At 59.2% G+C, this 47660-nt stretch carries 41 protein-coding genes (1 of these 41 only partly in view); 30 read left to right on the top strand and 11 right to left on the bottom strand.

Translation table 11 applies throughout. The features are described 5' to 3' along the window. The 7 genes from L9059_RS19675 to L9059_RS19645 form a co-directional block, all read left to right on the top strand. Positions 1 to 311: hypothetical protein (locus tag L9059_RS19675; protein WP_247292596.1), on the top strand; the 311-nt coding region annotated here is incomplete at its 5' end. Positions 312 to 944: 633 nt separating this feature from the next. Further along, positions 945 to 3092, top strand: a complete 2148-nt coding sequence (gene fadB, locus L9059_RS19670) for a fatty acid oxidation complex subunit alpha FadB (protein WP_247292595.1) — start codon at positions 945 to 947, stop codon at positions 3090 to 3092. Between the two features lie 32 nt (positions 3093 to 3124). Further along, positions 3125 to 4300 (top strand): acetyl-CoA C-acyltransferase FadA, encoded by a 1176-nt coding sequence (fadA, locus tag L9059_RS19665; RefSeq protein ID WP_045062413.1) that lies wholly within the window; start codon positions 3125 to 3127, stop codon positions 4298 to 4300. Positions 4301 to 4397: 97 nt separating this feature from the next. After that, on the top strand, positions 4398 to 4634 hold the full coding sequence (locus L9059_RS19660; RefSeq protein ID WP_247292594.1) for a DUF1653 domain-containing protein: 237 nt from the start codon (positions 4398 to 4400) through the stop codon (positions 4632 to 4634). 114 nt (positions 4635 to 4748) lie between these two features. Beyond that, positions 4749 to 7376: a type I DNA topoisomerase gene (topA, locus tag L9059_RS19655; protein WP_247292593.1), complete on the top strand. Its 2628-nt coding sequence runs from the start codon at positions 4749 to 4751 to the stop codon at positions 7374 to 7376. A gap of 156 nt (positions 7377 to 7532) precedes the next feature. Continuing rightward, positions 7533 to 8057, top strand: a complete 525-nt coding sequence (locus tag L9059_RS19650; RefSeq protein ID WP_247292592.1) for a DUF6586 family protein — start codon at positions 7533 to 7535, stop codon at positions 8055 to 8057. Between the two features lie 106 nt (positions 8058 to 8163). Further along, the gene (locus L9059_RS19645) at positions 8164 to 8397 is read left to right on the top strand and encodes a hypothetical protein (RefSeq protein ID WP_034148009.1); all 234 of its coding nucleotides are present in this window, start codon (positions 8164 to 8166) and stop codon (positions 8395 to 8397) included. An 81-nt stretch (positions 8398 to 8478) separates the two neighbouring features. Here the strand turns inward: L9059_RS19645 and sulA are convergent, their stop codons facing one another. Then, positions 8479 to 8952, bottom strand: coding sequence for an SOS-induced cell division inhibitor SulA (sulA, locus tag L9059_RS19640; RefSeq protein WP_247292591.1), 474 nt, complete (start codon positions 8950 to 8952; stop codon positions 8479 to 8481). Between the two features lie 10 nt (positions 8953 to 8962). Continuing rightward, positions 8963 to 9574, bottom strand: a complete 612-nt coding sequence (lexA, locus tag L9059_RS19635; RefSeq protein ID WP_247292590.1) for a transcriptional repressor LexA — start codon at positions 9572 to 9574, stop codon at positions 8963 to 8965. A 229-nt stretch (positions 9575 to 9803) separates the two neighbouring features. On the opposite strand from lexA, the gene L9059_RS19630 reads away from it, so the two are divergent. The 3 genes from L9059_RS19630 to L9059_RS19620 all read left to right on the top strand — a co-directional run bounded on the left by L9059_RS19630 (position 9804) and on the right by L9059_RS19620 (position 12430). Beyond that, positions 9804 to 10511 (top strand): TetR/AcrR family transcriptional regulator, encoded by a 708-nt coding sequence (locus tag L9059_RS19630; RefSeq protein WP_008037709.1) that lies wholly within the window; start codon positions 9804 to 9806, stop codon positions 10509 to 10511. 158 nt (positions 10512 to 10669) lie between these two features. Continuing rightward, positions 10670 to 11680: a beta-N-acetylhexosaminidase gene (gene nagZ, locus L9059_RS19625; protein WP_247292589.1), complete on the top strand. Its 1011-nt coding sequence runs from the start codon at positions 10670 to 10672 to the stop codon at positions 11678 to 11680. Between the two features lie 12 nt (positions 11681 to 11692). After that, entirely contained in the window at positions 11693 to 12430 is a 738-nt protein-coding gene (locus tag L9059_RS19620; protein WP_247292588.1) for an S-methyl-5'-thioinosine phosphorylase, read from the top strand. 70 nt (positions 12431 to 12500) lie between these two features. Here the strand turns inward: L9059_RS19620 and L9059_RS19615 are convergent, their stop codons facing one another. Genes L9059_RS19615 through mfd form a run of 3 tightly spaced genes read right to left on the bottom strand, consistent with a single transcriptional unit; the run spans position 12501 to position 19232 of the window. Then, on the bottom strand, positions 12501 to 15194 hold the full coding sequence (locus L9059_RS19615) for a DEAD/DEAH box helicase (protein ID WP_247292587.1): 2694 nt from the start codon (positions 15192 to 15194) through the stop codon (positions 12501 to 12503). A gap of 11 nt (positions 15195 to 15205) precedes the next feature. Beyond that, complete coding sequence (locus tag L9059_RS19610; protein ID WP_247292586.1) at positions 15206 to 15772, bottom strand: CsiV family protein; 567 nt, start codon at positions 15770 to 15772, stop codon at positions 15206 to 15208. A 10-nt stretch (positions 15773 to 15782) separates the two neighbouring features. Then, a complete protein-coding gene (mfd, locus tag L9059_RS19605; RefSeq protein ID WP_247292585.1) occupies positions 15783 to 19232 on the bottom strand; it encodes a transcription-repair coupling factor in 3450 nt (1149 codons plus the stop codon). A gap of 363 nt (positions 19233 to 19595) precedes the next feature. Between mfd and L9059_RS19600 the strand changes: the two genes are divergently transcribed. The 7 genes from L9059_RS19600 (at position 19596) to sthA (ending at position 30304) form a co-directional block, all read left to right on the top strand. Next, complete coding sequence (locus tag L9059_RS19600; RefSeq protein WP_247292584.1) at positions 19596 to 21059, top strand: glyceraldehyde-3-phosphate dehydrogenase; 1464 nt, start codon at positions 19596 to 19598, stop codon at positions 21057 to 21059. A 526-nt stretch (positions 21060 to 21585) separates the two neighbouring features. Then, entirely contained in the window at positions 21586 to 22791 is a 1206-nt protein-coding gene (locus L9059_RS19595; protein WP_247292583.1) for an HlyD family secretion protein, read from the top strand. Then, positions 22788 to 24032 (top strand): hypothetical protein, encoded by a 1245-nt coding sequence (locus L9059_RS19590; protein ID WP_247292582.1) that lies wholly within the window; start codon positions 22788 to 22790, stop codon positions 24030 to 24032. Before L9059_RS19595 ends, L9059_RS19590 begins: the two co-directional genes overlap by 4 nt. A 1-nt stretch (position 24033) precedes the next feature. Continuing rightward, positions 24034 to 26184 (top strand): glycosyltransferase family 2 protein, encoded by a 2151-nt coding sequence (locus L9059_RS19585; protein ID WP_247292581.1) that lies wholly within the window; start codon positions 24034 to 24036, stop codon positions 26182 to 26184. Positions 26185 to 26193: 9 nt separating this feature from the next. Continuing rightward, positions 26194 to 27633: an efflux transporter outer membrane subunit gene (locus L9059_RS19580; protein ID WP_247292580.1), complete on the top strand. Its 1440-nt coding sequence runs from the start codon at positions 26194 to 26196 to the stop codon at positions 27631 to 27633. 41 nt (positions 27634 to 27674) lie between these two features. Continuing rightward, positions 27675 to 28724: an FAD:protein FMN transferase gene (locus L9059_RS19575; RefSeq protein ID WP_247292598.1), complete on the top strand. Its 1050-nt coding sequence runs from the start codon at positions 27675 to 27677 to the stop codon at positions 28722 to 28724. Between the two features lie 185 nt (positions 28725 to 28909). Further along, the gene (gene sthA, locus L9059_RS19570) at positions 28910 to 30304 is read left to right on the top strand and encodes a Si-specific NAD(P)(+) transhydrogenase (RefSeq protein WP_247292579.1); all 1395 of its coding nucleotides are present in this window, start codon (positions 28910 to 28912) and stop codon (positions 30302 to 30304) included. Between the two features lie 42 nt (positions 30305 to 30346). Here sthA and L9059_RS19565 read toward each other — a convergent pair whose 3' ends face one another. Next, complete coding sequence (locus tag L9059_RS19565) at positions 30347 to 31069, bottom strand: glycerophosphodiester phosphodiesterase (RefSeq protein WP_247292578.1); 723 nt, start codon at positions 31067 to 31069, stop codon at positions 30347 to 30349. Positions 31070 to 31083: 14 nt separating this feature from the next. Continuing rightward, positions 31084 to 31665: a PilZ domain-containing protein gene (locus L9059_RS19560; RefSeq protein ID WP_247292577.1), complete on the bottom strand. Its 582-nt coding sequence runs from the start codon at positions 31663 to 31665 to the stop codon at positions 31084 to 31086. A 94-nt stretch (positions 31666 to 31759) separates the two neighbouring features. Between L9059_RS19560 and L9059_RS19555 the strand changes: the two genes are divergently transcribed. From L9059_RS19555 to L9059_RS19515, 9 genes are all read left to right on the top strand, one after another. Further along, positions 31760 to 33010 (top strand): lipoprotein-releasing ABC transporter permease subunit, encoded by a 1251-nt coding sequence (locus L9059_RS19555; RefSeq protein ID WP_247292576.1) that lies wholly within the window; start codon positions 31760 to 31762, stop codon positions 33008 to 33010. A 7-nt stretch (positions 33011 to 33017) separates the two neighbouring features. Beyond that, a complete protein-coding gene (gene lolD / locus L9059_RS19550; RefSeq protein ID WP_247292575.1) occupies positions 33018 to 33701 on the top strand; it encodes a lipoprotein-releasing ABC transporter ATP-binding protein LolD in 684 nt (227 codons plus the stop codon). A gap of 63 nt (positions 33702 to 33764) precedes the next feature. Beyond that, positions 33765 to 35009 (top strand): lipoprotein-releasing ABC transporter permease subunit, encoded by a 1245-nt coding sequence (locus tag L9059_RS19545; protein WP_247292574.1) that lies wholly within the window; start codon positions 33765 to 33767, stop codon positions 35007 to 35009. A 158-nt stretch (positions 35010 to 35167) separates the two neighbouring features. After that, positions 35168 to 37738, top strand: a complete 2571-nt coding sequence (locus L9059_RS19540; protein ID WP_247292573.1) for an S-type pyocin domain-containing protein — start codon at positions 35168 to 35170, stop codon at positions 37736 to 37738. Beyond that, positions 37735 to 38010: a bacteriocin immunity protein gene (locus L9059_RS19535; RefSeq protein ID WP_247292572.1), complete on the top strand. Its 276-nt coding sequence runs from the start codon at positions 37735 to 37737 to the stop codon at positions 38008 to 38010. The genes L9059_RS19540 and L9059_RS19535 overlap by 4 nt, the downstream gene beginning before the upstream one ends. 305 nt (positions 38011 to 38315) lie before the next feature. Then, positions 38316 to 38651, top strand: a complete 336-nt coding sequence (locus L9059_RS19530; RefSeq protein ID WP_247292571.1) for a hypothetical protein — start codon at positions 38316 to 38318, stop codon at positions 38649 to 38651. Then, positions 38648 to 39124 (top strand): DUF6392 family protein, encoded by a 477-nt coding sequence (locus tag L9059_RS19525; RefSeq protein ID WP_247292570.1) that lies wholly within the window; start codon positions 38648 to 38650, stop codon positions 39122 to 39124. Before L9059_RS19530 ends, L9059_RS19525 begins: the two co-directional genes overlap by 4 nt. An 86-nt stretch (positions 39125 to 39210) precedes the next feature. Beyond that, positions 39211 to 39486, top strand: coding sequence for a bacteriocin immunity protein (locus L9059_RS19520; RefSeq protein WP_247292569.1), 276 nt, complete (start codon positions 39211 to 39213; stop codon positions 39484 to 39486). Positions 39487 to 39580: 94 nt separating this feature from the next. Then, positions 39581 to 41080 carry an S-type pyocin domain-containing protein gene (locus L9059_RS19515; protein WP_247292568.1) on the top strand — a complete coding sequence of 500 codons (1500 nt, stop codon included), beginning with the start codon at positions 39581 to 39583 and terminating at the stop codon, positions 41078 to 41080. A gap of 83 nt (positions 41081 to 41163) precedes the next feature. Here L9059_RS19515 and L9059_RS19510 read toward each other — a convergent pair whose 3' ends face one another. Beyond that, complete coding sequence (locus L9059_RS19510; RefSeq protein ID WP_247292567.1) at positions 41164 to 42513, bottom strand: heavy metal sensor histidine kinase; 1350 nt, start codon at positions 42511 to 42513, stop codon at positions 41164 to 41166. After that, positions 42513 to 43193 (bottom strand): heavy metal response regulator transcription factor, encoded by a 681-nt coding sequence (locus tag L9059_RS19505; RefSeq protein WP_247292566.1) that lies wholly within the window; start codon positions 43191 to 43193, stop codon positions 42513 to 42515. The genes L9059_RS19510 and L9059_RS19505 overlap by 1 nt, the downstream gene beginning before the upstream one ends. Positions 43194 to 43348: 155 nt before the next feature. Here L9059_RS19505 and copI point away from each other — a divergent pair, with 155 nt between their 5' ends. Then, entirely contained in the window at positions 43349 to 43864 is a 516-nt protein-coding gene (gene copI, locus L9059_RS19500) for a copper-resistant cuproprotein CopI (protein WP_247292565.1), read from the top strand. 125 nt (positions 43865 to 43989) lie between these two features. Further along, the gene (gene queF / locus L9059_RS19495) at positions 43990 to 44820 is read left to right on the top strand and encodes an NADPH-dependent 7-cyano-7-deazaguanine reductase QueF (protein ID WP_247292564.1); all 831 of its coding nucleotides are present in this window, start codon (positions 43990 to 43992) and stop codon (positions 44818 to 44820) included. Between the two features lie 89 nt (positions 44821 to 44909). Here the strand turns inward: queF and L9059_RS19490 are convergent, their stop codons facing one another. Continuing rightward, positions 44910 to 45173, bottom strand: coding sequence for a DUF4404 family protein (locus L9059_RS19490; RefSeq protein WP_247292563.1), 264 nt, complete (start codon positions 45171 to 45173; stop codon positions 44910 to 44912). 125 nt (positions 45174 to 45298) lie between these two features. Then, the gene (gene pcrP, locus L9059_RS19485; RefSeq protein ID WP_247292562.1) at positions 45299 to 45919 is read right to left on the bottom strand and encodes an HAD superfamily inactivated hydrolase PcrP; all 621 of its coding nucleotides are present in this window, start codon (positions 45917 to 45919) and stop codon (positions 45299 to 45301) included. 247 nt (positions 45920 to 46166) lie between these two features. Here pcrP and L9059_RS19480 point away from each other — a divergent pair, with 247 nt between their 5' ends. Both L9059_RS19480 and rssB read left to right on the top strand, forming a co-directional pair. Continuing rightward, a complete protein-coding gene (locus tag L9059_RS19480; protein ID WP_428480287.1) occupies positions 46167 to 46808 on the top strand; it encodes an MlaA family lipoprotein in 642 nt (213 codons plus the stop codon). Positions 46809 to 47186: 378 nt separating this feature from the next. Continuing rightward, on the top strand, positions 47187 to 47660 hold the beginning of the coding sequence (rssB, locus tag L9059_RS19475; protein WP_247292560.1) for a two-component system response regulator RssB. It continues 708 nt past the right edge of the window; the window shows 474 of its 1182 coding nt (coding positions 1-474); the start codon lies at positions 47187 to 47189; its stop codon lies beyond the right edge, outside the window.

The following is a 47660-nucleotide window of genomic DNA, read 5'->3' as shown; positions in this document are numbered from 1 at the left end:
TGCAGTTGGCGCCCGTGGAGTGGCCGCACTGGCTGAGCCAGGAGCCTCCGAGCCCGTGCGCGCAGTACCATCGGCCACGACGCGGCAAGCAGCCGGCGTGCTGGAGTTACTGGCAGAAAGCACCGGGGGTCTGGGTTAATCAGTGGCAGGAAGTCTGTGAGGATCAGGCGTTGCTGAATCATTTCGAAAAATTGCCGGCCAATGTGTACAAGGTTGAAGCGGATCAGCAAATGATCACCTTGTATTGGGGCGAGAAGGGCGAGGCGACGGTTTTGCAGCAAATCGATGCGACCCTCAAAGCCCTGGCCTGAACCCGATCGCCTGTAGGATCTGCCGAAGGCTGCGATCTTTTGACCTTGTTTGTTAAAGCAAAATCAAGAGATCGCAGCCTTCGGCAGCTCCTGCGGTGGCATCCATGGTGTTGCATCCACCGGTGGCATCCAGATTTTCCCCAGGCAATAAAAAGCCCGACATCAACATCGGGCCGGGTTGGCCAGGCAGGCCGGAAAACGGTGTGGGCTAATCTTGCGTCGGGCATTCGCCAAAAGCGTTGATAATTTTTCCTCCAAGTCCCGCCAGCTTAGCCTCTTAAACAGAAGCTGCCGCGAATTAGGGCGACTTTTCTAACTATTGATTCTATGAATGGCTGAACATGCAGCCGCGTGTTGAAGATCTTCGCGTTACGGAAATGACCGCAAAGTCGCGTTTGCACCCGTATTTTGGGCGATTGACAATTGTCGGAAATTCCGTGAAGGTGACGTACCCAAATCAAACGGGCGTATGAATTGAGCGTTTGCATAGCGCATCGTTCCTACAGAATCCCGACTATCGCGTTGGCGGGTGTGTCGGGTGGATTGGCGTAGCATCGACGAATAACGTCTTGCCAAGCCATTCGCCTGCGTCCGACGTGTACTGTTCAGCTTCCATATCGTGGAGATCAGTTGATGATTTACGAAGGTAAAGCCATCACGGTTAAGGCTCTTGAAAGTGACATCGTCGAATTGAAATTCGACCTCAAGGGTGAGTCCGTCAACAAGTTCAACCGTCTAACCCTGAACGAACTGCGTCAGGCCGTAGACACCATCAAGGCAGATGCTTCGATCAAGGGTGTGATCGTCAGCAGCGGCAAGGACGTCTTTATCGTCGGCGCCGATATCACCGAATTCGTCGAGAACTTCAAGCTGCCCGATGCAGAGCTTGTTGCAGGTAACCTCGAAGCCAACAAGATATTCAGCGATTTCGAAGACCTCAACGTCCCGACTGTCGCCGCGATCAACGGCATCGCCTTGGGTGGCGGTCTGGAAATGTGCCTGGCGGCGGACTACCGCGTCATGTCCACCAAGGCCAAGATCGGTCTGCCGGAAGTCAAGCTGGGCATCTACCCGGGTTTCGGCGGCACCGTGCGCCTGCCGCGCCTGATCGGTGCCGACAACGCCATCGAGTGGATTGCCTCTGGCAAGGAAAACCGTCCTGAAGACGCGCTGAAAGTCGGCGCCGTGGACGCCGTAGTGGCTCCTGAGAAACTGCAGGAAGCGGCCCTGGAACTGATCAAGCGCGCCATTTCCGGTGAGTTTGACTACAAGGCCAAGCGCCAGCCGAAGCTGGAAAAGCTGAAGCTGAATGCGATCGAACAAATGATGGCTTTCGAAACCGCCAAAGGTTTTGTTGCCGGTCAGGCGGGTCCCAATTACCCGGCGCCGGTTGAAGCGATCAAGACCATCCAGAAAGCCGCGAACTTCGGTCGCGACAAGGCTCTGGAAGTCGAAGCGGCAGGTTTTGTGAAACTGGCCAAGACCTCTGCTGCGCAGAGCTTGATCGGTCTGTTCCTGAACGATCAGGAACTGAAGAAAAAGGCCAAGGCCTACGACGAAATCGCTCGCGACGTGAAGCAGGCTGCCGTATTGGGCGCTGGCATCATGGGCGGCGGCATCGCCTATCAGTCGGCTTCCAAAGGTACGCCGATCCTGATGAAGGATATCAACGAACACGGTATCGAGCAGGGCCTGGCTGAAGCCGCCAAGCTGCTGGTTGGCCGCGTTGATAAAGGCCGCATGACGGCTGCGAAAATGGCCGAAGTGCTCAACGGCATTCGTCCAACCCTGTCCTACGGCGACTTCGGTCACGTGGACCTGGTGGTCGAAGCCGTGGTCGAGAACCCGAAAGTCAAGCAGGCTGTACTGGCCGAAGTGGAAGACAAGGTCAAAGAGGACACCATCCTCGCGTCCAACACCTCGACCATTTCCATCACCTTGCTGGCCAAGGCCCTCAAGCGTCCGGAAAACTTCGTCGGCATGCACTTCTTCAACCCGGTGCACATGATGCCGCTGGTGGAAGTGATCCGTGGTGAGAAGTCCAGCGAGCTGGCGGTTGCCACCACCGTTGCCTACGCCAAGAAAATGGGCAAGAACCCGATTGTGGTCAACGACTGCCCGGGCTTCCTGGTCAACCGCGTGCTGTTCCCGTACTTCGGCGGTTTCGCCAAGTTGGTCAGCGCTGGTGTGGACTTCGTGCGCATCGACAAGGTCATGGAAAAATTCGGCTGGCCGATGGGCCCGGCTTACCTGATGGACGTGGTCGGCATCGACACCGGTCACCACGGTCGTGACGTGATGGCTGAAGGCTTCCCGGATCGCATGAAAGACGACCGCCGTTCGGCGATCGACGAGCTCTACGAAGCCAAACGTCTGGGCCAGAAGAACGGCAAGGGCTTCTACGCCTACGAGACCGACAAGAAGGGCAAGCAGAAGAAAGTCGCCGACCCGTCGGTGCTGGAAGTGCTCAAGCCGATCGTTTACGAGCAGCGCGAAGTCACTGACGAAGACATCATCAATTGGATGATGATCCCGCTGTGCCTGGAAACCGTGCGTTGCCTGGAAGACGGCATTGTCGAAACCGCTGCCGAAGCCGACATGGGTCTGGTCTACGGTATTGGTTTCCCTCCATTCCGTGGCGGCGCGTTGCGCTACATCGACTCGATCGGTGTTGCCGAGTTCGTTGCCCTGGCTGACCAGTACGCTGATTTGGGCGCGCTGTACCACCCGACCGCGAAACTGCGTGAAATGGCCAAGACTGGCCAGCGGTTCTTCGGTTAAGCGTCCCAACACTTGAGCGAGAGTGAAATTTTATGAGCTTGAATCCAAGAGACGTCGTGATTGTCGACTTCGGTCGTACTCCGATGGGCCGCTCCAAGGGCGGCATGCACCGCAACACCCGCGCCGAAGACATGTCGGCGCACCTGATCAGCAAGCTGCTGGAACGCAACGTCAAGGTTGACCCGAACGAAGTCGAAGACGTGATCTGGGGCTGCGTTAACCAGACCCTGGAGCAGGGCTGGAACATCGCCCGCATGGCGTCCCTGATGACGCAGATCCCGCACACCGCTGCCGGCCAGACCGTCAGCCGTCTGTGTGGCTCGTCGATGAGCGCGCTGCACACCGCTGCGCAAGCGATCATGACCGGCAACGGTGACGTATTCGTGGTTGGCGGCGTCGAGCATATGGGTCACGTGAGCATGATGCACGGTGTCGATCCGAACCCGCACATGTCGCTGTACGCGGCGAAAGCCTCGGGCATGATGGGCCTGACCGCAGAAATGCTTGGCAAGATGCACGGCATTACTCGCGAACAGCAGGACGCCTTTGGCGTGCGCTCCCACCAACTCGCCCACAAGGCGACCGTGGAAGGCAAGTTCAAGGACGAAATCATCCCGATGCAGGGCTACGACGAGAACGGTTTCCTGAAACTGTTCGACTACGACGAAACCATTCGTCCGGAAACCACCCTGGAAAGCCTGGCGGCGTTGAAGCCAGCGTTTAACCCGAAAGGCGGCACCGTGACAGCCGGTACTTCGTCGCAGATCACCGATGGTGCCTCGTGCATGATCGTGATGTCGGCGCAGCGTGCACAGGACCTGGGCATCCAGCCGCTGGCGGTGATCCGTTCGATGGCAGTGGCAGGTGTGGATCCGGCGATCATGGGCTATGGTCCAGTACCGGCCACCCAGAAAGCACTTAAACGTGCGGGCCTTGGCATCAACGATATCGACTTCTTTGAGCTCAACGAAGCTTTCGCCGCACAGGCCCTGCCAGTGCTGAAAGATCTGAAAGTGCTCGACAAGATGAACGAGAAGGTTAACCTGCACGGCGGCGCGATCGCCTTGGGTCACCCGTTCGGTTGCTCCGGAGCGCGTATCTCCGGCACTCTGCTGAACGTGATGAAGCAAAATGGCGGCAGCCTCGGGGTTGCAACCATGTGCATTGGTCTCGGCCAAGGCATCTCCACCGTCTTCGAACGAGTTTAAGCGTTCTGTTGATGGAAGCCGGGGCCAAGTGCCCCGGTTTTTGTTTTTCTGAATTTTTTTTATTTTTTTTTGAAAAGATTTGTGCGAGGGCCAAACCATGCCGATACACCCCGGGCTCTACCAGCATTACAAAGGTCCGCAGTACCGCGTATTCAGCATTGCGCGACATTCTGAAACAGAAGAAGAAGTCGTCTTCTACCAAGCCCTGTATGGTGATTACGGCTTTTGGGTGCGTCCCCTGAGCATGTTCCTGGAGTCGGTCGAGGTTGACGGCGAACAGGTGCCACGCTTTGCTTTGGTGCAAGCCGAACCGAGTGTTTTTTCCAGGCCATAAGCCGAGTGCGCGCTGAACCCTGCGCTTGACCTCACCTTGTAGCCACTATATATAGCGGTGCCGCGTCAGGCGCCAACCGCCTTTCACTTCTAGAATTCAGGAATTTTCTGATCCATGGGCAAATCGCTGGTCATTGTGGAATCCCCGGCTAAGGCCAAGACCATCAACAAGTATCTGGGTAACCAATACGTGGTGAAGTCGAGTATCGGCCATATCCGAGACCTGCCCACCAGCGGTTCGGCTAGCGCCAGCAAAGAGCCTGCCGCCAAGCGCGGCAAGGCTGCCGCGGGTGAAGGTCCGGTGCTCACGCCGAAAGAGAAATCGCGTAAGCAACTGGTCTCGCGCATGGGCGTGGACCCCGATCATGGCTGGAAAGCCAAGTACGAGATCCTCCCAGGCAAGGAAAAGGTCATCGAGGAGCTGCGCCGGCTCGCCAAGGATGCCGACACCATCTATCTCGCAACCGACTTGGATCGCGAGGGGGAAGCCATTGCCTGGCACCTGCGCGAAGCCATCGGTGGTGACGACAGCCGCTACAAGCGCGTGGTGTTCAACGAAATCACCAAGAAGGCGATTCAGGAAGCCTTCTCCAAGCCCGGCGAGCTGGACATCGATCGTGTTAACGCCCAGCAGGCGCGTCGATTCCTCGACCGCGTGGTGGGCTACATGGTTTCGCCGCTGCTGTGGGCGAAGATCGCCCGTGGCCTGTCTGCCGGCCGCGTGCAATCGGTTGCGGTGAAGCTGGTGGTCGATCGCGAGCGCGAAATTCGCGCGTTCAACCCTGAAGAGTACTGGGAAATCCACGCTGACCTCGGCACCGCAAAGGGCGCCACCGTGCGCTTTGACGTGGCTCGCGAGAAAGGCGAGGCCTTCAAGCCGCTCAACGAAGCCCAGGCCATGGCCGCGCTGGAGAAGCTCAAGGCTTCCAGCTACAGCATCGTCAAGCGCGAAGACAAGCCGACCAGCAGCAAGCCGTCCGCGCCGTTCATCACCTCTACCCTGCAGCAGGCCGCGAGTAACCGCCTGGGCTTCGGCGTGAAGAAAACCATGATGATGGCCCAGCGTCTGTACGAAGCCGGCTACATCACTTATATGCGTACCGACTCCACCAACCTCTCGGCGGATGCCGTGACCATGGCGCGCAGCTACATCGAGACCGAGTTTGGCAAGAAGTACCTGCCGGAAAACCCGAACGTCTATAGCAGCAAGGAAGGCGCACAGGAGGCTCACGAAGCGATTCGTCCTTCTGACGCCAATACCGAGCCAAGCAAGCTGTCGGGCATGGAGCGTGATGCAGAGCGGCTCTACGAGTTGATCTGGCGCCAGTTCCTGGCTTGCCAGATGCTGCCGGCGCAATACCTGTCGACCACGGTCACCGTGGGCGCTGGCGATTTCGAGTTGCGCGCCAAGGGCCGTATCCTCAAGTTCGACGGTTACACCCGCGTCATGCCGCAAATCGCCAAGCCTGGCGATGACGATGTACTGCCGGACATGGCTCAGGGCGACTCGATGAAGCTGATCGAGCTTGATCCGACCCAGCACTTCACCAAGCCGCCTGCGCGTTACTCCGAAGCGAGCCTGGTCAAGGAAATGGAAAAACGCGGCATTGGTCGTCCTTCGACTTACGCAGCGATCATTTCGACCATCCAGGACCGCGGCTACGTTGCGCTGCACAACCGCCGGTTTTACTCGGAAAAAATGGGCGACATCGTTACCGAGCGCCTGTCCGAAAGCTTCTCCAACCTGATGGACTACGGCTTCACGGCCGGCATGGAAGAGAACCTCGATGACGTGGCCCAGGGCGAGCGCGACTGGAAAAGCGTGCTCGACGAATTCTACGGCGACTTCAAGAAGAAACTCGAAGTCGCCGAAAGTGCCGAAGGCGGCATGCGCGCCAACCAGCCGGTGATGACGGATATTCCGTGCGTGGTCTGCGGTCGTCCGATGCAGATTCGTACCGCATCGACTGGGGTGTTCCTGGGTTGCTCAGGCTACAGCCTGCCGCCGAAAGAACGTTGCAAGGCCACCGTCAACCTGGTGCCGGGCGACGAAATCGCTGCGGACGACGAGGGTGAGTCGGAATCCCTGGTGCTGCGTGGCAAGCATCGCTGCCCGATTTGCAGCACGGCGATGGACGCGTACCTGCTGGACGAGAAGCGCAAGTTGCACATTTGCGGCAACAACCCGGACTGCGACGGCTACGAGATCGAAGAAGGCAGCTATCGCATCAAGGGCTACGAAGGTCCGAGCCTGGAATGCGACAAGTGCGGAAGCGAGATGCAACTCAAGACCGGCCGATTCGGCAAGTTCTTCGGCTGCACCAACGCGACCTGCAAGAACACCCGCAAGCTGCTGAAAAGCGGTGAGGCGGCGCCGCCGAAGATGGACCCGGTGAAGATGCCTGAGCTCAAATGCGAAAAGGTCAACGACACCTACATCCTGCGCGACGGTGCTTCCGGGTTGTTCCTGGCTGCCAGCCAGTTCCCGAAAAACCGTGAGACCCGTGCGCCCCTGGTGATGGAAATCATTCCGCACAAGGACGAGATCGATCCGAAGTACCACTTCCTGTGCGAAGCACCGAAAAAGGATCCGGATGGCTTGCCGGCAGTGATTCGTTACAGTCGCAAGACCAAGGAGCAGTACGTGCAGACAGAAGTCGACGGCAAGCCGACTGGCTGGAAGGCGTACTACGACGGCGGTAAGTGGACGGTGGAAGACAAGCGCCCGGCTGCGAAGGGATAATAGGCGCTAGCCCCTGTAGGAGCGAGCGCGCTCGCGATGAACATGAGAGCGCCACGGGGTGTCATGCTCCCCGTGTCATCGTTGACGACCATCGCGAGCAAGCTTGCTCCTACATGACCTGCTTCAAGCAATTATTTCGTTGTGGAGGCTGCCGTCATGGCCCACGAACTCTATACCCGCACCAACCAGAAGATTTATTTCGCCGGCCTGTCGCTCGAAGCGCTGGCCAAAGCCGAAGAGGGGCGGGCGATGAACTCCCTCGCATTGATCCAGGCGGGGCGTGAGTCGGCGTTGTTTCATCTATACGGTGCGCTACTGGGCCTGTGTCATGAGATCGCCGGCTTCTACCGTTTACCCCAGGCCAATGCCCCGCGCGCGGAAATGCTGCTGACTCGCGAAGTGCTGGAAGCCATCGCTATTCCGGAAATGGCCGAAATGCTCGAGCTGGCGCAAAATCCGGAAACCTGGCTGGCGAAGTTGCTGGCCGCTCACTCGGCGCTGTTCCAGCCACCTCGTGCCCCGCACAAGCCCAAGGGTGACGTAACCCAGCCGCTGATTCAGGCAATCAACCTGGACGAGGAACAAGCGCCTCAGGAGCTCAGTCATGAAGAGCTGGAAAGCTGGCGGCAGAACCTCAAGGGCCTGGCCATTCGTTTTCGTGAAGGCTTGAACGAGTGCTGATGGCTGGGGATTCAGCAGTGTAATCAATGGCACTGCTGGTCAAGATCCCGAGCGAAGCATGGCCGATGCCTATATAATCCCCGCCTTTCGTGGAGAACAGACTTTTATGCCAACGTCGTTTCTGGAAATTGTCGAGTTGCCTGACGGCCGTATCGAGCTGCGCAGGGCCGAGGACGAGGGTTCTCTGGTCACTTTGGATTTCTCCGAAGATGCCAAAGCGTTCCTGCAAGGCCAGCACGTGGAAGTCGCCAAGGCGATGTTAAGCGTCGGCGTGCAGATGGCCGGTCGCATGGTTGAAGGCGAATTCGAAAAAGATGAGGGGTCGCGGGTTCTTCATTGATCCCGCCCGTCGGTTTCTGTAGATCGGCTTCTCTGTCCTTTGAGAAGCCCCGCGCATAGTCCTTGCGCGCAGTAGGTTCGCTTAGCCAAGTCGAATATTCAGACTTTGTGCGTCCCCGATCCGGGCGGCGCTTATCAGCTGTTGCCGTTGAGTAGAGCCCAGCGGATTGAGCCAGCTGACAACGGTGTGGCTGCGGCCCAGTCGAAGTGCTTCGCAAGTCAGCTGCTGAGCGCTCTGGGTGCCTCGTGGTTGCAGTAGCAGGATGCGCTCGCGGTTCAGGCCGGCGTCCCGTAACCAGGCCTGGGTCAGGCTGGCGGGCGGGGCGATCAGGGTGAGCCAGCGGGCGTCCTGGTCCTGGCTCAGCTCCCTGAGGATCGGGGCGAGAAGGTTGAGGCAATTCCCGGCCGCACCACGCAGTGACAGTTCGCTGAAGACTTCCGGTTCAGCGCTCCACGGCGATTCGACCACGTCTTTGAGGATGGGCGCCAACGGCTGCACCATGAATGCCTCGAACAACTGCAGTTGGGCTTGCTGTGATGTGTGCGGGAATTGCATAAAGCCTCCTTTAGCGGCGGATGACGCCAACACTCAAGCCTTCGATCACCAGTTCCTGATCTTTCAGGTTGACTTCGATAGGGGCGAACTCAGGATTTTCAGCCAGCAGCCAGACCCTGCTGCCATCGCGCTTGAAGCGTTTGACGGTCACTTCATCGCCGATCCGCGCAACCACGATCTGGCCATTACGGGCCTCGCGAGTGGTATGAACCGCCAGCAGGTCGCCGTCGAAAATGCCGACATCCTTCATGCTCATGCCATGGACGCGCAGCAGGTAGTCAGCGCGTGGATGAAAGAAGGCCGGGTTGATGTTGCAGGACTCTTCGATGTGCTGCTGGGCCAGGATCGGCGCACCGGCAGCCACCCGGCCAATGATCGGCAGGGTGGAGTCGTCGGCGGCCTTGGCTTCAAAGCCCGGAATCCGGATGCCGCGGGACGCGCCCGGGGTCATTTCGATCGCACCCTTGCGGGCCAGGGCCTTGAGGTGTTCTTCGGCCGCGTTGGGCGATTTGAAACCCAGTTCCTGGGCGATTTCCGCACGGGTGGGCGGGTAGCCGTTGTCTTCTAGGCAGCGTTTGATGAAGGCCAGAATCTCTGCTTGGCGTGGCGTCAGCTTTAGCATAATGATCGCTCTGTCTTTTTATACAGTGACTGGGATTATATACAGTGGAACGGTCTTGGCAATGCCCGTTTTTTTGCCTGCCGCTGGACGGTCGATCCGGCCCCTTATTGAAGCTTTGCAGTTGTATGGTTAAATAGCTGACCGACCATTCCCGAAACGAACTGCCAGGCTTGACAAAACAGGGTCTGAAACGTATGTTTCAAACAAGTGTTTGTCAGGCGGAGTAGCCATGGCCCAGTCGGAAACCGTTGAACGCATTCTCGATGCTGCCGAGCAGTTGTTCGCGGAAAAAGGTTTCGCTGAAACCTCGTTGCGCCTGATCACCAGCAAGGCCGGGGTTAACCTGGCTGCGGTGAATTACCACTTTGGCTCGAAAAAAGCCCTGATCCAGGCGGTTTTCTCGCGCTTCCTCGGGCCGTTCTGCCTGAGCCTCGATAAAGAGCTGGAGCGTCGTCAGGCCAAGCCGGAAAACAAGCCGACGCTTGAAGAACTGCTCGAAATTCTGGTTGAGCAAGCCTTGGTGGTGCAGCCACGCAGCGGCAACGACCTGTCGATTTTCATGCGTTTGCTGGGGTTGGCCTTCAGCCAGAGCCAAGGCCATTTGCGTCGTTATCTGGAAGACATGTACGGCAAGGTGTTTCGCCGCTACATGATGCTGGTCAATGAAGCCGCCCCACGCATCCCGCCGATCGAACTGTTCTGGCGTGTGCACTTCATGCTAGGCGCTGCCGCGTTCAGCATGTCGGGGATCAAGGCGCTGCGGGCGATTGCCGAAACCGATTTCGGCGTCAATACGTCTATTGAGCAAGTCATGCGCCTGATGGTGCCGTTCCTGGCTGCTGGCATGCGTGCCGAAACCGGCGTCACTGACTCCGCCATGGCCACCGCGCAGTTGCGTCCGCGCAGTAAATCGACACAGGTTGCCGCTAAGGTTTAACCGCGCACGGGTGGGCGCGGCAGCTGACATCCGCTAAGCTAGCCGCCCATGCCGACTCTCGTTCTGAACCCGTTCTCTATTGCTCTCGTCGACCTGCCGGGCCTGGCCCAGGTGGGCGAATTCTCGCGAGCCGGGTTTTTCGTTATCAAGGAATCTCTATGACTGCTGGCCTGCAAGGCTCGTTGATGGTGGACGTCGCCGGTACCTGGCTGACGGCTGAAGATCGCCATTTGCTGCGTCAACCTGAAGTGGGCGGGCTGATCATTTTCGCCCGCAACATCGAACATCCGCGCCAGGTGCGTGAATTGAGTGCGGCGATCCGCGCGGTCCGCCCCGACCTGTTGCTGGCGGTAGACCAGGAAGGCGGGCGCGTGCAACGCCTGCGCCAGGGTTTCGTGCGCCTGCCGGCCATGCGCGCAATTGCGGACAATCCGAATGCCGAATACCTGGCCGAGCAATGCGGCTGGATCATGGCCACTGAAGTGCTCGCTGTCGGTCTCGACCTGAGCTTCGCGCCGGTACTGGATCTGGATTATCAGCGCAGCGCCGTGGTCGGCACCCGCTCGTTCGAAGGTGATCCGCAGCGAGCGGCGTTGCTGGCTGGCGCGTTCATTCGCGGAATGAACAGCGCAGGTATGGCTGCCACCGGTAAACATTTCCCCGGGCATGGCTGGGCTGAAGCAGATTCCCATGTTGCCATCCCCAACGATGAGCGCAGCCTGGACGAGATCCGCGCCAACGACCTGGTGCCGTTCGCCCGGCTGAGCAAGCAGTTGGCGGCTGTGATGCCGGCCCACGTCATTTACCCGCAAGTCGACTCCCAGCCCGCCGGCTTCTCCCGCCGCTGGTTGCAGGACATCCTGCGCGGCGAGCTGCAATTTGATGGAGTGATCTTCAGTGATGACCTGTCCATGGCTGGCGCCCACGTGGTCGGCGATGCTGCCAGCCGGATCGAAGCGGCGCTGACGGCCGGTTGTGACATGGGCCTGGTGTGCAACGACCGCGCAGCGGCAGAGCTAGCCCTGTCGGCTGCGCAGCGCCTGAAAGTCACGCCTTCGCAGCGTATTGCGCGGATGCGTGGGCAAGCCTTTGTCGGTACCGAATACCGTCAGCAGCCTCGCTGGATGGCCGCCATCGGCGCGCTCAAAGAAGCTCAACTGATTGAATAAGGATTCAGCGTTATGACGGTTTACGCGATCATCGGTGGCACCGGCCTGACCCAGCTTGAAGGCCTGAATATTCGTCAGTCCCTCGCCGTGGACACGCCTTACGGCGCGCCTTCGGCCGAGGTGAAAATCGGTGAATACGCCGGCAAGGAAGTGTTGTTCCTCGCCCGTCACGGCCATCCTCACCGTTTCCCGCCGCATCAGGTGAATTACCGCGCCAACCTCTGGGCCCTGCAGCAGGCCGGAGCCGAAGCGATTCTTGCGGTCAACGCCGTAGGCGGGATCCACAGCGCGATGGGTACCGGGCATTTCTGCGTGCCGCACCAACTGATCGACTACACCAGCGGGCGCCAGCACACATTCTTCGCTGATGACCTGGAGCAGGTGACCCACATCGACTTCAGCTATCCCTACAGCGAGCCGTTGCGCCAGCAGCTGATCGCAGCGCTGGCGGCGGAAGGTGTCGAGTACAGCAGCCAGGGCGTGTACGCCTGCACCCAGGGGCCGCGCCTGGAAACCGTGGCTGAAATCACCCGGCTGGAGCGTGATGGCTGCGATATCGTCGGCATGACCGGCATGCCTGAAGCGGCGCTGGCGCGAGAGCTGGAGCTGGATTACGCCTGCCTGGCGCTGGTGGTGAACCCGGCGGCGGGCAAATCGACGGCGGTGATCACCATGGCCGAGATCGAGCAGGCGCTGCATGATGGGATGGGTAAGGTGAAGTCGACTTTGGCGCGGGTGCTTAAGGGCTAATCAGTTTTGGGACCGAGGTGAGCCCATCGCGGGCAAGCCCGCGATGACGGCCTGACAGGCGCCGCTGTGCTCAGCGCTTCTCAAGCTTATCCGGCAACGGCGCAAACAACGCTTCGATATCATCACTCTGCAACTTCCAGTCCCCGGCACTGCGCCCATCCAGCACGCCCGCCGCCAGGTCGGATTTTTCCTTTTGCAGGTGCTGGATTTTCTCTTCCACCGTGCCCCGGGCAATCATCTTGTAGACGAACACCGGTTTCTCCTGGCCGATGCGATAGGCGCGGTCGGTCGCCTGGTTTTCCGTCGCCGGGTTCCACCATGGGTCATAGTGAATCACCGTGTCCGCTTCGGTCAGGTTCAGGCCGACGCCACCGGCCTTCAAGCTGATCAGAAAGATCTGCCGCTTGCCGCTCTGGAAGTCTTTCACTGGCGCACGGCGATCGCGGGTCTGTCCCGTCAGCAACGCATATTCCACGCCGCGTTTCTTCAGCTCAACCTCGATCAACGCCAGCATCGAAGTGAATTGTGAGAACAACAGAATCCGCCGGCCTTCCTCAAACAGCTCATCGAGCATTTCCATCAAGCTGTCGAGTTTGCCCGAAGTGCTGCCGCGAGTGGGCGGGGCTGCTTCGCTGACCAGGCGCAAGTCGCAACAGACCTGGCGTAGCTTCAACAACGCTTCGAGAATGATGATCTGGCTGCGAGCCACGCCTTTTCGGGTGATCTCGTCGCGCACTTTCTTGTCCATGGCCAGGCGCATGGTTTCGTACACGTCGCGCTGGGCTTCGTTGAGTTCGACCCAATGAATGATCTCGGTTTTCGGTGGTAGTTCCGTCGCCACCTGTTCCTTGGTTCGACGTAGCAGGAATGGTTTGATCCGCCCGTTCAGGTGCTGCAGCCGGACTTCGCTGGCGCGCTTTTCAATGGGCACGCGGTAATCGCGATTGAAGCTCTTCACGTCGCCCAGCCAGCCTGGCAGCAGGAAGTGAAACAGCGACCACAACTCTCCGAGGTGATTCTCCAATGGCGTGCCACTCAGGCACAGGCGCTGGCGCGCGTTCAATTCGCGTGCTGCCTGTGCGGCTTTGCTGTTGGGGTTCTTGATGTACTGCGCTTCATCCAGCACCAGCACATGCAAAGGCTGCAAAGCCAGGCGCTCGACGTCCTTGGGCAGCAGTGCATAGGTGGTCAGGATCAGGTCGTACTCGGCCAAGTGGTCGAAATGTTTTTTGCGACTGGCACCGTACAGCGCCAAGACCTTGAGCTGCGGAGTGAAGTGCGCCGCTTCGTCGAGCCAGTTGGGGATCAGGCTGGTGGGCATCACCACCATGCACGGGCGATCGAGGCGCCCGGCGTTTTTCTCGCTGAGAACGTGCGCCAGGGTCTGCAGGGTTTTCCCCAGACCCATGTCGTCGGCGAGTATGCCGCCGACTTCCAGCTGGCGCAGCGACTGCATCCAGCTCAAACCTTCCAGCTGATAGGGGCGCAGGGTGGCGTTGAGGCCATCAGGCGCGACCGCAGTAAAGTCCTTGATGTCACGCAGGCGCTGGGCGAACGTGCGGATCTGCTCGCCGCCTTCCCAAAGTAGCGGCATGCCTTCCAGCGGGTTGAGGCGCGTGGCGTCGGCCTTGCTCAGGCGCAGCGTGGTTTCGCCGGGTTCCTGCAGGTAGAACTCGCCGAGGGTCGCCAGCACCGGTTTCAACCGACCCAGGGGCAGGGCGACTTGCAACGGGCCGTGCTCGGAGTTGGGCCGATTGGGAATGTTGACCAGGATCAGCTCGTCATCCCGACGCCGTGCCAGGCGCTCTGGGTTGAGGATTTCGGTGTGCGAGCGCATCAGGTTCAACAGGATCGGCAGCAGGCTCAGGCGCTCGCCGTTGACGATGATGCCCAGCTCCAGATCGAACCAGTCCCGTTCCGGCGCCTGTTCGACGATGGCGTACCAATCGTCCACGGCTGTCAGGTCGAAGCCGAAATCTTCATCGATCTGCAGCTCCCAGCCCTGGGTGCGCAGCTTCGGCAGTTCATTGAGGGTAAAGGTCAGCCAGGCGCTGTCGTTGACCATTTCGAACAGTTCGCCGGCGCTTTCCGGCAGGGCCTTGCTTTGGCGCGTGGCGATCTTGAAGCCGAGGATCCGCAGTTGTTCCCTGTAGGACTGTTCCACCTCTGGATGACGCTTTATCCGCAGGGTCTGGGTCTCCTGGCGGATGAGAATGTCGGCGTTTTTCTGGCCGGAGGCGTATTCGTCCAGATAGCTGAACGAGAGCGCGGCGCGATGCTGGATGTAACGCTGCATCTTGCCGTTACGCGGCTCGAACGCACTGAATTCGATACTCGCCAGCCACAGGCGCGGCACCGGCTGGACATTGTCCACCAGAACCTGAGGCACGGTTTTGGGATTGCGGTTTTCCAGCACGGCCGAGAGTTTTTCCAGGAGTTCGGCGTCTTTGGCGGCCGCTGGATAGTCGAGGGTTTCCTGCACCTGCAGGAGTACCGCAGCGCAATGCTTGCAGTTGTTGCGCACCGGGCAACTGCAGGTGGCATCGACCATCAGCAGCGTAGACTTGGCCGATTCACGCAGGCGAATGGTCTGACGGTAGACGTTGCCGCCAGAGCCTTCGCACGCGGCAACGATCGTGGCGTCGCCCACTTCGACGATCCTGACGCGGTTCTCCAGGGCGTAGCGGCGACCACGCTCCAAGCTCTGTTCTTTGAAACGGCTGACCCAGGACGGTGCCAGGGGTTTGCTCAGGGTCGTGGACATAAGGACTTCAATCAGTCCGGAATTTCATCGGGGACTGGCCGCGGCGCGGGGGCGGTCAACGACGTGATCTTGATCAGCAGGCCGAGGTGGCCGTTGTCGAGGAAGTTCAACTGGCCGTTCTTGGTGTGGCTTTCCTGCTTCAGGCGCTCGCTGGAGGTGACCAGACCATTGGCGTCGATCTGGTTGACCCAGAAATCGGCGTCGACGTCGGTGAAGCGCCCCAGTTTCAGGCTCAAGGTGCCCTCTATCGGAAACTGGCCGAACTGATCCGCGCCGTCGCTGACCGCGACCTTGCTCGCTTCTTCGCCCAGGGTCTGTTGCCAGGCCTTGTGCAGCAGCACTGTGTATTCATTGCTGGCCGTGAGTTTTTCCACCTCGCGAGTCAGGCTTGGTGTGCGCAGGCTTTTGGGGCTCACGCGTTGCGCGCCGGCTGCCCAGTCTTCCGGTGCGGCACGGCTGACGATGGCAGGCTCGGCGTTTTGTCGTACCAGGATCATTTCAACTTGATACGTGTCGTCGGCAAACACCGAGGGGGCGACCAGGCTCATCAGCAAGGTCAGTAAGCAAAACAGGCGCATGCGGCGTCCTTCAAGCAGTTTTCGGGATGAGGAGCTCAAGCAGCGCCTCTACAGTATTAAAGCGCTCTTGCGCGTGCTCCATCGGAACCATGAATTTGAACATCGTGGCACCTTCGAATTTGTAGCGCTTGGGCTGGCTCTGGATCAATTTGATCAGCGTCAAAGGGTCGACCGGCGTCTGCGCGGCGAACTCGATACGACCCCCTTGCGGCCCGCCGTCGACTTTCTTGATGCCGAGCAGGTCTGCCTGCAGTTTCAGCGCAGTGATGCGCATCAGGTTCTTGGTCGGTTCCGGCAGCAGGCCGAAGCGGTCGATCATCTCCACCTGCAGGTCCTTGAGGCCGTCTTCGTCGGTGGCCGAGGCAATACGCTTGTAGAGGATCAGCCGGGCGTGCACGTCCGGCAGGTAATCTTCAGGGATCAGCGCCGGCACTCGCAGATTGACTTCAGGGCCGCCCCCCAGGGGTTGGTCGAGGTTCGGTTGTTCGCCCTTGCGGATCGATTTCACCGCGCGTTCGAGCATCTCCATGTACAGGGTGAAGCCCACGGCCTGGATCTGTCCGCTCTGACCGTCGCCTAGCAGCTCGCCAGCCCCACGGATTTCCAGGTCGTTGGTGGCGAGCACAAAGCCCGCGCCGAGGTCCTGGGTATTGGCGATCGCTTCCAGGCGCTTTTCCGCGTCTGCGGTAATCTGCTGGCGCGGTGGCGTGAGTAGGTAGGCGTAGGCCTGGTGGTGACTGCGTCCGACCCGACCGCGCAATTGGTGCAACTGCGCCAGGCCGAACTTGTCGGCACGCTCGATGATGATGGTGTTGGCGCTCGGCACGTCGATGCCGGTCTCGATGATGGTCGAGGCAATCAGCACGTTGAAGCGCTTGTGGTAGAAGTCGCTCATGACCTGTTCGAGTTCGCGCTCGCGCATCTGCCCGTGGCCGATGCCGATGCGGGCTTCCGGCACCAGTTCGGCGAGATCGGCCGCACATTTATCGATGGTCTTGACGTCGTTGTGCAGGTAGTAGACCTGGCCGCCACGCAGTAACTCACGCAGCAGGGCCTCTTTGACCGTGCTCTTGTTCTGCTCCATGACGAAAGTCCGCACCGACAGGCGACGGGCCGGCGGCGTGGCGATGATCGACAGGTCGCGCATGCCCGACACCGCCATGTTCAGCGTGCGCGGAATCGGTGTGGCAGTCAGGGTGAGGATATCGACTTCGCTGCGCAGCGCCTTGAGCTGTTCCTTCTGGCGCACACCAAAGCGGTGTTCTTCGTCGATGATCACCAGCCCCAGGTTCTTGATCTTGACGTCGTCCGACAGCAGCTTGTGGGTGCCGATGACGATGTCGATCTTGCCTTCGGCGAGGTCGACGATGGCCGCATTCACTTCCTTGGGCGACTTGAAGCGGCTCATCACTTCCACGCTCACCGGCCAGTCGGCGAAGCGGTCGCGAAAGCTGTTGTAGTGCTGCTGGGCGAGCAGGGTGGTCGGCACCAGGATGGCCACCTGGCGACCGCCGTGCACCGCGATGAAGGCTGCGCGCATCGCCACTTCGGTCTTGCCGAAACCTACGTCGCCGCAGACCAGGCGGTCCATCGGCTTGGGCGCCAGCATGTCGGCGCGCACGGCTTCGATGGTGGTTTGCTGGTCCGGGGTTTCCTCGAACGGGAAGCCGGCGCTGAAGGTGGCGTAGTCGGCTTTCGGATCTTCGAAGGCATAACCTTCACGTGCCGCTCGACGGGCATAGATGTCGAGCAATTCGGCGGCCACATCGCGCACCTGCTCGGCGGCCTTGCGCTTGGCTTTCTGCCAGGTTTCGGAGCCGAGGCGGTGCAGCGGCGCCAGGGCGTCGTCGCTGCCGGTATAACGGGCGATCAGGTGCAGGTTGGCCACGGGCACGTAGAGCTTGGCACCTTCGGCATATTGCAGGGTGAGGAATTCGGCGGCCTGATCGTCGATTTCCAGGGTCGCCAGGCCGAGGTAACGACCGACCCCGTGATCGATGTGCACCACCGGCGCGCCTTCGCGCAGCTCGGTGAGGTTCTTGATGACCGCGTCGTTGTTCGCGTCGGCGCGTTTCTCCCGACGTCGGCGCTGCATGACGCGTTGGCCGAACAGCGGGCTTTCCGCGACCAGTGCGAGGGCTGGATCATCGAGCACCAGGCCTTCGTCCAGCGGCGCGATGGTGATTGCCAGGCGCTCCTTGCCGGCAACGAAATCCGGCCAGCTGTCGACGGTTTTCGGTCGCAGCTTCAGGCGTTCGAGCAGTTCCAGCAACACTTCGCGACGGCCTGCGGATTCGGCGGTAAACAGCACGCGGCCGGGAAATTCGTCGAGGAAACCGGCCAGTGCCGCCAACGGTTGAGTGGCCTTGGCTTCGATGGCCAGGTTGGGCAGCTCGCGGGCGGGGAAGCGCTCGCGACCGACGCCGGTTTCCACGTCCTGCTGGCTGGCCACCACGCGCGGCCAGTTTTTCAGGCGGGCAAAGCAGTCTTCCACCGGCAGGAACAACTCGGCGGGTGGCAATAAAGGCCGTGCCGGATCGACGCGACGTTCTTCATAACGATTGCGCACGTCGTTCCAGAAGTTTTCCGCCGCCTGTTCAATGCCTGGCAGGGAGAACACCTGGGTGTCTTGGGGCAGGTAATCGAAAAGGGTCGAGGTTTCATCGAAGAACAGCGGCAGGTAGTACTCGATGCCGGCCGGGGTAATCCCGCTGCTCAAATCCTGGAAGATCGGGCAGCGCCGGAAGTCGACGTCGAAGCGTTCGCGAAAGCGTGCCTTGAAGCGGGTGACTGCATCTTTCTGCAGCGGAAATTCCCGCGCAGGCAGCAGACGCACGGTGTCGACCTTGTCGATGGAGCGCTGGTTCTCCGGATCGAAGGTGCGCAAGGTCTCGATTTCGTCATCGAACAGATCGATACGGAACGGCAGTTTGCTGCCCATCGGGAACAGGTCGATGAGCGAGCCACGCACGGTGAATTCGCCGTGCTCGTAAACGGTATCGACATAGCGATAGCCACTGGCCTCAAGCCGGGTGCGCATCTGCTCGACGTCAAGTTTCTGGCCGACGTCCAGCACCAGGCTGCTACCGAGCAAAAATTTGGTCGGAGCCAGGCGGTGCAGGGCAGTGGTGATCGGTACCACCAGCACGCCATGACTCAGCTCCGGCAGCCTGTACAAGGCCGAGATGCGCTGGGAGATGATGTCCTGGTGCGGCGAAAACAGGTCGTAGGGCAAGGTTTCCCAGTCCGGGAAATGCAGTACGGGCAAATCCGGGGCGAAGAAACCCAGCTCCTGTTCCAGCCGCTCGGCACTTTGGCTGTCGGCGGTGAGCAGCAGGGTAAAGCGCTTGGCAGCGCTGGCAGCCTCGGCAATGGCCAGGCTCAGGGCGGCACCGGGCAGATTGCCCCAGTGCTGTTTACCTGCCGCGGCAGGGAGAAGCGGTAGACGCAGAACGGGCACGGAAGGTTGAGCTCCAAGCGTTGCGACAAAGTCGGTAATTGTAGCGGTCCCGGGTATCGCCTGTCAGTTGCAGACTGTGTCTATTACGCAGGTTGGGCGAAATGTAGTGGTAAAGACAAAATCGGCGGTTTTTTTAGGGAAAATTACCGAATATGTAGTGGTAAAAGCGACCGGTGTTACGGATGGTTACGGACAAGGCAGCCCTGTCTCCAAAAAAATGACGGCGCTGGAAGGCCCGTGTTTACTGGGCTGCAGCGCGGCTTATTTTTTTTGGACGGATTTTTGTTACGGATCGTACGACAAGCGCGCATTGCTACGAGAGGCACTCGGCGGCATAATGTAGCCCCTTTTTTCTGCCCCTACATGTGGAAGGTTCCCGTGACTCAGAAGCCCGACCAGTGTCTTGGTGAATGGATCGACCGTGAAGCACTCGCAGAAGCGATGATTCCGCTTATCGGTCAGCTCTACCGCAATAACAACGTGGTGAGCTCGATCTATGGCCGCAGCCTGATCAATCGTTCAGTCATTGCGATTCTCAAAGCCCACCGCTTTGCTCGTCATCGCCAGTCCGATGACAGCGAATTGTCCGTCCACGAAACATTCCCGCTGCTCAAGGCGATGAGCGAACTCAAGCTCGGCGCCGCTTCGGTAGACCTGGGCAAGCTTGCGGTCAAATTCAAGACCGAAGGCAATGGCCGCACTGCCGAGCAGTTCGTCCGCGAAGAACTGGCTGACGTTGTTGGTCAGCAGAACGCCTCCGCTCGCAAGGGCACCGACGTGGTCCTGTACGGCTTCGGTCGTATCGGCCGCCTGCTGGCGCGCATCCTGATCGAGAAAACCGGTGGTGGCGACGGCCTGCGCCTGCGCGCCATCGTGGTCCGCAAGGGCGCCGAGAATGACCTGGTCAAGCGCGCAAGCCTGCTGCGTCGTGACTCGGTTCATGGTCCGTTCGACGGCACCATCACCATTGACGAAGCCAACAACACCATCACCGCCAACGGCAACCTGATCCAGGTTATCTACGCGAAAAACCCAACTGAGGTGGACTACACCCAGTACGGCATCAAAGACGCGCTGCTGGTGGACAACACTGGTGTATGGCGTGACGCCGACGGCCTGGGCCAGCACTTGGCATGCCCGGGTGTCGACCGCGTTGTTCTGACCGCGCCTGGCAAAGGCAAGCTGAAGAACATCGTGCACGGCATCAACCACGGCGATATCACCGCTGACGACAAAATTGTTTCCGCCGCTTCCTGCACCACCAACGCCATCGTGCCGGTGCTCAAGGCTGTGAACGACAAGTTCGGCATCGTTAATGGTCACGTTGAAACCGTTCACTCGTACACCAACGACCAGAACCTGATCGACAACTTCCACAAGGGCGATCGCCGTGGCCGTAGCGCCGCGCTGAACATGGTCATCACCGAGACCGGTGCCGCTACCGCTGCTGCCAAGGCCCTGCCTGAGCTGGCCGGCAAGCTGACCGGTAACGCGATCCGCGTTCCGACGCCTAACGTGTCGATGGCCATTCTCAACCTGAACCTTGAGAAAGCCACCACCCGCGAAGAGATCAACGAGTACCTGCGCCAGATGGCCATGCACTCCGATCTGCACAAGCAAATCGACTACGTCAACTCGCAGGAAGTGGTTTCCACCGACTTCGTTGGCTCGCGCCACGCAGGCGTTGTGGACGCTGAGGCGACCATCACCCAGGATAACCGCGTCGTTCTGTACGTTTGGTACGACAACGAGTTCGGTTACAGCTGCCAGGTGGTTCGCGTGATGGAAGACATGGCCGGTGTAAACCCGCCAGCATTCCCGCGCTAAGCTTCAGATGTAATTAAAAACGCCCCGGCCTTGGTCGGGGCGTTTTTGTTGTGCGGTGTGCTTATAACTTTTTAGTCTTCTTTGCCGAGAGTTAATAATCATCTGATTTGCTGATGCCGGTGTGTTGGTTAATGACAAGGATAAACTTCCAGCAAAATAAGCAGTTGCCGGTTAATCGCGACACAAGTTGTTTCGCGGGTTGAATTTTAATAGCGTTATCTAATTGGCGTCATTTAATTGTTTCCTTCAAAGGCTTGACACTCTCGCGCACTGAAACTAGTGTCGCCTATGACAGCCCGCTCTGCCTCGGGCTTCGTCGATTTTTTGCTTGTGCGCCAAGTTACAACTCTCCAAAAAGACAGGGATCTCATTCCTGCTCACATCACTATAAATCCAATTAAAACTGTTCCGGCTTAGTTGCCGTGCAGCGCCCTGTTTCGTATTGCTCACCCTGCCGAAAGTGTTTCGCGGTCATGGCCTGTTATTGCCTGGCTTTTACGCGGTTGGTCTCTCGGGAGAGTTGAACATGGCTGAAGAACGCTCAAGATTGCTGTCGTTGCTTCCCCGCCTGGTGGGGTTGGGAGTCCTCGGGTTTGTCGTCTGGTTACTGTTGTCGACACTGCTGATGCCCTTGGTGTCGGCCTCTGCCACCCGGGCAATTTTAAATGCGCCGGTGATCCTGCTCACTACGCCCATCGATGGCGTGGTCAGTGCGTTGGAAGTCAAACCCGGCGCGACCTTTGTCCAAGGCCAGAAAATCGCCGTGGTGGAAAACCCGCGAGCGAATCAGGAAACCTTGCTGACCCTGCAAACACGGCGGCTCACCCTTGAACAGCAAATATCATCCTCGGCCAGCCAGGCCGAACATGATCAGCAGTATTACGAGGCGTTGGAAAAAACCAGCCAGCAGTACCAGACCGCCTTTCATACCCGGCAACTCTTTACCCAGAGAGCCCTGAGGGCCGAAAGCAGTGCTGCCAGTGCGCGGTTGATGGACGCCCGGGAAACCGTCGAGCGCAACCTGGAGTTGTTCGTGCAAGGGGCGGTGAGTGGCGCGGTGGTGGCCTCGTCGAAAGCGCAGCTGGCTTCTTTGCAAGGTGCGGCCGAGTCGGTTCGTTCACAGTTACGCATTAACGACGGCGACGTCAGTGCGGCCAACAAGCAGGTGTACCTCGACCCCGATCAGCTGCGCATGTTTGACCTGAGCGCGCAAATGACCACGCTCAAGCTCAGCCTGGAAAATCAGGCGCGAAATCGGGAGACCTATCAACAGGAACTCGACAATCTCAACCGTTTGATCGATGCCGAACAGAACCGGGTCAAGCTGATGGCCGGTTACGATGTCGTGGCTTATTCGCCGGGTACTGTCCAGGAACTCCTGGCGCCCCAGGGCACCCTGGTACAGGCCGGTTCGACCTTGCTGCGCGCCACCGATTGCGGTCAGAGCTACGTGATTGCGGTATTTCCCGAGCGCATGGCCAGCAAGATCGACCGCGACAGCGTGCTGACGGTGAAAATCCGCGGCCTTGCCGAACCGCTCAAGGCCAGCGTGGTGCAGTTGTTATCCAGCGCTTCGGACATTCGCGCCAACTCCTACAGCGTGCCGTTTCCCTACGCCGAGCAGAACTCGGTGTATGTGGTCGGCACCTTTGCCGCCGACCTCACCGATAGCCAGCGCGCCATGACCTGCAACCCCGGGCTGTGGGCCAGTGCCGAGGTGTCGCGGCCATGAACGGCCTCTTGCGCAGTATTGTCAGCGTGCTGCTCATGGGCACTGGCGCCTCGACATTGGCGGCCGCGGCCAGGCCACAACTGGCGACCATGACCTGCGCCGCGCTCGATCGCGCCGTGACCACGCAGCCGGCGGGGCCGGTGCTGGTGGCCAGTTACCCAGCGTTGAATGGTCAGCCGGCGCCCATCCTGGCCTTGCGCGGGGTGGCGTTCACTTACGACAACGCTCTGGCGAGCATTGCCTTGTTCGCCTGCGGCAAGGCCGGGTCGGCGCGGCGCATCGCCGATGCCCTGGTCTTCGCCATCAACCACGATCCCGAATATCACGATGGCCGTTTGCGCAACGCCTACGCTGCCGGCCCTGTGGGTGCGCCGCCGATGAAGCTGCCCGGCTACTGGAGCACCGAACGCAACGCTTGGAATCAGGACGCCTATCAAGTCAGCAGTGCTACCGGTAACCAGGCTTGGGCAGCGTTGGCGTTGCTCGAGGCCTTTCGCCAAAGCGGCGAACGTTCCTATCTGGAAGCAGCGAGGAAAGTCCTGCGCTGGTCGCAGGAAAATACCTACGACGCCCAGGCACCGGCCGGCTTCAGTGGTGGCTACTACGGCTATTTCAACCAGCAGATCCAGCAGAGCTGGAAGTCCACCGAGCACAACGTCGACCTGGCGGCTGCCTGGTCGGCCCTCGACGCCCTGGCCCCGGACCCGGCAACGGCGCAACAGGCGCAGATCGCCCGGCAGTTTGTCGCCAGTCAATGGGACGCAACAGAAGGGCGCTTTCTGATCGGCACCGGGGCGGATGGCCAGACATCGGACCGCCTGCGTTCCGGACTGGATGCGCAGATATGGCCGTTGATTGCCTTGCACGACCCGCCCGGGGATTGGCGTCGGGTCTTCGCTTTCGTGGATCGCGCGCACCGTGCCGGCGCCGGTTACGGCTTCAACCGCGATCCCGATGGTTTGTGGACCGAAGGCACCGCGCAAGCCGCTGCGGTCGCGCAACTGAACGGCCTGGGAGACAAGGCGCTGCCACTGTGGAGTGTTTTGCTGGCCCAGGAAGCGGGCAATGGCTGGCTGTTTGCAACCCCGGCAGAGCGCATCAGTACCGGGCTGGCCATAGGCCCGGACTCGGTCACAAACGATTTTTTCTATTACCACCTGCCTCACCTGGGCGCCACGGCGTGGGCGGCGATTGCGGCCACCGGCGTCAATCCCTTTACCGGTTCGCTAGAGGCTGACTGACATGCAGGCACTGGACTCGTTGCAATTGCTGCAAATCAATTTCTGGACCCTGGCGGCGGTGATTCTGTTCACCTGCCTGACCCATCGGGACCAATGGGCTGCGCGTGCTGGATTCGGCGCCGTCACCGCGTTGCTGTTGCTCAACTACGCGGCCTGGCGGATTCGCGACACTCTGCCCGACGGCCACTCCGGGTTCGCCACGGTCTGGGCCTACGCCTTTTTGTTCTTCGAGATGCTGGCAATCGGCTACACGCTGTTTTCCATCGTGGTGATGCTGTGTCGCTCCGATCACAGCAAGGACGCCGACGCCGGCGAGCGACGTTTGCGCGCCCAAGGCGTGAGCGCGCCAGCAGTTGATATCTTCATCGCCACCTACAACGAAGGCCTGGAAATCCTGGAAAAAACCATTATTGCCGCCCAGGCCATCGACTACCCGAACTTCACCATCTGGGTGCTTGACGATACGCGCCGCGACTGGTTACGCGATTACTGCGCCGAGATCGGTGTGCAGTACGCGCGGCGCCCCGACAACGCCCACGCCAAGGCCGGCAACCTGAACAACGGCTTGCGCCAGTCGGCGGCCGGCAGTAACGCGCCTTACATACTGGTGCTGGATGCCGATTTCGCACCGCAGCAACCGATCCTGTTGCGCACCCTGGGCTTGTTCGACGACCCAAAAGTCGGCCTGGTGCAGACCCCGCAGTTTTATTACAACCCCGACCCGATTCAGCACAACCTGGGCACATCGGCTTGCTGGGTCGATGAGCAAAGAGTGTTTTTCGACGTGTTTCAGCCGGCGAAGGATGGCTGGGATGCGGCCTTTTGCGTCGGCACGTCCTTCGTGGTGCGGCGTGATTTGATCAATGAGATGGGCGGTTTTCCTACAGGCTCGGTCTGCGAAGACATCTACACCACCTACCGGCTGCTGCAGAAAGGCTATGTCACCCGCTGGTTGAATGAGCGCCTGTCAATCGGCTTATCGGCCGAAGGCCTGACCGAGTACATCAACCAACGCGGGCGCTGGTGCCTGGGCACCATCCAGGTGGCATTGCTCAAGGACGGCCCGTTGCGCGGCAGCGGCTACACGTTCAATGACCGGTTGCACTATATCCATGGGCTGATGCACTGGTTTTCCAAGCCCTTCATCCTGATGATGTTGGTGTCGCCGGTGCTGTATTGGTACTTCGGCATCGCCGGTTTCTACGCCACGCCGATGGATTTTCTCGCGTTTGGCATGCCGGCGCTGATTGCGTTCTGGGGCTACGGCACCTGGGTCACGGACCGGCGCACCTTGCCGATTTTCACCGAAGTTACACAGATCGTGGCTTCCCTGGCTGTGACGGCCACCATTGCCAGTGCGATGATCCGCCCGTTCGGGCGCCCGTTCAAAGTGACCGCCAAAGGCCTGGATCGCAGCAAAACCATGGTGCACTGGAAGCTGTTCGGGTTCTTTTTTGCCTTGACGCTGTTCTCGCAAATTGGCGCCTACATCGCGATCAGCACCGCGGCCTCGTTCGACGGCAACATGCTGTTCAACCTGTGCTGGACCGTGGTCGCGCTGGTCTACAACCTGGCGACGCTGGTCGCTTGCGTGGATCGCCCGCGGTTACACGGTGAGGAGCGTTTTCCGTTCGACAAACCCACCGGGTTCCGGTTTGGCGGCAAGGTGCTGCCCGGGCGGCTGGTGGATATTTCCCTCAGTGGCGCGTCGTTCGAGTGCGCGCTCGCCTCATCGATCAAGCCGGGGCTGTGTGGGCAGATGTGGGTCGACAAACTCGGTTGGCTCGATGTCGAGGTCATGCGCAATCACGGAGACAATCAACTGGGCCTGAGGTTTGCCGAGCTTGATGAACCGCTGCGGCGACGGCTGATTGCGCGGCTGTTCAGCGATGCGACGATCAATGTCGTCAGCAAGGCCGAGCCGGGGCTGGCCTTCGGCACCTTGTTACGGCGCTCATTGCTCGGCGAAAAATCTGCGGCGCCCCGTTTGCCTGCGCCGACCAGTGCATTGTCCTACATGCCCCGGCGTCGCTGGCGGCCGGTCAGTGTGCGTTCGCGTAAGCAGCCACTGCCGCACCTCAGCGCCAGTCGGTCGGGACTTTGGTCTTTGTTGCTCTCACCCTTGCGAGCTCTGCTCGGCCAACGATTTTAGGTGCACGCCATGAACAGTTGCTTACCGACCTCATGCTTCATTTCATTGCTACTGCTGGGCGGTTGTTCGCTGGAGCCGACCTATGAGAAACCCGAGGCGCCAATCGATCAGCAATGGCCGGCCAACACTGCCGGCGAGTGCTGCGTCGGCAAGCAGGCGTTCGACAAGGACTGGCGAGGCTTTGTGGTCGACGACCGCCTGCGCCAGCTGATCGACATGGCCCTGGCCAACAACCGCAGCCTGCGTCAGTTCGCTGCCAGTGTCGAAGAGGCGCGGGCGGGTTATGCCAGTGCGCAGTCCGGACTTTTTCCCACAATCGGCATAGACACCTACGCCGGACGCAGCAAGTTGCCGCCGCTGGTCCGCACGCCTAATGGCGGCGACAGCGCTGGCAGCATCGCCAACACCTTCCAGGCCACTGGCGGCTTCACTTCCTACGAGCTGGACCTGTTCGGTCGAATTCGCAGCCAGCGTAATGCCGCTGGGGCTCGGTTCGAAGCCTCGGAGGGGGATTACCAGGCAGCGCGCCTGGCTCTGATCGGCGAAGTCGCCAGCACTTGGTTGACACTCAAGGCCAATCAGCACCTGCTCGACCTGGCCCAGAACACTTATAAGTCCCAGGACCGCTATGGGCAGTTGCTGCGCAAGAGTTTCAACCTGGGTTCCAGCGCACGAATCGATGTGCACCAGGCCGATGCGCAGACCAATACGGCGGCTGTGCAGGTCAACACCTATCGGATGCAAGTGGCGCAGAACAGCAATGCGCTGCGGGTGCTGGTGGGGCAGCCGGTGCCGCCGGGTTTGCTGCCCACGGGAGTGCTCGGTGAGCAGTTGGCAACGCTGGACGTACCGGCCGGTCTGCCGGCATCACTGGTCGAGCGCCGCCCCGACATCATGTCCGCGCAGGCCCAACTGCGCGCCGCCAATGCCGATATTGGTGCCGCGCGCAGCGCCTACTTTCCGACCTTTTCCCTGACCTCTGCATTGGGCAGCCTGACCGGGGACTTCTCACGCCTGCTCACCGGCCCGGCGGAATTCTGGACGGTGGCACTGGCGGGGTCATTGCCATTGATCGATGGGGGCGCGCGGCGCGCGCAAGTGGACGCCAGTCATGCGCGGTTTGACGGGCAGACAGCGGCGTACGAGGCCACGGTGCAGAACGCCTTTCGGGAAGCGGCCGATGCCTTGAATGCGCGTCAGGAGATGCTGACCCAAGTGGAGTTCCAGAAGAAACTGGTGGGGGACTATCAGGAAGCTTATCGCCAGTCCCGCCTGCGTTTCGAGGCTGGGCTGGACAGCTATTTTTCGACCATGGATGCGCAGCGTTCGCTGTTTGACGCGCAACAAAAGTGGGCTCAGCTGGAGTTGGCGCGGGAGATTAATCAGGTGACGTTGTACAAGTCGTTGGGTGGGGGGTGGAGTGGGTTGTTGAAGGTGGCCGAGCGTTGAGTAGAGGGTTGGACGGTCATGCATAATGGCTCGTCTTGGTGATGTGTCAGGGATTCTGGAGAGATGTGTTGAGCGCGTGGAAAGGAGGGGTTCTGGGGCTGCTTGCCGTCCTGTCCGGCTGCGGCAACGGCAACGCCATGGAAAGTTTCGGCGGCCCCACCATGGGCAGTTCCTATTCAATCAAATATGTGCACCGCGCCGGCCTTCCCGCGCCCACTGAAGTGCAGGCGGAGGTGGAAAAAATCCTCGCCCAGGTCGACCGACAGATGTCGACCTACCGCAGCGACTCCGACATCGAGCGCTTTAACCATCTGCCTGCCCACCAATGCCGGAACATGCCCGCGCCCGTCCTCGAATTGGTCCGCGTCGGCCAGATGCTGTCACAGCAGAGCGAAGGCTCCTACGACCTGACGGTCGAGCCGCTGCTCAACCTCTGGGGTTTTGGGCCGCAATCGCGCAAGGAAGTAGTCCCGAGCGCCGAAGCACTGGCCCAGGTGCGCCAGCAAGTTGGTTATCAGCATTTGCGCATCCAAGGCGATCAGCTGTGCAAGGACGCCGCCGTCGAAGTCGACTTCAACAGCCTCGCCGCCGGCTATGCGGTCGATACCATCGCCGCACGCCTGGAAGCCATGGGCATCCACGACTACCTCGCTGAAGCCACCGGGGAACTCAAGGCGGCAGGCCGCAAACTCGACGGCACCCCGTGGCGGATCGCCCTCGAAGAGCCGCGCGATGACCAACAGGTTGCCCAGCGGATCATCGCGCTCGATCACTACGCGGTGTCCACTTCCGGTGACTACCGTCATTATTTCGAGCAGGATGGCCGGCGCTATTCCCACGCCTTTGATGCACACACCGGTGCGCCGGTCTCGCACACCCTGGCCTCAGTCACAGTCATTCATCCTTCGGCCTTGATGGCCGATGGCTTATCGACGCTGTTGCTGATTCTCGGGCCGCAGCGCGGTTGGGACTACGCGGCAACACACGCTATCGGTGCTTTTTTTGTGATTCGTACCGATACCGGTTTCGTCATACGCACTAATGAGGCTTTTGAGCAGCTCAGTGGCGCAGAACCCCAAAAAAAGCAATGAACGCTGGCGTTGTAGTGCAGGCAAAACTAGCCTACGACGCGACCAAGGGTTAATGTGCGCGGCGTTGACGCTTCTATAGACTGTGTCCGGGTTCTGCACTGGCCCCAAATTGTTCCTTCACGCCGCAGATGGCGTGATTTAGCCGCAGGTGCCGATGGCGCCGCGGCCTGTTCTGAGGAGTACGCATGGCTGTCTACAACTACGACGTGGTGGTGCTGGGTTCCGGCCCGGCAGGAGAAGGCGCGGCAATGAACGCCGCCAAAGCAGGGCGCAAGGTGGCGATGGTCGATAGCCGTCGCCAGGTCGGCGGCAACTGCACCCACCTGGGCACCATCCCGTCCAAGGCGTTGCGTCACTCGGTCCGGCAGATCATGCAGTTCAACACCAACCCGATGTTCCGGGCCATTGGTGAGCCGCGCTGGTTCTCGTTCCCGGACGTGCTCAAAAGCGCCGAGAAAGTCATTTCCAAACAAGTGGCTTCGCGCACCGGCTACTACGCCCGCAACCGCGTCGACGTATTCTTTGGCACCGGCAGCTTCGCCGATGAGCAAACCATCGAAGTCGTCTGTGCCAACGGCGTGGTCGAAAAACTGATGGCCAAGCACATCATCATCGCCACCGGCTCGCGTCCTTATCGCCCGGCGGATATCGATTTCCATCACCCGCGTATCTACGATAGCGACACCATCCTCAGCCTCGGCCACACCCCGCGCAAACTCATCGTGTATGGCGCCGGCGTGATCGGTTGCGAGTACGCTTCGATCTTCAGCGGCCTGGGTGTGCTGGTTGAACTGGTGGACAACCGCGGTCAGTTGCTGAGCTTCCTCGACTCGGAAATTTCCCAGGCACTGAGCTATCACTTCAGCAACAACAACATCACGGTTCGCCACAACGAAGACTACGACCGCGTTGAAGGCGTGGACAACGGTGTGATCCTGCACCTCAAGTCCGGCAAGAAGATCAAGGCCGATGCCTTGCTATGGTGTAACGGCCGAACCGGAAACACCGATCAGTTGGGTCTGGAAAACATTGGTGTGAAGGTCAACAGCCGTGGCCAGATCGAAGTGGACGAGGCCTACCGCACCTGCAAGCCGAACATCTACGGTGCCGGTGATGTGATTGGTTGGCCGAGCCTGGCCAGTGCTGCTCACGACCAGGGTCGTTCGGCCGCCGGCAGCATCGTCGACAACCATAGCTGGCGTTTCGTCAATGACGTGCCGACTGGCATCTACACCATCCCGGAGATTAGCTCGATCGGCAAGAACGAGCAGGAGTTGACCCAGGCCAAGGTGCCGTACGAAGTGGGCAAGGCGTTCTTCAAGGGCATGGCGCGAGCGCAGATCGCCGGCGAGCCACAAGGCATGCTGAAGATCCTGTTCCACCGCGAGACCCTGGAAGTGCTGGGCGTTCATTGCTTCGGTTATCAAGCGTCGGAGATTGTGCACATTGGTCAGGCAATCATGAACCAGCCGGGTGATCTGAATACGCTGAAGTACTTCGTCAACACCACGTTCAACTACCCGACCATGGCCGAAGCCTATCGGGTAGCGGCATACGATGGCCTCAACCGGCTTTTTTGAGCGGCTCCGGCCGGTGGCCTGAGCCGGCCGGGGAGACCGATTTCAGCAATTCTCGAGCGTGGCGCTGGCCAAACCGGGAAAGTCTGTAATCAGGCTGTCAACGCCGAAGTCGGCGAGCCTGCGCATAAGCGCGGGCTCGTTGACTGTCCATACCGACACGTGTAGCCCCTGGCGCTGCGCCTTCTCCAGGCGTTCCGGCGTGCACAGGGTCCAGTTCAATGCGAGGAACTCGCAGCCATAGCTTTGCGCGACCTTCAGCGGGTCGAGCCAGGCGTACTCGGCTACCAGCCCGCGAGACACGTCCGGCACCAGATCCAGCGCGGCCTTCAACACTTCACGTGAACTCGAGGTAATCGTGACCTTGTCGAGCATGCCGAAACGCTGGGCCATTTCGCGAATCGCCAGCACGGTGGTGGCGGCGCGACTGCGCGACGCACTTTTGACTTCCAGCTGCCAGTGCTCGAAATCGCATTTCTCGAACAGCTCTTCCAGGGTCGGAATCGGGCACGGCTTGATCCAGCCCGGGCCGCCCTTGCGCGCGTCGTAGGTCACCAACTCCGCCGCCGTATGCTCGACGACCTTGCCGCGCCGGTCAGTGGTGCGCTTGAGCGTCGGGTCATGGATGACCATCAGCTCGTTGTCCTTGGACAGGTGCAAGTCCAGTTCGCAGCGGCGCACGCCGTGCTTGAGGCATTCCTGAAAGCTGGTCAGGGTGTTTTCCGGTGCTTCGCCCTTGGCGCCGCGATGGCCGTAGATGAGGGTCACGGTTCTTCCTTAAATTAGAGGCCTGAGTCGTTTTGTTCGCGGGCCAGGCGACGTTCCTGGGCCTGCTTCTGCAAGATGTAGCGTGCCAGCAACTGGCGCTGGGCATCGGTCGGGTGTTCAAACTCGGTACCGATGTCGTAGCCATCGTCCTTGGGATCGCAATGGGTGACCCGGGCGCGCAGCAACAGGCCAAGGGCCTGAGGCATCAACACCAGCTTGATCGACAGGTGAGCCCCGGCGGCGACAGGCGTGGGGTGCTGAAAGTCGATGCCGCCTTCGGAGATGATCACCGGTTGCGGTTCGCCAATCTGCCCAAGCACGGTGATGGCTATCACCTGGCTCAGCAGGTCGATCCGTTTGTTCTGGGATTTCAAGAATGCCGCAAGGTTGCGGTCGCGCTCACTGATCTGGCGCAACAGGTGTTGCGATTCGAATTCACTCAGGTGCAATTCACTGAGCAGGTTGAACAGCGGTGAAGCATCCTGCAACACTTCCTGGCCCGCGGCTTCGGCAGCGGACAGGGGCCGAATTTCCAGTGCGATCGTGTCATCGATACGGTAGTATTCGCGACGATCTTCTTCATCTAATGTCGACATGGCGAACCCATGGTAGCGGCGGTGGTCTGAGTGTAAAGCTGGTTATCGACCCCCGCCACAAGGACGTTCCTTTTCCCTCCGAACAAGCCCCGACATGTTCAGACCTCTCTTCGTATTTATTGGCACGCGTTATACCCGTGCAAAGCGTCGCAATCATTTTGTGTCGTTCATTTCCCTGACTTCGATGATCGGACTCGCCCTGGGCGTGGTCGTGATGATTGTGGTGCTGTCGGTCATGAATGGCTTCGATCATGAGATGCGCACCCGCGTGCTGGGCATGGTGCCCCACGCGACCATCGAGTCCGGTGAACCGATCAACGACTGGCCAAGCCTGGCAGCCAAGGTCAAGCAGAACCCGCAGGTGACGGCGGTAGCGCCGTTTACCCAGATGCAGGGTTTGCTAACCAACAACGGCAAGGTGTCCAAGGTGCTGCTCAATGGCATCGACCCTGCGCTGGAGCGCCAGGTCTCGATCATCGACAAGTTCATGTTGCAGGGCAAACTCGACGACCTGGCCCCCGGCAGTTTTGGCATCGTCATCGGCGACAAGGCCGCCGCCAAGCTGGGTGCCGCCATCGGCGACAAGCTGACCTTTGTCGCGCCGGAAGTCACCGTGACCCCGGCCGGGATGTTTCCGCGCATGAAACGCTTTACCGTGGTCGGCATTTTCCATGTCGGCGCCGGGGAGATCGACGGTTACCTGGGCGTCACCAACCTCCAGGACCTGGCGAGGCTGCATCGCTGGAAGCCGGATCAGGTGCAGGGCATCCGCCTCAAGTTCGATGACCTGTTCCAGGCGCCGCGAACTGCGTGGAACATCGCCCAGCAACTCGGCGAAGACCATTACTACGCGCGTGACTGGACCCGCACCCACGGCAACCTGTATCAGGCGATCCGCATGGAAAAAGCCATGATCGGGTTGCTGTTGCTGCTGATTGTGGCCGTGGCCGCGTTCAACATCATCTCCACCCTGGTGATGGTGGTGAACGACAAGAAGGGCGATATCGCGATTCTGCGCACCCTTGGCGCCACGCCCCGCACCATCATGGCGATCTTCATGGTGCAGGGCACGGTGATCGGGGTATTGGGCACGCTGATAGGCGCCGTTGTGGGCATCTTCGCTGCGCTGAACGTCAGCGCGGCGATCTCGGCCCTCGAAGGCCTGATCGGCCACAAGTTCCTGAACGCCGATGTGTACTTCATCGATTACCTGCCGTCGCAAGTGCAGAGCCAGGACGTGGTGATGGTGTGTGCCGCCGCGTTGATCCTGAGTTTCCTCGCCACCCTGTATCCAGCCTGGCGTGCCGCGCGCACCCAGCCTGCGGAGGCGCTACGTTATGAGTGAATTGGGTATGAGTGAAAAAGCAATCCTGAGCTGCCGCAACCTGGGCAAATCCTACGAGGAGGGCCCGGAATCGGTAGAGGTTCTGGGCGGTCTGCAATTGGAGTTGCACCCGGGCGAGCGCGTGGCGATCGTCGGCACCTCGGGTTCGGGCAAGAGTACCTTGCTGAACCTGTTGGGCGGCCTTGATACGCCGACCAAGGGCAGTGTGTGGCTCGACGGTGAAGAGCTGTCGGCCCTGAGTGAGAAGAATCGCGGTCTGTTGCGCAATCGGTCGCTGGGTTTCGTTTACCAGTTCCACCACTTGCTGCCGGAGTTCACCGCGCTGGAAAACGTCTGCATGCCGCTACTGATTGGCAAGACTGCAATTCCTGAGGCGCGCCAGCGTGCCACGGCGTTGCTGGAGCGGGTAGGGCTGGGCCATCGCCTGGAGCACAAGCCGGCCGAACTGTCCGGTGGCGAACGCCAGCGTGTGGCCATCGCCCGCGCCCTGGTGAACAAGCCTGGCCTGGTAATGCTCGACGAGCCGACCGGCAACCTCGACTCCCACACCGCCCAAGGCATCCAGGACTTGATGCTGGAACTCAGCACCTCGATGCGCACGGCGTTCCTGGTGGTGACTCACGACATGAACCTGGCCCGCCAGATGGATCGCGTCCTGCACTTGCAGGATGGTCGCCTGACTCCCATCTGACTGGTCGAAACCCGAGGTTTGCAACGACCTCGGGTCATTTATTTTTATACGGTGCCCCTGCGAATGTTCAGACCGTTATCGATCTTCATCGGCGCGCGCTACACTCGCGCAAAGCGTCGCAATCGCTTCGTGTCCTTCATCTCGATGACCTCGATGATCGGTCTCGCCCTGGGCGTGCTGGCCATGATCGTGGTGCTGTCGGTGATGAACGGCTTCCAGCGCGAAATGAGCTCGCGCATCCTCGGCATGGTGCCGCACGCGACCATCGTCGGCGTCAACCCGATCGATGACTGGCAGCCGGTAGCCGCCGCCGCGATGAAAAATCCCGAAGTGACTGCCGCCGTGCCGTTCACCGAGATGGAAGGCATGCTGTCCTACAAGGGCGCGATGCAGCCGATCCAGGTCAGCGGCGTCGACCCTGCGCTCGAAGGCCAGGTGTCGATCGTCGCCAAACACATCGTCCAGGGTCGCCTGGATGCGCTGAAGCCAGGTGAGTTCGGCGTGGTAATCGGTGAAATCACGGCCCGTCGTTTTCGCTTGAATGTTGGCGACAAGATCACCCTGATCGTGCCGGAAGTGAGCACTGCACCGGGCGGTATCACGCCGCGCATGCAGCGCCTGAACGTGGTCGGCGTGTTCAAGGTCGGCGCCGAGCTGGACGGCTCGATGGCGCTGATCCATGTGGCTGATGCCGCGCAGATGCAACGCTGGCAGCCGAACCAGGTGCAGAGCGTGCGCCTGGCAGTAAAAGACTTGTACGCGGCGCCGAAGGTTTCCAGCGATATCGCCAGCAGTCTCGGCAGTGCCTACCAGGCGGACGACTGGACCCACACCCAGGGCAGCCTGTTCAGTGCGATGAAAATGGAAAAGACCATGATCGGCCTGCTGTTGTTGATGATCGTCGCCGTCGCGGCCTTCAACATCATCGCTACCCTGATCATGGTAGTGAACGACAAGGGCGCGGACATCGCGATCCTGCGCACCATCGGTGCCACGCCACGGCAGATCATGGCGATCTTCATGGTGCAGGGTACGGTGATCGGCATCGTCGGGACCTTGATTGGTGGTGTGCTTGGGGTGATTGCGGCACTGAATGTGAGCGAACTGGTGGGTTGGGTAGAGCGGGTGAGCGGGCAACACATCTTTAGTTCGGATGTGTATTTCGTCAGTAACCTGCCTTCGGAGTTGCAGGGTGGGGATGTGCTGTTGATCTGCTCGGCGGGGTTCGTATTGAGCTTTCTGGCCACGGTTTATCCGGCGTGGCGCGCGGCGAAGATCGAGCCGGCTCACGCGTTGCGTTATTCATAAACGCTGATACCGCTTGATCCTTGAGCCCGGCTTGTCGGGTCGCCTCATCGCGGCGAAGGCGGTAGTTAGCATTAGATAAAATCCCACCCCATAAATATATACCGCACCTGAGAAACACCCCGTCGACATGCTGTGCCCTACAGACAAGGAGAGACTGTATGGCACAAAACACTTCAAGCGATGGATCGTCAGGAGATGTAGTCATCAGGTCCGGCCCGCCGGCGTCAGGTGGTGGTGGCGGCTCGGGGGGCGGCAGTTTTGGCGGTAACCGCGTCGGCGCATCCGGGGCATTCAGTGGCCCCAGCAAAAAGACAATAGAAGCTCGCAGGCGGGCCAAGCAAGCGTACTTGCAAGCGCAGGAACAAAAACGGATTAAGGCAGCCGCCGCGGCTGTACAGGCTCAAGAATACGCCCGCTTACAGACACGACAGCAAGCACTTGCAGCGATGCAGGCGCGCCATGACTCCCTCCGTGCCCAGCATGACCAAAGCTACGCAGCAAAGGCTGGACAGCTTGCCGCATCGCTTGAACGCGAAATTTCAGCGATGCGTGAGCCAGGTGTTGGCGTACCCATAAGCGAGCGTTGGCAGCTACATGCCGTCGAGAAGCAAAAAAGCCTGATCGATGGGCTCATCTCCCGCAAAACCAGCGAGTTCAATGAAAAAAACCGGATTGCGCGATCCTTCGACGGGTTTGATCCGCTCACGCGCACGTCCATGGAATACCTGGGTCGCCTTGGGCAGTTTGGCGATGCGCTCAATGACGGCCACGACAGCTGGGAGAGCGCTTACAACGCTGCTCACGAAGCCCGGCTGCTCTCGGCACAGATCACCACGCTCAACGAAAAATCCAATGCGTTGGTCAGGGACCATGCCGCTTGGGTAGAGAGGTTGGCCACCTGGGAAAGGCACCATCAGTTCGCCGAACAACGCGATGCGCGCATTCGCTTCAAGCAACAGGCCGATGAAAATGCGCGGTTAGAGCGGGTCAGGCAGGCGAATACGTTGGGTTTGCCTGTTGCGTCGTCGTTATCCGCTGCCTCAATGCTGTTCAATCCCCGCGGGTTATGGGTTGCTGGAGCAGTTGATGAACTGGCGCTCGCAATGACGCGGGCAGCATCCGGATTGGGAGCTGTCGCTAGCGCCTTAGAAACGCTTACTGTTCCGCAGGTTGCGATATTCGTCGGGGGCATGACCTACTCATCTGAATTGGCTAACGGGGAATTGACTCCGGAACAGCGAACTCGCTTGTTCCATGCTGTCGCCGTCCCCGCACAGGCACTGGATCTTTACGACAGCCAGGAGCTGCAAACAATCGCTGACGCAGGCGGGTCGGTGGAGTCTGGGCGCCGACTCAAAGTATTGGCCGGACCGGAGGGCAATACGGCCGTCATCGTCACTGACACAGGGGGCGAGGTTGATCCCGGCGTCCCGGTGGTGAATGCAGTACTGGATCCTTTGACTGGTCAGCACACCGCCGAGATACCCGGATCACCGAAAAGGTATGTGCAGTTCACACCACAAGCCGCGTCGACTTCGACGGTCTCTGACCAGACACGCCTGACCGTGTCGGAACCTCAGTTTCAAGACATGCCGGTCGGTGTCGATTGGCGTATTCAGGATTGCATCGTCTGCGTGCCTGGCCTGGAGCCGATCTACCTATCCTTCCAGGTTGATCCGATGGGCACAGGTAATGTCACCGGGACTGGTCAACCTGCAACGGCGGATTGGTTGAACTCTGCTACTCAACCTGCGGGGGCCGCGATCCCTGCTCAGATCGGCGATCAGTTTCGAGGCCGGGAGTTCACGTCGTTCGAGTCCTTCAATGAAGCGCTGTGGCAAACGCTCGGAGAGGATCGAGCGCTGGTGTCTTCGTTCAATGAGTTGAACAAAAATCGCATAGAACAAGGCTTCGCGCCTATTGCGCCCAAAAGCACTTGGGTCGGCGAAAATCGTGAATTCGAACTGCGCTATCTGGAGCGGTCGGCGTTCTGGGACGATGCATTCAACCTCGACAAAATCAGCATCAAGACGCCGAACAGTGCCGGAGGTTGGCTTGGGGTCGTGCCTGCGGTTACGCCCTGGCCAATCCCGCCGGCCAGCAGCTGGAAACCGCTGGTGCCACCCGGCACTGAACACCTCGGCTCGACGACATCGCCCACCACGCCAATCGATCCATTGGTTTATCCCGGCAACCCTGTCATCCCGCTCCTACCACCAAACGAGACGTTTCCGGCTGTTGACGAAGGGGAGATTGGTGCGAGTATTCCTGGGTATCCGGGGGATATGGAACTGCCTTCGCCGGATGCTTTGTTTCGGGATCGACGGGACGATCCGGGCGTTGCAACTGGGGTAGGGCAGGCGGTTTCAGGGGTATGGTTGGGTGAGGCAGCGCGAGAAGATGGGGCGCCAATACCTTCGCAGATTGCAGATCAGTTGCGATTGCAGGAGTTCAGGAATTTTCATGGGTTTAGGCGTGCGTTTTGGAAGGCGGTTGCTGCGGATCCTAAATTCAGCGCTCAATTCATATCAATCGATTTGGATTTGATGCGAAAAGGTAAGGCTCCCTTGGCGCTGCCTAGAGACAGGAATGGTGGGCGTATGAAATTTGAGATTCATCATGTTTCTGAGGTTGCGCAGGGCGGTGCCGTGTACGACATGGATAATTTGGTAGTTATGACACCCAAGCGGCATATTCTTCTACATGGCAAAGGGGCGGAGGAGCAATGACATTTAAAGAGCGGTTTGAAGACTATACAGAGGCAGAGTTTCTAGAATTTCTTCGATGCCTTTTTGAAGATAAGCGTGATCTATCTGATGATGGTTTCGACGATTTTATAATCAAAGGAATATTGCATTTCGAGGCAATTGCTGAGCATCCAGATGGAATTCATGCTTTTTCCCTTCCGGGAGAGAGCGCTAAGAGCTCACCTGAAAAAGTACTAAAAAGACTTAAGGAATGGCGCGCGGCTAATAACAAACCAGGCTTCAAGCTTGAATGATCCGCCTCGTTGACAATTTGACGGCACTTGCTCAGAGCCGAGCAGGTGCCATTGTCTACGATTTTTTTGCCAAAGAAATTCAAGGAAGAACCAAAGATGGAACTTAAACCAACATTAAAAGATTACACCGCGTCAGAATTCCAGACGCTGGTTGAACGGATCTGGGCCGTCGATCTACCCCGGCAGGACCATATCCGGGGGGGGAGGATTTACCTTCTCCCCGACTGGTTTTCGCTGGGCCTCCGGTTGAGCTGTTGGAGGTCGGACCGTATAACGAACTCAGTGGTCGGAGTAGAGGGGATGGGTTGGATATTGACCATATTCCTTCGCGGAGGGCGCTGGACAGGTACATAAAAGAGAGATTTCCAGAAGCCGATATGTACGAGCGCGAGGATTTTCTGAAAAAAGCTCCAAGCATCGCGATACCTACGGAGATTCACCGTAGATTCAGCGAAACCTATGGTGGACGAAATCATGCATCCAAACAAATGGATGACGCAGTTGATCCACGACTTGCGGTGGATAGAAATTTTGATGCAATCAAGCTGGGTTTACTTGAACAAGGGTTTACCGACAAAGACATCGAGGCTGCTCGCGTGAAATTACATGAGCTCCATATTGAGCAAGGATGGTACCTATGAGTGCTGTGACAATTGAGGCGTGGATAAAAGCGCTGGGAAAAAACCACGATGAATTGCTTGCGCAAGGTGTTCATTTCAAAAGGCCGCCGAAGGCGTTGTACCCCGATTGTGATTTAGTAGACATGGCGCCGGAAGTTGGTATCAGTCTTACATTCTGGGCGGAAACCAAGCGGCTTGAAACATTGTTTGTCACTTTAAAAAAATCTACGCCTTCAACGGTTGAGTACAAAGGCGAACTTCCCGCGCCATATGAATCAGAAATGACCCAGTCCGATGTGCATGCGCTCTTCGGCGAGCCAATGGAGTCAACAGGCCCAATAAAAATGCCTCAGCCCATGGGCCAAACAGGTGGATGGGAATCCTATCCGCTGGATCCTGCTATTTATCCGGGCAAAAAGGTTGTCTTTCAATACACCGCGGCCATGGAAGTGAAAACGTTGGTCTTTACCTTGATTGACAAAGGTCACGATTGAAGTTTAGTAGGCCTGCCTGCACCTGAATATCAGTAGTAAGCAGGTGCAAGGCGATATACTCATTTTCATAGGGGATGGGGCTAATCATGAATATGAGAGAGAAATATGAAGACTATACAGAAGCCGAATTTTTACAGTTCTTACGAGGTTTATACGAAGAGAGAGACGACCTGTCTCCTGATGAGTTTGAAGATTTTATAGATAAAGGGGTGATGCATTTTGAGTTGGTGACTGAGCATCCTGACCGTTCAGACGTGATTTTTTTCCCAAAGGAAGGCCGCGAGAGTACGCCGGAAGATGTACTAAGAGTAGTCAAAGAATGGCGCGCGGCCAATAACAAACCCGGCTTTAAACCTGATTAACCTGCCTCGTTGACTATTTAAATGCACTTGCTCAGAGCCGAGCAAGTGCCATTGTCTACGATTGTTTGCCAAAGAAATTCAAGGATGAATCAAGATGGAACTTAAACCAACACTCATGGATTACACCGCTTCAGAATTCCAGACGCTGGTTGAACGGATCTGGGCCGTCGATCTACCCCGGCAGGACCATAACCGATTGATCAATCATTTCGATCGGGTCGTCGGTCACCCTAGTGGGTCGGATCTGTTGTTTACCTCTGACGAGACAGGCCTGGCAGACGGCCCGGACACCGTTGTGCATCTCGTCAGGCAATGGCATCGCACGCAAGGCCTTGCCGCATTCAAGGACGAGGGTATTTTCGTTTCGCCTCCCTTTGTGCAAATGACCCCTGTGCAGCGTAGCTTGGCTGAGGTACAGAAGCTTGCAGCAGACGTGGCGGGTTCAGAACAAGCCGCTGATCAGGCGTTCGGTGTTTTCGCACAGCGGATCCAGCACTTGCGCTCATTGCAGAGCGTTTCGCTTAATGTTTCCGAACAGGAAAAGAATATCCGTGCACTGGAACTCGCCCAGCATGACTCGTACCTGAGCACCAGGCAGTTCGAATTCTTTAAAATGCGCATCGAGTTCGCCAAAAACAGTGCGCAGAGCAATCTGAAATATGCATGGTCGGAGCAGACGCAATGGCAGGGCATCGCTCAACAAATCAATGCAACCTACGATCGCTACATCGCCCGGTTGGCGGCGATTAATCAGCACCATCGGGCCCTGCACGATGAAGCCGAAGTGTTGTTGACAACCGCGCAGCAGAAGTTGATCGGTTCGCGTACGTTGGCGGGCTTTAGTCCGGCCCTGACTGCTCGCCAGATCCATGCGTCGCTGGTCATCGCTGGAAAACGTCCCGATCTGCTGTTGGAAGACGAGTCACCTGCCTTGCAGTTTTCCCAGCAGATTGATCTGCAAAAATCCATTCGTTCGGCGGTTGCGGAATTTACCTGGCGCAACACGTCAGTCGCGCCTGCCGATCAAGGACATCGGTCAGCTGTATTGCAGTTCGAATTTACCAGTCGTGCCGATGTTAAGGTCTTCGGTCTCAGTATCCCTTTGTCCGAACTTCTGCCCATCGAGGGGCAAAACTGGCAGTCATTGGCGGCGAACCGATCTGAAGTCGACATGCCTTTCAGGATGGGCTCGGCTGTAGTGCCCGCTAAACCCGGATCGATGTTCAGGGGGCTGCGCGAAGTCAGGTTTTTGGAGCAGGTCCACATTACAGCGTCGCGGCGCAATATTTCTGCATCGCGTGTGCGGGTCCGTGAGGCACAACGCGGCGAGCAACCGAATTCATTCAGTTTTACTGCTGATGGTTCTGCATCGATCACTGTTCTCTGGTCTGCAACGGTTGCTATCGAAACGTCTGTTCCGGCAGCACCGCCACCAACACAACGTGTTGGATTTGTATCCTCTTCGCCGGTGCCGACGCTTGACCCCCTGACCGGTAACGCCGAAGACGCACCGATTGACGACTACATCGTGGTTTTCCCCCGCGAGGTAGGGCTTGATCCGTTGTATGTTGTGTTCGGAAGTCGAGTCACGTAACCAATTTCGCTTGATACCACGCGCCCGATCACGTCCATTCTTCGCTGGCAAGCCGGCCCCACAAGCAGCCGGCCCATCGGGCCTCAATTCCCCTTCGGTAACTCAACCACAAACCGCGTCCACCCATTCTGCGATTCACAACGAATCTGCCCACCATGGGCACGAATGATCGACTGGGTAATGGCCAATCCCAAACCCGCATGCTCGCTGCGGCCTTCATGGCGCGCTGGATCTGCCCGGTAGAATCGATCAAACAGGCGTGGCAGCAACGCCCGGTCAATTCCTTCTCCGCTATTTTCAACCATCAGCCTCAAGCCATTGGCTTCATCGACAATCCACACCCGAACTTCGCCCCCGGCCGGGGTAAACCGCAACGCATTGTCCAGCAAGTTGGACAGCGCCCGGCGCAACATGATGCGGTCGCCTTGCAGGCGGGCATGGCCGTCACGCTTGAGCGTCACCTGTGCGTCCTCGGCCAGCGGAGCAAAGAACTCCAGTAACGCCTCCACTTCCTCTGCCAGCTCGAGGGGTTCGCGCTTGGGCATCAGTAGGCCGTGGTCGGCTTTGGCCAGGTACAGCATGTCGTTGACCAGTTGCGCCATCCATTGCAGTTCTTCGAGATTGCTGTGCAATGCTTCGCGGTAGTCCTCGATAGGGCGCGGGCGGGTGAGGGTGACCTGGGTGTGGGTCAGCAGGTTTGACAGCGGTGTGCGCAGTTCATGGGCGATGTCGGCGGAGAAGGCCGAAAGGCGTTGGAACGAGTCATCGAGACGTTCCAGCATGGCGTTGAAGTGGTGGGCCATTTGCGCAAGTTCGGGTGGCATCTGCGCTTCGGGCAATCGTGCTTTGAGCGACTGGGCGGACACCCCTCGCGCCACTTCACTCATGCGCCGTAGCGGCCGCAAGCCACTGCGCGCCGCCCAGGCCCCGAGCAGCGCGGTGGCCAGCGCCGAGAGGCCGACGGTCAGCCAGATCAGACGTTGCATGCGCTGCAGAAAGTGTTGGTGATGGGTGATGTCGAGCAACAGGGTCAATTGCGGCGAGTCGGGTTTGCCCGGGTAGAGCGGGGCGTTCAGCACTCGATAGTCTGTGCCTGCATGGCTGGTGGTGGACAAGCCCTCGGTCAATGGCAGTTGTCCTGGCAATTGCGCCGAGCTGTCATACCAGCGCTGGCCGTCGGCCCCGGTGATGCGCAGCGCCAGGTCGGCCTGGCGGCTCAATTCATCGGCGAGCCTGGCCTGGCTTTCGCTGGACTGAATGTCGTGCAGCGCCCGACGCAAACCAATCAATTTTCCGTCCAGCAACTGTTGATCCAGTTCGATGAAATGCGCCTCGCTCGCCCGGCTGAACAGCACACCGGCGATCAGCGAAACCACCGCCGTGCAGGCAGCGAACAGCAGGGCCAGACGGCTGCTCAAGGACAGGCGGCGCATCAGGCAGGACGCTCTTCAAGGACGTAACCCATGCCACGCACGGTGTGGATCAGCTTGTTGGGGAAATCATCGTCGATCTTCAGGCGCAACCGGCGGATGGCCACCTCGATGACGTTGGTGTCGCTGTCGAAATTCATGTCCCACACCTGTGAAGCGATCAACGACTTGGGCAGCACTTCACCCTGGCGGCGCAACAGCATTTCCAGCAAGGCGAATTCCTTGGCGGTGAGGTCGATGCGCTGCCCGCTGCGTTCCACCCGGCGACGAATCAGGTCCAGGCGCAGGTCGGCCAGTTGCAGGCTGGTGTCCTGGGGCGGGGCGCTGCCACGGCGTAACAGGCTGCGCACCCGCGCCAGTAATTCGGAGAAGGCGAAGGGCTTGACCAGGTAATCGTCGGCCCCCAGCTCCAGGCCATGTACCCGGTCTTCCACGGCGTCCCGGGCGGTCAGGAACAGCACCGGCGTGTCGAGGCCGGCACTGCGCACCGCTTGCAGGATCTGCCAGCCATCGCGCCCGGGCAACATCACATCTAGAATCAGCAGAGCATAGTCGCCGCTCAAGGCTAGTTGCTGGCCGGTGCTGCCATCCGCCACCAGTTCGGTATTGAACCCGGCCTCGGTCAGGCCCTGGCGCAGGTATTGGCCGGTTTTCGCTTGGTCTTCGACGATCAGCAGTTTCATGGAAAGCTCGGGGTCAATGGAACGAAGGCTTTATACCGTGGGCCGCGCGAGCGCTGGCCAACCTGACAAATTTGTAATCTGCCTGTCAGGTTGCGGGCAGTAGCAGCAGTTTAGAGTTTTCTACAGGCTGAACCTTACCTTGTTGGAGTAGACCCATGTTTATGCGCAAACCCCTGCTGTTGACCGCATGCCTGCTGGCACTGAGCACTCCGGTGTGGGCAGCGCCGGCGCAATCCGTCGATTTTGGTCAACCGGCTCCGGCCGCCAAGGCCACTCGCAGCATTGAAGTGGTCATGGGTGACATGTCGTTCAATCCCAAGGCGATCGATATCAAGGCCGGGGAGACCGTGCGTTTCGTGCTGGTCAACAAAGGTCAATTGCTGCATGAGTTCAACCTCGGCGACGCCGCTATGCATGCCAGGCATCAACAGGAAATGCTGGAGATGCAACAAAGCGGCATGCTCACGCCGACGGGCATGAAGGCCATGGATCACGGCGCCATGGGTCACGCCATGAAGCACGATGACCCCAACAGTGTACTGGTCGAGCCAGGCAAAACCGCCGAGCTGACCTGGACCTTCACCCAACCCACCAGCCTCGAATTCGCCTGCAATATTCCCGGTCACTACCAGGCCGGCATGGTCGGTAAACTCACCGTCGAAGCCCCGTAGGCGCTGTGTAGGAGCTGTCGAGTGCAACGAGGCTGCGATCTTTCCCAAAAGCACCCACCTCCCAACCCCCAACAAAACCACTGAACACTGATAGAATCCACTGATTCTTCAGTCAGGTTTCCGCCATGCATCCCGCAGCCGAACACTCGCCGCTGGGCAAATCCAGCGAATACATCGCCACCTACACGCCGTCCCTGCTGTTCCCTATCCCGCGCACCGCGAAATGGGCCGAGCTCGGCCTGACGGCGCAAACCCTGCCGTACACAGGCATGGACTTCTGGAACTGCTTCGAACTGTCGTGGCTGCTGCCCTCAGGTAAGCCCGTGGTGGCGATCGGCGAATTCAGCATTCCGGCGGACTCGCCGAATATCATCGAGTCGAAGTCGTTCAAGCTGTACCTCAACTCGCTGAACCAGACGCCATTTGCTGATACGGCAAGCCTTGAAGCAACCCTGGCCAACGACCTGTCCGCCGCTGCCGGCAAGCCGGTGGGCGTGCGCATCCGCAGTCTGCAAGAGGTGGAAGCCGAAGGCGTCGTTGCGTTGCCGGGCGTGTGTATCGACGACCTGGACATCAGTGTCAGCAACTACGAGCATCCGCGCCCGGAACTGCTGCGTTGCGACGATTCGCGCATTGTCGAGGAGAGCGTGCACAGCCATCTGCTCAAATCCAATTGCCCGGTGACCAGCCAGCCGGATTGGGGCAGTGTGGCAGTCGAGTACCGTGGGGCGGCGCTGGATCACGCGAGCCTGCTGGAGTACATCGTCAGCTTCCGCCAGCATTCGGACTTCCATGAGCAGTGTGTGGAGCGGATCTTCCTCGACCTGCAGCGGCTGCTCAAACCAGAGAAATTGACCGTGTATGCGCGTTATGTGCGCCGCGGTGGGTTGGACATCAACCCGTATCGCAGCACTGAAGAAGTGCAACTGCCGAACCACCGCCTGGTCCGTCAATAAATAACTTGTGTGGAAACCGCTCCCACAGGGGACGATGGACAATAAAAAGCCCCGCCATCACTGGCAGGGCTTTTTTACATCCGGTGAATTCAGATACCCATGTTGCCCAGCGCCTGCACAATGTTGCGCAGGGTGCCGGCGAGCGTAGGGTGTTCGATTTCGAAGCGTTCGACGGCCAGGTTGACGTTATCGGACAGGCTCGAATCCTGGGTTTTGGTCTCAAGCTCGAGCTCAAGTTGGATCTGCTCCATCAGCACTTGCAGGTCCTGGCGCTCCGCTTCGGTCAGTGGCGGATTCTGTTCCAATTGCTCGCGCAGAGTATTGAGCTGTTCTTGCAGTTCGCGGGCAGGCATGACGTTCTTCCTTTTATCGATAGGCACTGGCATAGACCGCAGCAGCGCGCCAAAGGTCTATGGCTGAGCTCTAGATTAATCCACTAGCGAGCAACCTGCATGTGTTGATCTGAGGATGGCCGCAATCAGGGCTTTTCGCCCTTGAATCGGCGCAGGCTGATGTCCGCCAGGCAGGTGTCGAGTTCGCCCAGGTGGTCGATCACCGAATGCACCCCCAGGCTGAACAATTGCACCGTTGCCTTGCCGCGTTTGAGCTCACGCTGCTGTGCGCTCAACGCCTGCCATTCATTCGGCGCGAGTCCGCAAAGCGATCCACAGGACGCCAGGCCAATGGTCCACAAACCGGCGTTCAGACCGGACTGCAGTAGCCGCGGCTCACCGCTCACCAGTACACATCCGTCCAGTTGGGCAACGTTCAGGGCCATCAAGGCTTCCCAGCAGGCATGGGGGGCCGGCCATGGATTGTTTGTTGCTAGGTGTTGCGAAGGTTTGATCCATTCCGGCAGCGCGAGCGCCAGGGAGTGGCTTAGGGCAGGGGGTAGTTCGTCGAGCCAGGTGCAGGGAATCTGCTGTCGTTGCAAACTGTGCAGACTGTCCAGGGCGCCCGGCGTGACCTCGGCGTATTCCCCCTGATGGCCGCCGTGTTGGAGGGTGCGTGCGCCAAAATCCACCAGGCAGCCACTGAGGCCAAACAGTACGGCGGTCAGGCTGGGCGCAGCGAGGGGCAAGGCTTCAGCGTGCGGCATATCGACATCCCTGAAATAGTATCAAGGCTATTCCACGCGGGTGACAGTTGAGTGACACTACTGCTCATCAATCGGCCGGCAATGTCGTGTTGCGCGAGGGGTCACGGCGATGCTGCCTAAAACGGCCTTTCCGTCTTATACTACGCAACTCAACGCCAGGGCCAAGAGCCTGCGTCAGTACAATCCAAGGAGTTTTTCTATGCGCTGGAGCAACCTTCTAGCTCAGCTGTGTGTGTGTTCCAGCGTAATGCTGGTGCCGTTCGTTGCCCAGGCAGCCACGGAAGAAGACCCTTGGGAAAGCGTCAACCGCCCGATCTACAAATTCAACGATGTACTCGATACCTATGCGCTGAAGCCATTGGCCCAGGGTTATCAGTACGTGACGCCGCAATTCGTCGAAGATGGCATTCACAATTTCTTCCGGAACATCGGTGACGTGCGCAACCTCGCCAACGATGTGCTGCAGGCCAAGCCGGCGGCAGCGGGCGTCGATACCGCACGCCTGATCTTCAACACCACGTTTGGCCTGCTGGGCTTCATCGACGTCGGTACCCGCATGGGTCTTCAACGTAACGATGAAGACTTCGGCCAGACCCTGGGCTATTGGGGTGTTCCTAGCGGTCCTTACTTGATGCTGCCATTCTTCGGCCCAAGCACCTTGCGCGATGCACCGGCCAAATACCCCGACTCCTACGTCGGTGCCTATCGCTATGTCGACGACGTGTCGGTGCGTAACTCGTTCAGGGCGCTGGATGTGGTCGACACCCGCGCCAGCCTGCTGTCGGCAGAGAAGCTGATCAATGGCGACAAGTACGTCTTCATCCGTAACGCCTACTTACAGAATCGTGAATTCAAGGTCAAAGACGGTCAGGTCGAAGACGATTTCTGATTTCGATCAGTCATAGAGGAAGGCGGCCATTGTGCCGCCTTTTTCGTTCATCCGGATCAGGGAAATCGCAGGTTTGGCCTGTCTCCAAAGGAGTTTTGAGCGTCGAGTGCAACCTAACATTGGGTTACGGTTTTAACTGTTCTTATAACTACTGGTCATTTGCCGGGTAAAGTCCTCAAGCGACCATCGCCACGAGCTTGAAACGCCCCGCGGATGGGAGTACCGTCTGCGCCTTAGAGGGCACCTCTGGTGTGACCTGTGCGTAGGGCAAAAGCCCGAAACCGGTGCGACAGAGAGGCTAGAAAGCGAATCCAGTAGTGAGAGCCAGGTCTGAACCTCGCCTGCTACGCCAACCTAATTCTGGCGCCGTTTGCCCACATGCCAAAAACCAGTGCCACGCTGCTGATAATCGATGATGACGAAGTAGTGCGCGCGAGTCTCGCCGCCTATTTGGAAGACAGTGGTTTCAGCGTCCTGCAGGCCAGCAATGGCCAGCAAGGTCTTCAGGTATTCGAGCAAGACAAGCCCGACTTGGTCATCTGCGATCTGCGCATGCCACAGATGGGCGGACTCGAACTTATCCGCCAGGTCACCGAGCGGTCGCCGCAAACCCCGGTGATCGTGGTTTCGGGTGCCGGCGTGATGAATGATGCAGTCGAGGCCCTGCGCCTGGGGGCAGCTGACTACCTGATCAAGCCTCTCGAAGATCTGGCCGTGCTTGAGCACTCAGTGCGCCGAGCCCTGGATCGCGCGCGCCTGCTGCTGGAAAACCAGCGCTACCGCGAGAAGCTGGAAAAGGCCAATCGGGAGCTGGAAGCCAGCCTCAACCTGCTCCAGGAAGACCAGAACGCC

It is taken from the genome of Pseudomonas violetae (genome assembly GCF_023072615.1).
GTDB lineage: Bacteria > Pseudomonadota > Gammaproteobacteria > Pseudomonadales > Pseudomonadaceae > Aquipseudomonas > Aquipseudomonas violetae.
The sequence above is the reverse complement of the archived record's forward strand: the minus strand, read 5'-3'. Positions and strand labels throughout refer to the sequence as shown.

Bases quoted from the DNA above. Each gene is read 5' to 3' on its own strand.
- queF (WP_247292564.1), top strand. From the start codon at position 43,990: ATGCATCCCGCAGCCGAACACTCGCCGCTGGGCAAATCCAGCGAATAC.
- L9059_RS19535 (WP_247292572.1), top strand. From the start codon at position 37,735: ATGACATTTAAAGAGCGGTTTGAAGACTATACAGAGGCAGAGTTTCTA.
- L9059_RS19620 (WP_247292588.1), top strand. From the start codon at position 11,693: ATGACGGTTTACGCGATCATCGGTGGCACCGGCCTGACCCAGCTTGAA.
- L9059_RS19600 (WP_247292584.1), top strand. From the start codon at position 19,596: ATGTGGAAGGTTCCCGTGACTCAGAAGCCCGACCAGTGTCTTGGTGAA.
- L9059_RS19515 (WP_247292568.1), top strand. From the start codon at position 39,581: ATGGAACTTAAACCAACACTCATGGATTACACCGCTTCAGAATTCCAG.
- pcrP (WP_247292562.1), bottom strand. From the start codon at position 45,919: ATGCCGCACGCTGAAGCCTTGCCCCTCGCTGCGCCCAGCCTGACCGCC.
- topA (WP_247292593.1), top strand. From the start codon at position 4,749: ATGGGCAAATCGCTGGTCATTGTGGAATCCCCGGCTAAGGCCAAGACC.
- L9059_RS19650 (WP_247292592.1), top strand. From the start codon at position 7,533: ATGGCCCACGAACTCTATACCCGCACCAACCAGAAGATTTATTTCGCC.
- L9059_RS19545 (WP_247292574.1), top strand. From the start codon at position 33,765: ATGTTCAGACCGTTATCGATCTTCATCGGCGCGCGCTACACTCGCGCA.
- L9059_RS19575 (WP_247292598.1), top strand. From the start codon at position 27,675: ATGTGTCAGGGATTCTGGAGAGATGTGTTGAGCGCGTGGAAAGGAGGG.
- lolD (WP_247292575.1), top strand. From the start codon at position 33,018: ATGAGTGAAAAAGCAATCCTGAGCTGCCGCAACCTGGGCAAATCCTAC.
- nagZ (WP_247292589.1), top strand. From the start codon at position 10,670: ATGACTGCTGGCCTGCAAGGCTCGTTGATGGTGGACGTCGCCGGTACC.
- L9059_RS19505 (WP_247292566.1), bottom strand. From the start codon at position 43,193: ATGAAACTGCTGATCGTCGAAGACCAAGCGAAAACCGGCCAATACCTG.
- L9059_RS19560 (WP_247292577.1), bottom strand. From the start codon at position 31,665: ATGTCGACATTAGATGAAGAAGATCGTCGCGAATACTACCGTATCGAT.
- L9059_RS19580 (WP_247292580.1), top strand. From the start codon at position 26,194: ATGAACAGTTGCTTACCGACCTCATGCTTCATTTCATTGCTACTGCTG.
- L9059_RS19595 (WP_247292583.1), top strand. From the start codon at position 21,586: ATGGCTGAAGAACGCTCAAGATTGCTGTCGTTGCTTCCCCGCCTGGTG.
- L9059_RS19590 (WP_247292582.1), top strand. From the start codon at position 22,788: ATGAACGGCCTCTTGCGCAGTATTGTCAGCGTGCTGCTCATGGGCACT.
- L9059_RS19555 (WP_247292576.1), top strand. From the start codon at position 31,760: ATGTTCAGACCTCTCTTCGTATTTATTGGCACGCGTTATACCCGTGCA.
- L9059_RS19660 (WP_247292594.1), top strand. From the start codon at position 4,398: ATGCCGATACACCCCGGGCTCTACCAGCATTACAAAGGTCCGCAGTAC.
- L9059_RS19645 (WP_034148009.1), top strand. From the start codon at position 8,164: ATGCCAACGTCGTTTCTGGAAATTGTCGAGTTGCCTGACGGCCGTATC.
- fadB (WP_247292595.1), top strand. From the start codon at position 945: ATGATTTACGAAGGTAAAGCCATCACGGTTAAGGCTCTTGAAAGTGAC.
- L9059_RS19615 (WP_247292587.1), bottom strand. From the start codon at position 15,194: ATGTCCACGACCCTGAGCAAACCCCTGGCACCGTCCTGGGTCAGCCGT.
- L9059_RS19630 (WP_008037709.1), top strand. From the start codon at position 9,804: ATGGCCCAGTCGGAAACCGTTGAACGCATTCTCGATGCTGCCGAGCAG.
- sulA (WP_247292591.1), bottom strand. From the start codon at position 8,952: ATGCAATTCCCGCACACATCACAGCAAGCCCAACTGCAGTTGTTCGAG.
- L9059_RS19525 (WP_247292570.1), top strand. From the start codon at position 38,648: ATGAGTGCTGTGACAATTGAGGCGTGGATAAAAGCGCTGGGAAAAAAC.
- L9059_RS19490 (WP_247292563.1), bottom strand. From the start codon at position 45,173: ATGCCTGCCCGCGAACTGCAAGAACAGCTCAATACTCTGCGCGAGCAA.
- L9059_RS19510 (WP_247292567.1), bottom strand. From the start codon at position 42,513: ATGCGCCGCCTGTCCTTGAGCAGCCGTCTGGCCCTGCTGTTCGCTGCC.
- L9059_RS19480 (WP_428480287.1), top strand. From the start codon at position 46,167: ATGCTGGTGCCGTTCGTTGCCCAGGCAGCCACGGAAGAAGACCCTTGG.
- copI (WP_247292565.1), top strand. From the start codon at position 43,349: ATGTTTATGCGCAAACCCCTGCTGTTGACCGCATGCCTGCTGGCACTG.
- fadA (WP_045062413.1), top strand. From the start codon at position 3,125: ATGAGCTTGAATCCAAGAGACGTCGTGATTGTCGACTTCGGTCGTACT.
- L9059_RS19520 (WP_247292569.1), top strand. From the start codon at position 39,211: ATGAATATGAGAGAGAAATATGAAGACTATACAGAAGCCGAATTTTTA.
- L9059_RS19585 (WP_247292581.1), top strand. From the start codon at position 24,034: ATGCAGGCACTGGACTCGTTGCAATTGCTGCAAATCAATTTCTGGACC.
- L9059_RS19540 (WP_247292573.1), top strand. From the start codon at position 35,168: ATGGCACAAAACACTTCAAGCGATGGATCGTCAGGAGATGTAGTCATC.
- L9059_RS19610 (WP_247292586.1), bottom strand. From the start codon at position 15,772: ATGCGCCTGTTTTGCTTACTGACCTTGCTGATGAGCCTGGTCGCCCCC.
- lexA (WP_247292590.1), bottom strand. From the start codon at position 9,574: ATGCTAAAGCTGACGCCACGCCAAGCAGAGATTCTGGCCTTCATCAAA.
- sthA (WP_247292579.1), top strand. From the start codon at position 28,910: ATGGCTGTCTACAACTACGACGTGGTGGTGCTGGGTTCCGGCCCGGCA.